The sequence below is a fragment of the Chryseobacterium sp. JV558 genome (assembly GCF_033712365.1).
Lineage (GTDB): Bacteria > Bacteroidota > Bacteroidia > Flavobacteriales > Weeksellaceae > Chryseobacterium.
The window spans coordinates 806,245-863,915 of record NZ_WJHU01000002.1 but is presented as its reverse complement, the minus strand read 5'-3'; the positions used below and the strand labels follow the sequence as shown (position 1 = coordinate 863,915).

Annotated in this window: 61 protein-coding genes and 1 riboswitch (1 of these 62 running past the window's edge); of the genes, 24 read left to right on the top strand and 37 right to left on the bottom strand. The window is 36.2% G+C overall.

Going from position 1 to position 57,671, the window contains the following annotated elements; translation table 11 throughout:
- Window positions 1-1,032, bottom strand: a complete 1,032-nt coding sequence (locus tag GFU89_RS09745) for a sensor histidine kinase (protein WP_318846943.1) — start codon at window positions 1,030-1,032, stop codon at window positions 1-3.
- Between the two features lie 48 nt (window positions 1,033-1,080).
- Window positions 1,081-1,755 carry a response regulator gene (locus GFU89_RS09740; RefSeq protein ID WP_002977493.1) on the bottom strand — a complete coding sequence of 225 codons (675 nt, stop codon included), beginning with the start codon at window positions 1,753-1,755 and terminating at the stop codon, window positions 1,081-1,083.
- A 324-nt stretch (window positions 1,756-2,079) separates the two neighbouring features.
- Here GFU89_RS09740 and GFU89_RS09735 point away from each other — a divergent pair, with 324 nt between their 5' ends.
- Window positions 2,080-4,869, top strand: coding sequence for a TonB-dependent receptor domain-containing protein (locus tag GFU89_RS09735; RefSeq protein ID WP_318846942.1), 2,790 nt, complete (start codon window positions 2,080-2,082; stop codon window positions 4,867-4,869).
- A 44-nt stretch (window positions 4,870-4,913) separates the two neighbouring features.
- A complete protein-coding gene (locus GFU89_RS09730; RefSeq protein WP_318846941.1) occupies window positions 4,914-6,323 on the top strand; it encodes a hypothetical protein in 1,410 nt (469 codons plus the stop codon).
- Between the two features lie 363 nt (window positions 6,324-6,686).
- Here the strand turns inward: GFU89_RS09730 and GFU89_RS09725 are convergent, their stop codons facing one another.
- The 7 genes from GFU89_RS09725 to GFU89_RS09695 form a co-directional block, all read right to left on the bottom strand.
- Window positions 6,687-7,925 carry an amidohydrolase gene (locus GFU89_RS09725; RefSeq protein ID WP_318846940.1) on the bottom strand — a complete coding sequence of 413 codons (1,239 nt, stop codon included), beginning with the start codon at window positions 7,923-7,925 and terminating at the stop codon, window positions 6,687-6,689.
- 80 nt (window positions 7,926-8,005) lie between these two features.
- Window positions 8,006-8,851, bottom strand: coding sequence for a helix-turn-helix transcriptional regulator (locus tag GFU89_RS09720; RefSeq protein WP_318846939.1), 846 nt, complete (start codon window positions 8,849-8,851; stop codon window positions 8,006-8,008).
- Window positions 8,852-9,116: 265 nt separating this feature from the next.
- Window positions 9,117-10,451 carry an amidohydrolase gene (locus GFU89_RS09715; protein ID WP_318846938.1) on the bottom strand — a complete coding sequence of 445 codons (1,335 nt, stop codon included), beginning with the start codon at window positions 10,449-10,451 and terminating at the stop codon, window positions 9,117-9,119.
- Window positions 10,452-10,774: 323 nt separating this feature from the next.
- Entirely contained in the window at window positions 10,775-12,064 is a 1,290-nt protein-coding gene (gene hemL / locus GFU89_RS09710; RefSeq protein WP_318846937.1) for a glutamate-1-semialdehyde 2,1-aminomutase, read from the bottom strand.
- Window positions 12,065-12,138: 74 nt separating this feature from the next.
- Window positions 12,139-13,197, bottom strand: a complete 1,059-nt coding sequence (locus GFU89_RS09705) for a glucosaminidase domain-containing protein (RefSeq protein WP_318846936.1) — start codon at window positions 13,195-13,197, stop codon at window positions 12,139-12,141.
- 66 nt (window positions 13,198-13,263) lie between these two features.
- Window positions 13,264-14,172, bottom strand: coding sequence for a 1-aminocyclopropane-1-carboxylate deaminase/D-cysteine desulfhydrase (locus tag GFU89_RS09700; protein ID WP_318846935.1), 909 nt, complete (start codon window positions 14,170-14,172; stop codon window positions 13,264-13,266).
- Between the two features lie 266 nt (window positions 14,173-14,438).
- A complete protein-coding gene (locus tag GFU89_RS09695; RefSeq protein ID WP_318846934.1) occupies window positions 14,439-14,765 on the bottom strand; it encodes a hypothetical protein in 327 nt (108 codons plus the stop codon).
- A 40-nt stretch (window positions 14,766-14,805) separates the two neighbouring features.
- On the opposite strand from GFU89_RS09695, the gene GFU89_RS09690 reads away from it, so the two are divergent.
- From GFU89_RS09690 to GFU89_RS09680, 3 genes are all read left to right on the top strand, one after another.
- Window positions 14,806-14,988: a DUF5522 domain-containing protein gene (locus GFU89_RS09690; protein ID WP_034745671.1), complete on the top strand. Its 183-nt coding sequence runs from the start codon at window positions 14,806-14,808 to the stop codon at window positions 14,986-14,988.
- A 1-nt stretch (window position 14,989) separates the two neighbouring features.
- Complete coding sequence (locus GFU89_RS09685) at window positions 14,990-15,517, top strand: DUF4136 domain-containing protein (RefSeq protein WP_318846933.1); 528 nt, start codon at window positions 14,990-14,992, stop codon at window positions 15,515-15,517.
- Between the two features lie 328 nt (window positions 15,518-15,845).
- Window positions 15,846-17,636 carry an endonuclease gene (locus GFU89_RS09680; RefSeq protein ID WP_318846932.1) on the top strand — a complete coding sequence of 597 codons (1,791 nt, stop codon included), beginning with the start codon at window positions 15,846-15,848 and terminating at the stop codon, window positions 17,634-17,636.
- A gap of 173 nt (window positions 17,637-17,809) precedes the next feature.
- Here GFU89_RS09680 and GFU89_RS09675 read toward each other — a convergent pair whose 3' ends face one another.
- The 14 genes from GFU89_RS09675 to namA form a co-directional block, all read right to left on the bottom strand.
- A complete protein-coding gene (locus GFU89_RS09675; protein WP_318846931.1) occupies window positions 17,810-18,526 on the bottom strand; it encodes a hypothetical protein in 717 nt (238 codons plus the stop codon).
- A 126-nt stretch (window positions 18,527-18,652) separates the two neighbouring features.
- Window positions 18,653-19,303: a hypothetical protein gene (locus tag GFU89_RS09670; protein ID WP_318846930.1), complete on the bottom strand. Its 651-nt coding sequence runs from the start codon at window positions 19,301-19,303 to the stop codon at window positions 18,653-18,655.
- A gap of 69 nt (window positions 19,304-19,372) precedes the next feature.
- Window positions 19,373-20,026: a hypothetical protein gene (locus GFU89_RS09665; RefSeq protein ID WP_318846929.1), complete on the bottom strand. Its 654-nt coding sequence runs from the start codon at window positions 20,024-20,026 to the stop codon at window positions 19,373-19,375.
- A 9-nt stretch (window positions 20,027-20,035) separates the two neighbouring features.
- The gene (locus GFU89_RS09660) at window positions 20,036-20,851 is read right to left on the bottom strand and encodes a hypothetical protein (RefSeq protein WP_318846928.1); all 816 of its coding nucleotides are present in this window, start codon (window positions 20,849-20,851) and stop codon (window positions 20,036-20,038) included.
- 8 nt (window positions 20,852-20,859) lie between these two features.
- Window positions 20,860-23,520, bottom strand: a complete 2,661-nt coding sequence (locus GFU89_RS09655; RefSeq protein WP_318846927.1) for an OmpA family protein — start codon at window positions 23,518-23,520, stop codon at window positions 20,860-20,862.
- Window positions 23,521-23,531: 11 nt separating this feature from the next.
- A complete protein-coding gene (locus GFU89_RS09650) occupies window positions 23,532-24,020 on the bottom strand; it encodes a DUF4280 domain-containing protein (protein WP_047387258.1) in 489 nt (162 codons plus the stop codon).
- 29 nt (window positions 24,021-24,049) lie between these two features.
- Window positions 24,050-25,093: a hypothetical protein gene (locus tag GFU89_RS09645; RefSeq protein WP_318846926.1), complete on the bottom strand. Its 1,044-nt coding sequence runs from the start codon at window positions 25,091-25,093 to the stop codon at window positions 24,050-24,052.
- A gap of 40 nt (window positions 25,094-25,133) precedes the next feature.
- Window positions 25,134-26,549, bottom strand: coding sequence for a DUF2235 domain-containing protein (locus GFU89_RS09640; protein WP_318846925.1), 1,416 nt, complete (start codon window positions 26,547-26,549; stop codon window positions 25,134-25,136).
- Window positions 26,550-26,580: 31 nt separating this feature from the next.
- Complete coding sequence (locus GFU89_RS09635) at window positions 26,581-27,558, bottom strand: DUF2931 family protein (protein WP_318846924.1); 978 nt, start codon at window positions 27,556-27,558, stop codon at window positions 26,581-26,583.
- 64 nt (window positions 27,559-27,622) lie between these two features.
- Window positions 27,623-27,793, bottom strand: a complete 171-nt coding sequence (locus tag GFU89_RS09630; RefSeq protein WP_156106421.1) for a hypothetical protein — start codon at window positions 27,791-27,793, stop codon at window positions 27,623-27,625.
- Window position 27,794: 1 nt separating this feature from the next.
- The gene (locus GFU89_RS09625) at window positions 27,795-29,726 is read right to left on the bottom strand and encodes a type VI secretion system Vgr family protein (protein WP_318846923.1); all 1,932 of its coding nucleotides are present in this window, start codon (window positions 29,724-29,726) and stop codon (window positions 27,795-27,797) included.
- A 149-nt stretch (window positions 29,727-29,875) separates the two neighbouring features.
- Window positions 29,876-30,280, bottom strand: coding sequence for a type VI secretion system tube protein TssD (gene tssD / locus GFU89_RS09620; protein ID WP_142718533.1), 405 nt, complete (start codon window positions 30,278-30,280; stop codon window positions 29,876-29,878).
- Between the two features lie 288 nt (window positions 30,281-30,568).
- Window positions 30,569-30,847 (bottom strand): DUF2752 domain-containing protein, encoded by a 279-nt coding sequence (locus GFU89_RS09615; protein ID WP_318846922.1) that lies wholly within the window; start codon window positions 30,845-30,847, stop codon window positions 30,569-30,571.
- A gap of 28 nt (window positions 30,848-30,875) precedes the next feature.
- Window positions 30,876-31,928 (bottom strand): NADPH dehydrogenase NamA, encoded by a 1,053-nt coding sequence (gene namA / locus GFU89_RS09610; RefSeq protein WP_318846921.1) that lies wholly within the window; start codon window positions 31,926-31,928, stop codon window positions 30,876-30,878.
- A gap of 99 nt (window positions 31,929-32,027) precedes the next feature.
- Here namA and GFU89_RS09605 point away from each other — a divergent pair, with 99 nt between their 5' ends.
- Window positions 32,028-32,510: a cytidine deaminase gene (locus GFU89_RS09605; RefSeq protein WP_318846920.1), complete on the top strand. Its 483-nt coding sequence runs from the start codon at window positions 32,028-32,030 to the stop codon at window positions 32,508-32,510.
- 115 nt (window positions 32,511-32,625) lie between these two features.
- On the opposite strand, the gene GFU89_RS09600 is transcribed toward GFU89_RS09605, so the two are convergent.
- From GFU89_RS09600 to GFU89_RS09560, 9 genes are all read right to left on the bottom strand, one after another.
- Window positions 32,626-32,937: a barstar family protein gene (locus tag GFU89_RS09600; protein ID WP_318846919.1), complete on the bottom strand. Its 312-nt coding sequence runs from the start codon at window positions 32,935-32,937 to the stop codon at window positions 32,626-32,628.
- Window positions 32,934-33,557, bottom strand: a complete 624-nt coding sequence (locus tag GFU89_RS09595; protein ID WP_318846918.1) for a Zn-dependent protease — start codon at window positions 33,555-33,557, stop codon at window positions 32,934-32,936. The genes GFU89_RS09600 and GFU89_RS09595 overlap by 4 nt, the downstream gene beginning before the upstream one ends.
- Before the next feature lie 72 nt (window positions 33,558-33,629).
- Window positions 33,630-33,938 carry a GIY-YIG nuclease family protein gene (locus GFU89_RS09590; RefSeq protein WP_318846917.1) on the bottom strand — a complete coding sequence of 103 codons (309 nt, stop codon included), beginning with the start codon at window positions 33,936-33,938 and terminating at the stop codon, window positions 33,630-33,632.
- A gap of 63 nt (window positions 33,939-34,001) precedes the next feature.
- Window positions 34,002-34,514 (bottom strand): ribonuclease domain-containing protein, encoded by a 513-nt coding sequence (locus GFU89_RS09585; RefSeq protein WP_318847167.1) that lies wholly within the window; start codon window positions 34,512-34,514, stop codon window positions 34,002-34,004.
- A 13-nt stretch (window positions 34,515-34,527) separates the two neighbouring features.
- Window positions 34,528-35,322: an NAD(+) synthase gene (nadE, locus tag GFU89_RS09580; protein WP_318846916.1), complete on the bottom strand. Its 795-nt coding sequence runs from the start codon at window positions 35,320-35,322 to the stop codon at window positions 34,528-34,530.
- A 12-nt stretch (window positions 35,323-35,334) separates the two neighbouring features.
- Window positions 35,335-35,868: an N-acetyltransferase gene (locus GFU89_RS09575; protein WP_318846915.1), complete on the bottom strand. Its 534-nt coding sequence runs from the start codon at window positions 35,866-35,868 to the stop codon at window positions 35,335-35,337.
- A gap of 2 nt (window positions 35,869-35,870) precedes the next feature.
- A complete protein-coding gene (locus GFU89_RS09570; protein WP_318846914.1) occupies window positions 35,871-36,395 on the bottom strand; it encodes a GNAT family N-acetyltransferase in 525 nt (174 codons plus the stop codon).
- A 36-nt stretch (window positions 36,396-36,431) separates the two neighbouring features.
- Window positions 36,432-36,956 (bottom strand): GNAT family N-acetyltransferase, encoded by a 525-nt coding sequence (locus tag GFU89_RS09565; protein WP_318846913.1) that lies wholly within the window; start codon window positions 36,954-36,956, stop codon window positions 36,432-36,434.
- Window positions 36,957-36,968: 12 nt separating this feature from the next.
- Window positions 36,969-37,607 (bottom strand): leucine-rich repeat domain-containing protein, encoded by a 639-nt coding sequence (locus GFU89_RS09560; RefSeq protein WP_318846912.1) that lies wholly within the window; start codon window positions 37,605-37,607, stop codon window positions 36,969-36,971.
- Window positions 37,608-37,659: 52 nt separating this feature from the next.
- Between GFU89_RS09560 and GFU89_RS09555 the strand changes: the two genes are divergently transcribed.
- The 10 genes from GFU89_RS09555 to GFU89_RS09510 all read left to right on the top strand — a co-directional run bounded on the left by GFU89_RS09555 (window position 37,660) and on the right by GFU89_RS09510 (window position 45,073).
- The gene (locus GFU89_RS09555) at window positions 37,660-38,643 is read left to right on the top strand and encodes a gliding motility protein GldB (protein ID WP_318846911.1); all 984 of its coding nucleotides are present in this window, start codon (window positions 37,660-37,662) and stop codon (window positions 38,641-38,643) included.
- Window positions 38,644-38,675: 32 nt separating this feature from the next.
- A complete protein-coding gene (gene gldC / locus GFU89_RS09550; protein ID WP_318846910.1) occupies window positions 38,676-38,999 on the top strand; it encodes a gliding motility protein GldC in 324 nt (107 codons plus the stop codon).
- Between the two features lie 129 nt (window positions 39,000-39,128).
- Complete coding sequence (locus GFU89_RS09545; RefSeq protein ID WP_142017673.1) at window positions 39,129-40,268, top strand: cystathionine gamma-synthase; 1,140 nt, start codon at window positions 39,129-39,131, stop codon at window positions 40,266-40,268.
- Window positions 40,269-40,337: 69 nt separating this feature from the next.
- On the top strand, window positions 40,338-40,784 hold the full coding sequence (locus tag GFU89_RS09540; RefSeq protein ID WP_318846909.1) for a GNAT family N-acetyltransferase: 447 nt from the start codon (window positions 40,338-40,340) through the stop codon (window positions 40,782-40,784).
- Between the two features lie 168 nt (window positions 40,785-40,952).
- Entirely contained in the window at window positions 40,953-41,465 is a 513-nt protein-coding gene (locus tag GFU89_RS09535; RefSeq protein ID WP_318846908.1) for a DinB family protein, read from the top strand.
- Window positions 41,456-41,902 (top strand): hypothetical protein, encoded by a 447-nt coding sequence (locus GFU89_RS09530; RefSeq protein ID WP_318846907.1) that lies wholly within the window; start codon window positions 41,456-41,458, stop codon window positions 41,900-41,902. Before GFU89_RS09535 ends, GFU89_RS09530 begins: the two co-directional genes overlap by 10 nt.
- Before the next feature lie 7 nt (window positions 41,903-41,909).
- Entirely contained in the window at window positions 41,910-42,506 is a 597-nt protein-coding gene (locus GFU89_RS09525; RefSeq protein WP_318846906.1) for a hypothetical protein, read from the top strand.
- A gap of 109 nt (window positions 42,507-42,615) precedes the next feature.
- Window positions 42,616-43,164, top strand: coding sequence for an L-threonylcarbamoyladenylate synthase (locus GFU89_RS09520; RefSeq protein ID WP_318846905.1), 549 nt, complete (start codon window positions 42,616-42,618; stop codon window positions 43,162-43,164).
- 132 nt (window positions 43,165-43,296) lie between these two features.
- Window positions 43,297-43,617, top strand: a complete 321-nt coding sequence (locus GFU89_RS09515) for a nuclear transport factor 2 family protein (protein WP_318846904.1) — start codon at window positions 43,297-43,299, stop codon at window positions 43,615-43,617.
- Between the two features lie 37 nt (window positions 43,618-43,654).
- Window positions 43,655-45,073: a CCA tRNA nucleotidyltransferase gene (locus tag GFU89_RS09510; RefSeq protein WP_318846903.1), complete on the top strand. Its 1,419-nt coding sequence runs from the start codon at window positions 43,655-43,657 to the stop codon at window positions 45,071-45,073.
- A 162-nt stretch (window positions 45,074-45,235) separates the two neighbouring features.
- Here GFU89_RS09510 and GFU89_RS09505 read toward each other — a convergent pair whose 3' ends face one another.
- The 3 genes from GFU89_RS09505 to pafA form a co-directional block, all read right to left on the bottom strand.
- Window positions 45,236-46,291: a YncE family protein gene (locus GFU89_RS09505; protein WP_318846902.1), complete on the bottom strand. Its 1,056-nt coding sequence runs from the start codon at window positions 46,289-46,291 to the stop codon at window positions 45,236-45,238.
- Between the two features lie 20 nt (window positions 46,292-46,311).
- Window positions 46,312-48,138, bottom strand: a complete 1,827-nt coding sequence (locus GFU89_RS09500) for a TonB-dependent receptor plug domain-containing protein (RefSeq protein ID WP_318846901.1) — start codon at window positions 48,136-48,138, stop codon at window positions 46,312-46,314.
- 31 nt (window positions 48,139-48,169) lie between these two features.
- Window positions 48,170-48,347, bottom strand: a riboswitch (cobalamin riboswitch).
- Between the two features lie 128 nt (window positions 48,348-48,475).
- Window positions 48,476-50,122, bottom strand: a complete 1,647-nt coding sequence (gene pafA, locus GFU89_RS09495; RefSeq protein ID WP_318846900.1) for an alkaline phosphatase PafA — start codon at window positions 50,120-50,122, stop codon at window positions 48,476-48,478.
- Window positions 50,123-50,225: 103 nt separating this feature from the next.
- On the opposite strand from pafA, the gene GFU89_RS09490 reads away from it, so the two are divergent.
- The 8 genes from GFU89_RS09490 to GFU89_RS09455 all read left to right on the top strand — a co-directional run bounded on the left by GFU89_RS09490 (window position 50,226) and on the right by GFU89_RS09455 (window position 56,197).
- Window positions 50,226-51,011: a hypothetical protein gene (locus GFU89_RS09490; protein ID WP_318846899.1), complete on the top strand. Its 786-nt coding sequence runs from the start codon at window positions 50,226-50,228 to the stop codon at window positions 51,009-51,011.
- A gap of 19 nt (window positions 51,012-51,030) precedes the next feature.
- Complete coding sequence (locus tag GFU89_RS09485; RefSeq protein ID WP_318846898.1) at window positions 51,031-51,423, top strand: VOC family protein; 393 nt, start codon at window positions 51,031-51,033, stop codon at window positions 51,421-51,423.
- Window positions 51,424-51,439: 16 nt separating this feature from the next.
- Window positions 51,440-51,976 (top strand): GNAT family N-acetyltransferase, encoded by a 537-nt coding sequence (locus tag GFU89_RS09480; RefSeq protein WP_318846897.1) that lies wholly within the window; start codon window positions 51,440-51,442, stop codon window positions 51,974-51,976.
- Between the two features lie 111 nt (window positions 51,977-52,087).
- Window positions 52,088-52,321 (top strand): hypothetical protein, encoded by a 234-nt coding sequence (locus GFU89_RS09475; RefSeq protein WP_318846896.1) that lies wholly within the window; start codon window positions 52,088-52,090, stop codon window positions 52,319-52,321.
- Window positions 52,322-52,417: 96 nt separating this feature from the next.
- On the top strand, window positions 52,418-53,488 hold the full coding sequence (locus tag GFU89_RS09470) for a tetratricopeptide repeat protein (protein ID WP_318846895.1): 1,071 nt from the start codon (window positions 52,418-52,420) through the stop codon (window positions 53,486-53,488).
- 126 nt (window positions 53,489-53,614) lie between these two features.
- Window positions 53,615-54,187: a Crp/Fnr family transcriptional regulator gene (locus tag GFU89_RS09465; RefSeq protein WP_318846894.1), complete on the top strand. Its 573-nt coding sequence runs from the start codon at window positions 53,615-53,617 to the stop codon at window positions 54,185-54,187.
- 183 nt (window positions 54,188-54,370) lie between these two features.
- Entirely contained in the window at window positions 54,371-55,288 is a 918-nt protein-coding gene (locus GFU89_RS09460) for an alpha/beta hydrolase (RefSeq protein ID WP_318846893.1), read from the top strand.
- Window positions 55,289-55,522: 234 nt separating this feature from the next.
- Window positions 55,523-56,197 (top strand): O-methyltransferase, encoded by a 675-nt coding sequence (locus GFU89_RS09455; RefSeq protein WP_318846892.1) that lies wholly within the window; start codon window positions 55,523-55,525, stop codon window positions 56,195-56,197.
- A 143-nt stretch (window positions 56,198-56,340) separates the two neighbouring features.
- On the opposite strand, the gene GFU89_RS09450 is transcribed toward GFU89_RS09455, so the two are convergent.
- Window positions 56,341-57,267, bottom strand: coding sequence for a malate dehydrogenase (locus GFU89_RS09450; RefSeq protein ID WP_318846891.1), 927 nt, complete (start codon window positions 57,265-57,267; stop codon window positions 56,341-56,343).
- Window positions 57,268-57,384: 117 nt separating this feature from the next.
- Window positions 57,385-57,671: the 3' portion of a biliverdin-producing heme oxygenase gene (locus tag GFU89_RS09445; RefSeq protein WP_318846890.1), read on the bottom strand. Its footprint extends 265 nt past the window's final position; only the last 287 of its 552 coding nucleotides appear in the window; its start codon lies beyond the right edge, outside the window — the gene reads right to left on this strand; the stop codon is at window positions 57,385-57,387.

Below are 57,671 nucleotides of genomic sequence, written 5' to 3'. Positions count from 1 at the left end.
TTATTTACTTTTTTCAAGCATAAAACTGAATTTCGTACCTTCAAGGTATACGCTTTCTACGGTTATATTTTCGTTATGTGCTTCAAGGATGTGTTTTACGATGGCTAATCCCAGCCCGGAACCTCCTTCTCTTCTGCTTCTGCTGGTTTCTACACGATAAAATCTTTCGAAGATCCTTGGAAGAAGTTCAGACTTGATTCCCATTCCATTATCTATCACTTCTATCAGCACCTTATTTTTCAGGACACTGGTTTTTACGATCACTTTTGCTTCCTGTCTGTTGGCATAATGGATCGCGTTGGAGATAAGATTGATAAAAACCTGGGAAATTTTCTGTTTATCGGCTTCCACAAAAATTTGTGGATGAAGGGTCTGAATCTGTAATGTTGTATTTCGTTTTTCGGCTTCAAGGTCAAGCAGGTCGAAAATCTCTTTGACCAGAAGATTGACATCAAATTTCGAAACGGTAAGATTGATTTCGCCAGCTTCCAGCCTGTTGATCATATCCAGATCTTTTACAATGGCGATCAATCTTTCTACGGATATGTCTATCCTTTCCAGATATTTATCTCTTATGCTAAGATTGTCTACCCCACCGTCTCTTAAGGTTTCTACATATCCCTGGATAGAAAACAAGGGTGTTTTCAGTTCATGAGACACGTTACCGATATATTCTTTACGGTAGCTTTCCATCTCTTTCATCATATCAATTTCTGATACCTGCTGCTGATTGAGATCTGAAAACCTTTCTCCTAATTCTTTGATGGTAATATTTTCATCCTGATTCTGAACGATTTCCTGCGGCAGAAATCCGGAAAGACCTTTTACCTGTTTTCGGCTGTAATAATTGAAAAGAAGTTCCAATACCACACAGTTGATCATAAAGATCAGGATAATACAGATGAAAAGACCCGTTTTGAACAAAGGGGTCTTATAATAGATATCTTTCAGTGAATCGAAGACGACTACTAAAAGCAGCATTACCAATGTCAGCAGACAAGAGGCAACGAGTGTAAGTCTGTAAAATTTCAATTTTACAACGTTTTAATGATTGAACGTAAAGTTAAGATTCTAAAGTAATTAAACGATCAGTTTATACCCGATCCCTTTTAATGTCTGAATCGTATTGATTCCTAATTTTTCTCTCAACCTTCTGATATGTACATCGATCGTTCTTTCACCAACAATCACATCATTACCCCAAACTTTCTCAAGAATTTCTTCTCTTTTGAAAACCTTTTCAGTATTGGAAGCCAAAAGGTAAAGCAAGTCAAATTCTTTTTTGGGAAGAAGAAATTGCTGTCCGCTTTTGGAAACTCTGAAATTATCTTTGTCGATAACAAGGTCTCCGATTTCGATTAGTTTAGCATTGTCAGAAACCTGAGAGGTCAGCTGTAGTAATGCGTTTACTTTAGAGATAAGGATTTTCGGTTTGATCAGTTTTACGATGTAATCATTGGCACCAGCCTGAAAACCTGCTAATTGAGAAAATTCTTCGCTTCTCGCAGAAAGAAACACGATAAGTGTTTTTTGAAGTTCTTTCACTTTACGAAGTTCCTGACAGGTTTCTATACCATCTTTTTCAGGCATCATGACATCTAATAAGATAAGGTCCGGAACAATTTCCTTTGCTTTTTCTATACCTTCATTACCATTAGTAGCCGTATAGATATCATACCCTTCCTTTTCCAAATTGTAAGACAGAATCTCTAAAATGTCCAGTTCATCGTCTATTAAAAGAATTTTTTTGCTCATCTTCTAGTTTAAGAATTCCCACAAAATTAATTATTTCCATTGATTTCATCTATCTGCCGAATGTTAACTAATTATTAAAAAACAACATTTTAACATTCGATTACAAAATCAATAAAAAAATTAAACAATAAATACACATAAATCAAATATACGAAACAAAAATTAAAATTAAAACAAAAAATACAATTATATAAATTAAACATCAATAACTATAAATTTCGTTCATCTGTTAATACAAATTTCACAATTAATTAAGATTCTCCTAAAGTTTTCTTAAAAACTTAGCCTTTATTTTGCCCTTGAAAAAGAAGTAAAAGAAGTAAAATGAAAAAACAACTCCACAAGAGCATCATGCTACTTGCCTTGTTTTCTGCTGGCTATGCTTTTGCACAAAGTCAGATTTTGGAAGGTAGGGTATTGGACGAGAAAGATAACACTCCTATAGAAGGGGTAAAGGTAAAAGTAAATGGACAGGAAGTAATGACTGACATTTCCGGATACTACTCTATCAACCTGTCCCCCGGCACCAATTACATTGTAACGGTAAGCTCCAATGGGTATAACAGAAAAGAGATCAGTGAGGTTATTATTAAAAATGAAGGTAATACTCATCTTGATATCGTAATGGACAAGCCCTCTACCAAGGAAAAAGAAATTGAAGGAGTTGTCATAAAATCAAACGCAAGAAAAGAAACCATAGCCTCTACTATCGGATTACAGAAAAATGCCGGTGTAGTTTCTCAGGTTATTGGGGTTGAAGCTATTAAAAGAAGTCCGGACAGAAACACAGGTGAAGTTCTGAAAAGAGTTTCCGGGGTGAGTTTATCTGAAGGAAAATATATTGTAGTAAGAGGTTTATCAGACCGTTACAATCAGGCGATGCTGAATGGCATTCAGTTATCCAGTACGGAGCCTGACAGAAAGACTTTCTCTTTTGACCTTTTCCCAGCTAACGTTATCGAAACCCTTGTTATCAACAAAACTTTCATTCCGGAATATACAGGTGAATGGGGAGGAGCATTGATTCAGGTAAATACAAAGGATATTCCTAATAAAAACTTCTTCAACGTACAGGTAGGTGTAGGAGGAAATACTGCTACGATGGGTCAGGAATTCCATATGCAGAAAGGTGGAAAATGGGACTTTTTAGGAATTGATGACGGATACAGAAAGCTGCCAACCAATATGCCTGCAAAAAATGCATTCAGTATTTTGGATGAAGGTCAGAAAACCAATATTGGTAAAGGGTTTACAAAGAATTTAGGATATAACAGTATTGGATATCCTGAAAACTTAAGTTTACAGCTTGACGGAGGTTTTAATACTAAATTATTCGGAAAAGATTTAGGGGTAATTGCTGTTTTAAACTATAGCAACAACAAAAGAAGAACTGAGTCTACCAACCGTTTCTTTACCATCAACGACCAACTTGCTGATACTAATTTTGATTATTTTACAGAAAAATACAGCAATGATATTATCTTAGGAGGAATGTTGAACCTTTCTCTAAAGCTCAACAGCAACAATAAAATCTCCCTAAAGAATATCATCACCAACAATACGGTGAACCACATGTCCTTCAGAACAGGAAAGGATTTTGAGTTTGATCCAATCAATGGGACAAACATTATGGCAAGGGAAATAGGTTTTAAAGAAACTACTTTCTACAACTCTACTCTTACCGGTACTCATAAAATAGATGCTCTGGGTGGATTTACCGTAAACTGGTACGGAAGTTTCGGGATCCTGGATCAGTATATTCCTTTGCTACAACGTTTGCAATATAACCAATACACCAATATAGAAGGAAGCCCTTATTTAGCATTGATTTCTAATGGTCTTTCTCAAAAGTCAGGAAGTGTATTCTATTCTACTCTAAGCGATTATCTATATAATGCAGGAGGTGATATTTCCAAGACATTTACACTATTCGGACAAAAGCAAACCATCAAAGGAGGTTATTTGTTCCAGGTGAAAGACAGAATCTACAACTCAAGACCGTTCTCTGTAAGACTTGAGAAATTCAACCAGGGATTACTTTCTCAGCCTTTTGAAACGATCTTCAATCCTGAAAATTTCGGAGGTAACGGTGGATTTACATTTGATGAAATTGCTGGAAACCAATACAGATATATTGCCAACACAATCCTTAACGCGGGGTATTTACAGTTTGACAACAACTTTACACCATGGTTAAGAGCGGTTTGGGGATTAAGAGTTGAGAACTTTGATCAATTGGTAGGAAGCACGAAAAAAAGTGATGACCGTTTTGTCAACACACGTGTTACAGACTTCTTACCCGCTGTAAACTTAACATTCAAGGTAAATCCTAAAATGAATATCCGTCTTGCGGGTTCACAAACTGTTGTAAGACCGGAATTTAGAGAGGTTTCACCTTTAGCATATTATGATTTTGACTTAGGAGCTACTGTAATTGGTAACAAATCTATTGAAAGAACTAAAATCACAAGTGCGGACGTTCGTTGGGAATATTACCCAAGAAACGGAGAGATCATCTCTGTGGCAGGTTTCTATAAAAACTTCAAAAAGCCGATCGAATTATACTTCAACCAGTCAGGGGTAGGAACAAGTAATACCTTCAACTACCTTAACGTAGATAAAGCTGATGCCTATGGGGTGGAAGTGGAAGTAAGAAAAAAGCTGGATTTTGTAAGTGCTCTTAAAAACTTTACGCTGGGTGGTAACGTAGCTTTAATTAAAAACAAAGTTACAGACGAAGCAACTAAGATAGACAGACCAATGCAGGGGCAGTCTCCCTATACGGTTAACGTAAGTCTTCAGTATGATACTGAAAAATCAGGATGGTCTTCTACCGTACTATTCAACATGATCGGAAGAAGAATCCTTTATGTAGGAAACGATCAGGTACCACCAATCTGGGAAGCACCAAGACCTCTTCTGGATTTCCAGCTTGCTAAAAAAATATGGAGCAACAAAGGAGAGATCAAGCTGAATGTTTCAGATATTCTGAACCGTCGTGCTAAATTCTACCATGACCTGAACGACAACGGTAAGTATGACAGCAAAGATGCTCTTGCTATCGAAAGACTTTCAGGAACCAATATCAGTTTAACACTGGGATACAATTTTTAATTCACTCAACAAATAATCTAATAAATAATTTAATTCTTTATAACATGAAAAAGTTCGTTTTATATTCTTTAATGCTTGGCGCTATAGTATCAACTACCGCTTGTAGAAATATAGAAGAAGATGGACCTACCATTATTCAAAATGGAGGTAACGGAAACGGAGAAACTGAAAACCTTATTCTTTCAGGAAAGATCACTTCCAGCATGACGCTTAAAGCTAACAAAATTTATAAGCTAAGAGGACTAGTATATGTAACTAACGGAGCTACTTTAACTATCGAGCCAGGTACAAAGATTGTAGGTGAAGCTGATAAAAACGGAGCTTTGATCATTACAAAAGGAAGTAAAATCATGGCAGAAGGTACTGCTGCCAACCCTATTATCTTCACTTCTGAAAAACCAAGTCCTAAAAGAGGAGACTGGGCAGGGGTAGTAATTTTAGGAAATGCTCCTACTAATGCTTCTTTCGGTGGAGTAAACGGAATTGGAGAAATTGAAGGAGGAATCAACAACTCTGATGGTCTTGGACTTTACGGTGGAAACAATGCTGCTGATAACAGTGGTGTATTAAAATATGTAAGAATAGAATATGCAGGATATGCATTCTTACCAGATAAAGAGATCAACGGATTGACATTCGGTGGTGTAGGTAACGGAACTACAGTAGATTACGTAGAAGTTGCTTATGCTAATGATGACAGTTTTGAATGGTTCGGAGGAACAGTAAACTGTTCTCACCTTATTTCTTACAAAGGTCTTGATGATGATTTCGATACGGATAACGGTTTCTCAGGAAATATCCAATTTGGTATCGGAGTAAGAGATTCTCAGATAGCAGACGTTTCCGGTTCTAACGCATTTGAATCTGATAATGATGCTAACGGTTCTACTTTGACACCTCAGACATCCGCTACATTCTCTAACATGACGATTATTGGGCCAATCAACTCTTTAGCTCCAGGATCAATCAACGCGTTATTCCAGAATGCATTACAGATCAGAAGAAACTCTTCTATCTCAGTATTCAACTCTGTATTTACAGGATTCCCAGTTGGTTTATTCATTGATGCAACAAAAGGTGCTCCAACGGATAACAATATTGTAGGTAATAAGCTATTCTTTGAAAACAACGTTTTAGCAGGAAGCCCAACTCCTTTGAAGTTCGGACCATCTACTTCTACTCCTACAACGTATACATTAAACGATCTTACGACTTGGTTTAATGCTAAAGGAAATACAATCCTTGCTTCTACTGCTGATGTAAAACTTGCTGGCGCATGGGCTCCTGCAGGAACTACACCAAACTTTACTCCTACTGCAGGTTCTCCATTATTAACTGGAGGTGCATTTACAAACCCTAAATTGGCTACTTGGTTTACACAGGTAACTTACAAAGGTGCTGTAAAAGATGCTACAGATACTTGGTATGCAGGATGGACAAACTTCAACTTATAACACCATATAGGTACTTAGATTTAATTTCAAATAGAAAGCCTTCGGAATATTTTCCGTGGGCTTTTTTAATGTTATGATCAAGTATTATGGATATCTGATGGTTTCAATATTAAGCGGTGTTCATATTGTAAAAAACAAAAAAGGAATATGAACAGTCATTTTTTAAATTGAACAACTGGGTTTATTGATAGGTTTTGGCTAATATTCATATTAAGTAAACGGACTAAAGCCTGTTCCTATTGATAGAGAAAAGAGCCCCGAAAACGCGTAACACGCAACCTCGAATCCCACACCAAAAAAGCCACCAGGAAAACTCCCGATGGCATTCACAAAAAACAAGTGTATAAAAAATATATACTTCAATTAATTTCTCCAGAATAAATTCCCGTCATTCATCAGGGCTTTTATTTCAGACATTCTGGAAACTGCTTCTGCGGAACATGAAGCATCTGTAAGAACAATGGCAGCTTCATCACCAGCTTTAGGCCACTGCTGCTGCCCTTTTTCATCCAATGGGAGAATACTTTGCGTGGCAAACTGCAGGGCTCTTGACAATGCATATTCTGTAGCGTAACCATACAACTCAGCAATCAGATTGGCTTTCTGAAGCATACTTCCAGATCCGAAAGTACTCCAGTAATCCTGTACATTATCATTTCCGATCAATACATTGACTCCATATTTTTTCAGGGTTGGAATGGGCATTACCGTTCCTTTAAAAGGTACAGAAGAAGCGATTCCTACTTTTCCGGCAGCCAGTCTTTCTGCAATCTGCTCTGTTTCTTTTGGAGAGAGATGCGCTAAGGCAAATGCATGGCTTACAAATGTTTTTCCTTGAAGTGATGGATTTTCGATTGCTTTATCAATCAGATAATTGATCGTTTTCATTCCGGACTCTCCTGTTTCATGCAGGTGAATATCTATTCCCTTATTGTGATCTAAAGCCAGTTGAACGGTAAAATCCATTACTTTTTCAATGCTTCCGTCAATACTTAAAGGATCCAATCCGCCGATAAATCCCACACTTTTAAGCCGTGCTGCTTCTTTCATTAAAGAAGCTGTCTCTGTATAATAAACTCCATGCTGCGGGAAGGCAACCAGTTCTGCTTTGAAAGACTCTTTTTTATTTTCAAGAGCCTGCTCAAGATGTTCCAGGGATTTCAATCCAGATGTAGGATCAATATTGAAATGAGTTCTTGCAAAATGAGTTCCATAATGCTGCTGCAGACTGATCAGCTGTTCTGCTCTGCTTACAGAAGTTTTCAACAGTTCAGGAATGATTTCCTGTTCATAGGCTATCATATCCTTCACCGTTCTTCTTTTCGGAGAAAGAGCCTGCCATGGAAGCCCATATAATGTTTTATCCAGATGAATGTGCATATCTCTGAAAGCCGGAAGCATCAGAAATCCTTTAGCATCTATTGCTTTTAAAGCAGGATCATTTGCTTTTATTGCTTTTATCTTCCCGTCCTCAATTTCAATACTGAAAAGGTCAGTTTTTGTTCCGGTTATCTCTTCATTTTCGTATTCAAAACCTGTTTCCAGGCGGACATTTTTAAGGGAATATTTTCCTTTTGCAGTTAATTGATAGGGAAATTGCATGATTTAAAATTTTAACAATACAAAATTAGCCCGGCTTCAGGATAAAACCAGTGTATCAATTATGTCTTGTTTTGTATAAATTATTCTTTGAATTGCGAAGGAGTCATTCCCGTCTGTGCTTTAAAGAATTTAGAAAAGCTGGCATGATCATAAAAACCGAGATCATAAACAATATCTTTCACTGACATTTCGGAAACTTTCAAAAGCCTTTTGGCCTCCAGTAAAATACGGTCCTGAATAAGAGATGAAGCCGAAGCATTGAGATTTTTCTTGCACACAATATTCAGATAGTTGGCAGAAATATTCAGTTTATCCGCATAAAAAGAAACGGATCTTTCTGTTTTAAAATGTTCATCAATAAAAGGGAGAAATTTTGAGATAATTGGATTCGAGTTATAGACTTCAAAATCTTTAAAAGCCCCTTCTACAGATTTACTTACCAACAAACCGATAAGCTCACTTCTTTTTTGAATAAGCTCCCAAAATACTTTTTCTCCGCTCAATTCTTTCTGGATTGCCTGAAATTCATAGAGAAAAGTTTCAAAAACTTCCAGGGAAAGATTGATAACCGGGTGATTCTGATAATAAGAGGCTGAAAATCTTAATGATGGCAGAAAACTTTCAAACCAATCCCTGCTTATCATCAACTGATATCCGATGGTTTCCTTCTCTATTATCCATTGATGCACCTGATCTGGAAAAACAAGATGAATCTGATGGTTTTTCACCTGATATTCTGTAAAGTCTATGGTATGTGAGCCAACGCCATTCTCAAAAAGATTGATGATAAAAAAATCATGTTTATGGGGATCATCAATGGAACGTGCCCCATAAAGTTCATTAAACAGCAAATTACAGCCTTTCAGCTGATTTTCACTAAATTCCTGAATTCCTAAAATAGGAAAATGATCTGTATGGTAACCCACTCTACCTGATTTTCTCCTAAAATTACTAAAATTTGTGAGAAAAAACTAAAATAACCACAAAAGGGACAAAAGCTTTACCTACACCATTCCTACTTCAGTTTCTATCTTCATTAAATGATTGTAACCGAAAATTTTCAATAAATTTTCAGGCTTATCCGTAAAACGTTTATACCCTTTGTGGTTAAAAAAACACAACTAAATTATATATATAAATTCGTAAGCAATTATTGTTGAAATCTTATCCAATAAAGCTTTTTACCAAAGTTTAAAAGACAACATTTCCATCATGTACCAATGATTCCACCTCTGAAATTCTTGATACCGCTTCTGCAGAACAGCTTGCATTCATCAATACAAAATCGGCTTTATCTCCTGCTTTCGGCCATTGTTGAGTTCCTTTATCATCCAGCGGAAGAATATTTCCTGTGGCCAGTTTTAAACTTCTTGACAATAAAAATTCTGTTGAATACCCATACAGTTGAGCCATTAAATTAGCTTTCTGAAGTACACTTCCTGTTCCGAAAGTATTCCAGTGATCTACAATGCTGTCATTACCTGTCAAGACGGTTACATTATGTTTGTAAAGCGTTGGTATAGGCATGATCATCCTTCCAAAAGGGATTGTAGAAACAATTCCGATTTGGGATTCTGCTAATTTTTCAGCGATCTCTTCCTGTTTTGCAGCTTCTAATTTAGCCAAGATAAAACAGTGGCTTAAATAAGTTTTTCCTTTAAGAGAAGGATTTTCATTTACTTTCTTGATAAGGTATTCTACTGTCTTCAGTCCGGAATCTCCGGTTTCATGCAGATGAATATCTATTCCTTTTTTATTGTCCAAAGCAAGCTGAACAGTGAAATCCACCACTTTTTCAATATCACCGTCTATGTTGAACGGATCTACTCCTCCGATAAAATCAATATCCATCTTCGCCGCTTCTTTCAAATAGGGCACCGAATCAGTATAAAACACTCCATGCTGCGGAAAAGCAACCAATTCTGCTCCAAACCCTTTCTTTTTATTTTCTAAAGCTTTCTGCAGATTTTTTAACGACTGAAGTTTTGAAGTAGGTTCAATATTCACATGACTTCTCGCATAAGAAGTCCCTTTTGACTGTAATAATTCGATCAGTTTCTCTGCCTTGAAGGTTGAGTTTTTCAGCATCTCAGGAAGCATTTTCTGCTCCAGTTCTATCATTCCTTTTATTCCACCGGTTCTTTTTCTAACAGCCTGCCACTGATCCCCATAAAAGGTTTTATCCAGGTGAATATGCATATCTTTAAAGGCAGGAAGCATCAATAGCCCTTTTGCATCTACCGCTTTAGCATTAGGTTGGTTTGGGCTAATCTTTGTGATCTTCCCGTTTTCAACTTCTACATAAAACAGATCAGTTTTGGTAGAAGCCACTTCCCCATCCTGAAATTCAAACCCTGTTTCCAGACAAACATTTTTAAGACTCATTTTTCCTTTTGCTAAACTCTTATTTCCATCCAGGAAAGGTGATGCAGTCATGATATTAGGTATTAAAGTTAATCCCGCTACAGCCAATGCTGAATTTCGGATAAAATCTTTGCGGGAGATGGTATTGCCAGAAGTCTTCATTTCCAATCTATTTATGACAAAATTAAAAAGAAGTCTGCTGACCAAAGTGTATGGTTTATTACAAAACTTGTATGATTTATGCTTTGTTTTGATTCCTTATTAAAATCTCCGGTTTATCTTTTCTACACTAAAATAAAGAAGATACCCACAACAATTGTCATTCAGGAATCTAAACGGCTGATTCACTTTGATTGCTGAGACTCCTGCGGAGTGACAAAGATTGTGCATAACTTTGGTTGCGTAAAGTTTTTAATTGACCTGCAAGCTTCTCAGTTCAAATCATTCTGCATAAAAAAACCGGATCTAAAATCCGGTCTCATTTATTATTTATTGGAATATTCAAATTTTCTTACTGCTTCCAGTGTCATATCAATTTCTTTATCCTTGATTGCATCACTGATGAAGTATGTTTCATATCCACTTGGCGGCAGATACACTCCATTCTGAAGCATCTGATGGAAGAAGTTATTGAATAATGAATGATTAGCTTCCTGAGCTTCATCAAAGTTAGATACTCTGTTGATATGGAAGAAAACAGACATCATAGAACCTTTTCTGTTGATTTTATGAGCGATTCCTTTTTCATTTAAAATTTTTCCGATTTCAAAATCTAACGTTTCTGTTGTTTTATGTAATCTGTTGAAAAATTCAGGATCGTTTTTAATAAGCTGAAGTGTTTTTAATCCAGCTCTCATCGCTAAAGGATTTCCACTTAATGTTCCTGCCTGATATACTCCTCCTTTTGGAGCCAGGTGATCCATAATTTCGTTTCTTCCTGCGAAAGCTCCTACCGGAAGTCCTCCACCGATTACTTTTCCATAAGTTACTAAGTCTGCCTTTACATTGAAAAGCTCCTGAGCACCTCCGAAAGCCAATCTGAAACCGGTCATTACTTCATCAAAAATTAATAAAGCACCGTTTTCATCGCAGATCTTTCTCAGATTTTGTAAGAAGTTATTTTCCGGCAATACACAACCCATATTTCCTGCAACCGGCTCTATAATCACCGCTGCAATCTCTCCCTGATTGTGACGAAATAAATCCTCAACCTGTTCAAAATCGTTATAACGGGCTAATAATGTATCTTTAGCAGTACCTGCTGTTACTCCCGGAGAATTTGGATTTCCGAAAGTTGCTGCACCACTTCCTGCTTTGATCAGGAATGAGTCTGAGTGCCCGTGATAACAGCCTTCAAATTTCACGATCTTATCTCTTCCAGTGTATCCTCTTGCCAGTCTTACCGCACTCATACATGCTTCTGTTCCTGAAGAAACCATTCTGATCTGGTCAATATTCGGGACATTTTCAACAATGAATTTTGCTATTTCTGTTTCAAGTTCAGTTGGTGCTCCAAAAGAGAAACCTTTTTCTGCCTGTATTTTCAGTTCTTCCAATACTTCAGGATGCGTATGTCCTAAAATGGCGGGCCCCCACGAGTTAATATAATCGATATAAGTATTGTCATCTGCATCGGTAAGATAAGCTCCTTTTGCCGATTTCATAAAAACAGGTACTCCTCCTACGGATTTGAATGCTCTTACCGGAGAGTTTACTCCTCCCGGAATGTATTTGTAGGCTTCATCAAATAAAGCCGAACTTCTCTGATACTTCATATATGCTTAGTTGTTGCTGGCAGTTGCTGGTTGGCATGTAGCTGTCAACGGTAAACTCTCAACAAAAAATTAAATTAGTTTCGTGGTTTTTTGTCTATCAAATAAATCAGCTGTCCTGCAGAAGGCTGTTGTCCTTCATCCATTCTGTTTTTAGCATATAATTTATTTAACTTGATTCCGAATTTCTGGGCGATATCATGCATATCTTCTCCAGATTCTACTTTATAGGTCGCTGTATTTCCTGTAGAATTTTTTGATTCAAGGAAAACAATATCATTTTTCTTTAAGGTTTCACCTTCCAGTTCATTCCACTTTATCAGTCTGCTTTCGCTGACTTTGAATTTATTGGCAATGAATTTCACATCAGTATCTTCAGGAATTACGATATACTTCAGACCGTCATTCGGATGGCTTTTGATAAGAATGGAATTAAGAATTTCAGCTTTCGTTTTGATTCTTTCTACTCTTTTTTGCTGTTGCGCATAAGACGTCTGCTTGTAAGGAACTTCTACTGTAACCGGGTCTTTAGCTTTTTTTATTGCTTTTGAAGGTTCCAGCTGCGCCATGAAAGTTCTGTCGTCTTTCAGATCCGGATACATTTTAAGTACGGCATACAATACCTCATTCGAACTGGTATTGTCGAATTCATATAGCTTGTACTTTTCAATTTTGGTGATAAGAATTGAAGCATAACGCGGATTGGTAGCATAACCAGCTTTTTTCAGACCGGTTGCCCACGCTCTGTAATCTCTCATATCCAGGTTGAAAAGTTTTGCGTAATACTTTCTTGTAGATAAGAATATAGAATGATCTTCGTAAGACTGTCTCGGATCGTCGTATACACGGAAGCATTCGTTAGGTGCATCATCGGTATGTTTCATCGTTCTACCGGTCCAGTCTTCTTTACATTTTATGCCGAAGTGGTTTTTACCCTCCTGTGCCAATCTGCTCTGCCCTCCTCCGGTTTCTAACAACCCTTGTGCAAGCGTAATAGAAGCAGGAATTTTATATTTTTCCATTTCTTCTACGGCATATTTAGCAAACTTCTGAATATACTGATCTTCGGTTGCCCAAGACTGGGCAGAAAATTTTGATAAAACTAAAAGGCTTATGGATAGGAAAAGTCTTTTCATCTTATAATTTTTATTGTTTTAAAATGAAAGATGGAACACTAAGTGTTTCATGTTTTTCAATTTTACTTATATAATTAAATTTCTATTCTGTTTTTCCAAAAGCAGATTAGCACCTTCAATCCCCTGTAATCCACCAGTGTGAAAGCACAAAATCCTGCTGTTTTCAGGAAAATAATCATCTTCAATCAGTTCAAAAACTTTCTCCATCATTTTTCCTGTATATATCGGTTCTAAAGGAATATCATATTTTTCTTTGAAATCATTGATAAAACGAATGTTTTCATCATTTATTTTACCGTAACCTCCAAAACATGAATCTATTAGATTAAAATTATGTTTTAAAGTTAATTCAAAAATTTTATTTTCCAGTGAAGTATCATTAACTACGTTAAATCCTATAACTTTCTGATTATCTTCACTAAATTTTGAAATTCCTGCAATGGTTCCTCCGGTTCCAACTGCGGTGCAAAGATAGTCAAAATCTTTTGTTTGTTCGTTGAGCATCATTTTCACCCCTTCCACAGCCTCTTCATTGGTACCTCCTTCAGGAACAATCAATGCCTCAGGAAACTCCTGATGAAGGAATTCTGTAAGCTTTTCTTTATGACGGTATTCTTCACGGGTGACAAATTTCAGGTTCATGCCATTTCTTTTGGCAAAAAATAAAGTAGGGTTATCCCGCCACTTATGCTGCAGTTCTTCTCCTCTGATGATTCCCAATGTTGGAATACCTGCCAGATTTCCTACTGCTGAGACCGCAGCGATATGGTTGGAAAAGGCTCCGCCAAAAGTAATAATATAAGGTTTATCGGGATTTTTTGCCAGATAATGATTCACATTATAAAACAGTTTCCAGTATTTGTTACCTGAAATCAGCGGATGAATCTGATCTTCCCTTTTAATGAAAAGTTTTACATTTTTATGAATGGGAATTTCCTGAATGGAAACAGGTTCTATGGGAAGTTGTAATAGCATTTCAGTTTTTGACGGCTCAAGGTTTATTCTTTACAAAAATAGGAAAAGATTTAGTCTTGCGGGGATTTCCGGCTTTATGAGTAATTATGTTTAGATTTTTCCCACGGATCACACAGATTTTCACAGATGATATTTTGATTTTTTAGGTTTTGGCTAAAGCCCACTCCTATTGAATAAGTAGAAATGTGAATATTTAATCTCAAAATAATTCATAATTCATAATTCATAATTCATAATTCATAATTCATAATTCATAATTGATAATTCTACAGATATTTCCTGAAATTCCAGAATTTTCTCTTTTGCAGATAGTTCAGGTTATTCTCATTGGTATGGGCTTCTCTTTCAAAGGAGATTCTTCTGTAGGCCAGATAACCGTCTTTGAGTTTGAAAAACCAGTAATAATATTCAATAACATAGAAAATATAGAAGAAAATGATAAGCATTTCCATCTGTTGGCGTAAATGGATTTTTTCGTGATTGATCAATACATTATTTTCCTTATCTTCGGGTTTCCTAATGAAGATAAAGGGAAAGAGAGCAATGCCATTAATTTTTAATTTTTTTAAAGGCTTTTGGCATACAATTATCATAGTAACAAATATAAAAAGTTTTTTGACTAGCATTTAACTTATGGCCCATTATGACATCAAAGAAGGTGAAGACTTCTACTATAATGAACAGGGGTACAAGGTTTTTACAGAAAAATTTCATCTGAAAAGAGGTCATTGCTGTAAAAGCGGCTGCAGACACTGTCCTTACGGGTACGATAAAAAGACTGATACATTCATTAAAAATGATAAAAAAAATAAATAAAATGAAAAAATATATTTTTATTTTGTTGGCATCTGCTACTTTAGGTTTAACTTCTTGTAGCCCTTTTCAGGTACGTTCAGATTATGCTGAAAGCGCCAATTTCAATTCTTTTAAAACGTATAAAATAAGAATTGATGATCTAAAACTGAATGATATTGATAAAGACAGAGTCCTGAATGAACTGTCGAGACAGCTTCAGAGCAAAGGGCTTCAATCCGGAGAAAATCCTGATTTGATTATCAATGTAAAAGCTAACCATAAAAAAGTTACAGATATCAATTCTTCTTCACCTTACGGAATGTGGGGATGGGGCGGACCATTCGGATGGGGTGTTGGAATGAGCAGAACATGGACTTCTAATTATAATGAAGGAGCACTGATTGTAGACCTTATTGATGCGAAAACCAATAAATTGGTTTGGCAAGGTATCGGAAGTGGAATTTCTGTGGATTCTCCAAAAGCGAAACAGAGACAGATTCCAGAAATTATGGCTGAGATTATGAAAAATTATCCGCCACAAAGAAAATAAAATTTAAGTCATCCATTATATAGCCGGTACTCTTGTACTGGCTTTTTTTATGGGTAATCATTCCGTTTTCCCATAGTTAAAACAAATTTTCACAGATGATTCTTGAATATGTCCTTCCATTCTTTAAGTTTTGGCTAAAGTCAATGAAACCTTTTTTATTTTAGTTCGGGCTAAAACCTATTGAATATTGAAATTCCTAACACGAATCCCGAAATCCTCAACCCGAAACTCATAATTCATCATTATAACATGCAGTACATTTAAAATTAACGCTTACTTAATTTTTTATTCACGAAAATGTGTTATTCTTGTTTAAACTTATTATTATATGAAAAAAATTATCTTATTCTCTGTATTTGCGGGACTTGCCCACGCTCAGGCTCCTGCAGGATACTACAATTCTGCCAACGGATTGAGTGGCGCAGCACTGAAAACGGAATTAAGCAGCATTATTACCAGCGGACATATGGACAAAGGTTACGGAGGTCTGTGGACTGCTTATAAAACTACTGATATTGATAAGGATTATGAAAATGACGGTTCTATCCTTGATATCTATTCTGAAAAACCTGTAGGTGCAGATCCTTATAAGTATACTCCTGGAACCAACCAGTGCGGAACTTATTCTACGGAAGGAAATTGCTATAACAGAGAACATATTGTTCCTCAAAGTCTTTTTAGCCAGGCTTCTCCAATGGTTGCTGATATTCACTTTATCAGAGCTACAGATGGAAAAGTAAACGGAATGAGAAGTAATTATCCTTTCGGAAAGGTAGGAAGTGCTTCGTTTACTTCACAGAATGGATCAAAGCTTGGAACGTCAGCTTCTTCAGGGTATGCAGGAACGGTTTTTGAGCCGATTGATGAGTTTAAAGGAGATGTGGCGCGTATGATTTTCTATTTTGTAACCCGTTATCAGAGTAAATTATCTACTTTTTCATCAGGAAATATGTTAGGAAATTCTACATTCCCGGGATTGCAGACATGGGAGCTGAATGTTCTTCTGGCATGGCATAATCAGGATCCTGTTTCCCAAGCTGAGATCAAAAGAAATAATGCATCTTATACTTTCCAAGGGAACAGAAATCCATTTATTGATAACCCGAATTACGTAAGTCTTATCTGGGGTTCTCAACAGCCTTCAGGTGATACTCAGGCACCTACTACAGCAACAGGACTTAATGTTTCAGGAAAAACTTCCAGCAGTATTTCTCTTGCCTGGAATGCTTCTACGGATAATGTAGGGGTAACGGCTTACAATGTTTATATGGACGGAAGTCTGAAAACTACGGTAAGCTCAACTTCAACAACTATTTCAGGACTTACTCCTTCTACTACGTACAGCTTTTATGTTGTAGCAAAAGATGCGGCTGGAAATTCGTCATCCAACAGTTCAACGGTTTCCGATACTACCAATTCAGGAGGTACTACTCCAGGAACCAATTGTGCCAATGAAACTTTTGAAACTATTCCTGCAGCTAGCTCTACTTATTCAAGCAAAACATGGAGCAACGGCGGTATTTCATGGACGGCAACGGATGCAAGAACAGATCAGACTATTAACAATAAAGCGATAACGGTAAGAAACGGTTCTTTAACATCAGGGAGTTCTGCGAATGGTATTGGTTCTTTAACAGTGACAACACAGCTTAAGTTTACGGGATCTAATGGTACGTTTGATGTAAAAGTAAACGGAACCAGTGTAGGAACTATTCCTTACGGAGCAACAACAGCCACCACTACCATCAATAATATCAACGTTTCCGGAAATGTAGTGGTAAGCCTTGTGAATAACTCAACGAGCAACAGAGTTGCCATTGATGACCTTTCCTGGACATGCTATTCTGGAGCTGCTGCAAGGATGGCACAAAGTACAGCCTTGGAAACCTCAGCTAAGAGTTTTAAAATCTCTCCAAATCCAATCACTAATCAGGAAATTTTTGTAAAAGGAGATCTTCAAAATGTAAAAAAAGCTGAAATTTATAATCTTCAGGGGAAAGTTCTTCAGACGATTGATCAGCCTTTCAGAAATGGAAATTCTATTAAAACAAGAAATCTTGGTCAGGGAATTTATATTTTGAAACTGGATCAGACTACGATGCAGTTTTTGGTAAAATAATTCAACTATCAACTTTATATAAAATGCCGGTCTCAAAAAGATCGGCATTTCTTATTTTTAATACTCCACAAATTTTGAATTGAGTAGATTTTTCAACTCAAAGACTTTATCTGACTGATTTACATTTTCAGAGAGTAAAAAGGAATCAGCAAGTTGATTTGACGAAGCGAATGTTATAGAGAGATTTTATCCAGATCCGGATATCCTGATCCTTTCAAAAGATCTTTCCATTCTTTATTTTTGAACACAAAAAGATTACAGCGGTATTCGTCCGGTCTGTTGTCTATTTTGGTTTCGCAGTAGTAATAGAGCATATCTTTGTTTCTCCAGATAGCCACTTCCTGTCTGAGTTTATTCTGAGTCTGGATGATCTCATTATCTTTAACTTCTGATTCAAAACCTTCATGTATGGTATCAAAACTCGGTTTCTGAAGTGTCTTATTTAAGTTATCCAGAAGGGCTGTTTTTTCCTGTTCAGTATAGATATCAAGCTGATACATTCCCAATTCGTCTTCTTTTTCATTGGCAAGAGGTCCAATTTCCTGATCTACTTTTCCGAAATGTAAAATTACTTTATTGGTATTTTTATTATTTTTTCCTTCCAGATCTATTCCATTGAAATGCAATAGTTCTTTTGATGAAAAAGCAAGTTTTTCATTTCCGATAAGGGTTACTTCACTGGTACGTACTGCTTCTTTGGCTGTTGCTCCGGCAGATTTTAAAATCTCATTAATGTTTTGTCCGGTTTTAATTTGAGCGAGATTAAATGGCTCCGTCTGAGTACTTCCCTTCGTTTCAAGCACCAATTCAGTATCTTTATTTTTCTGCTGGCTGCATGATATAAGCCCCAGGCAGATTACTGGTATTAATACATATTTCAAATTTTTCATAATGTTAGTGTTAGTACCTGGTTATAAGAATACAACAGAAAAAAAGCGATTCAAGTATTTGAAATCTGATTTTTATTTATCGTATTCTTGTTTTTTCATTTCCTTTTTTTTCTCTGGGTGCACTTTTTACTTCATATACTTATACCATGGAGATTCCTGTGGTGTTGGGTATTTCAATCCAAAAACAGCATTATTTCGATAGGCTTCTTTGGTCACAGAAATGTACTTATTTCTTATTTTCCCGTCATTTTCAACAGAGATACTTAATATGGAATAATTCTTCTCATCATCCCAGAAGAAAGAGGTTGGATAAGTAAAGGTGTTTTTCTCATTTTGACTCCAGGAAACTTTCTCTGGGGAAACTTTTTTAAGTTTTTCAAAAATCGGTTTTACAAATTTTGTATCTACAGCTGCTTTATCTGTAATGGCAGCGGTAGGGTTTCCATGTTTTTTCACTATTTTTTCTACAAACTCCAGAGAATATTTTTCAGCGGCATTGGTATCGATAGCTCCTACTTTCCCTTTGTATACTGTAATTCTTGTACCCATCGTATTGTCTAAGGGTATATTTCCGTAGATTACTCCTTTATTTTCATCAGCATAGTATTGAATGATATCTGCTTTTGCAGCATCTTTCATAAATAAATCTTTGTTTTCAAAGTCATACTTCTTTGCATCATCACCTAATGCAACTGATGAAAGGTCAAATGATTTATTTCCACAACAGATATTGATCAATACTACAAAAATCAATATCAGAATTCTTGCTTTTTTCATACTACTTTATATTTTGATGATTACTATAATTCGTTATTCTTTATTACACCTTTCTTTTTAAACTATTCTTTATGATTTCAAATATATGAATACTATACAGGAAATATTAATGAAAATAAGCAATAATGCAAGTTTGGACGAAAAAGCTATTCTTTTTTTCATAGGATATGATGTGGTGTAGGTAGAAATTAAGGAAGCAAAAAATGCGGCAAATCCTGTAAAAATACAGCCAGCAGCAAACATTACCCAATCCAGCTGAAGAGCATTTGTAGTATCCTTCCCTGCTTTATCTGTTATCTTTAGTTTCTGTCCCAAAGCGGGTGGAGAATCACTTGTAATGTCCAGTGTTTTTGTCACCTTTTCCCCATTGTTATCTGTATATTCTACTTTCGGAAAGAAAATTACTTTATCTCTGTAGGTAGAGGTTGAAAAGTTTTTAAACTTTGTAATTTCTTTTTTGTATCCCACTACAGTTGCTTCAAATTGAGGCTCATCAAAGGTTCTGTAAGCTTTTTCCCAGAAAAAATTGTATGAAAGTACAAATGCCATTGCATTTACAGAAATCATGATGATTGAAATGATAAAAAGAAGGAAGGCTTTCTCAAGAAGGCCTCCTTTTTTTCCTGACTGATCTCTGTTTGCAGCAAATTTGGTGAAGATTTTATATCCTATATACAGAGAAAATATAACAATAACTGCTGTAAAATATCCTAAAAAATTCATTTTCAATGATTAAATAATACTAAAGCCTTTTTCTTTTGTTTTCATATGAAGTTTCACTTCCATTTCTATATTGCTTTGTTTTTCAATATCGGGACTTTTGAACTGCAATGGCTGTGAGCCGTCTTTTCTCATGAGCCTTACCAATTTTCCATATCCCATTACCTCAAGCTGCAGATCTGATTCATGAAGTTCTTCCACTTCCAGGTTTTGAGAAAATAATTGGTCTGCACTTTCTAAAAATCTTTTTTTTCTTTCTTCTGTATAGTATAAAGCCTGTTCCTGCAGTTTCATTTTGTCCTGTGACATTTCCATGTATTTTCCGGCATTATGACTTTGCAGTACTGTTCTGATCTGCTTATAATATTTAAAAACATCGCTGAAAAGGTCTTCTTTTTTGATGTCTTTCAAGTCTACTGAGTTCTGCCATCCTTCCAGCACAAAGGGGAGCTCGACTTCTATTTCGCCTGCGATTTCAAAATGAGGATATTTGATATTGTCACTCAGTCCATCCCACGGAGATTCTATTTTGGGATGAAAAGCAGATCTTGAAGCCTTCCAGTTCTCAAGCTCTGCGCAGAAGAAATCGATGGACATCATATCATCTTCATCCAGAATATTTTTTCCTAAACGAGGATACATTTTCCCGGTCACTTTATATTTCCCGCTCTGAAGCAATGCCTGATTAATCATTGTATCACCTCCGAATCCTCCTTCTTTTGTTTCGTCTCCGTACCAGTCTATAACAGGAACATCATTTACGTAAATGGTTCCTGAGCAGTACAGTCTCGGATATACAGAATATAATGGTTTTTTTAAATTATGCATACGTCAATTTAAGTTAAATATTTTTTTTCCAGGTAGAAAGTTTCTTCTTTTATTGCTTTTTCTTCTACTTTAAAATTACTTTTCCACCAGCCAATTTCTCCTTCTATTTCTACTGAAAGAACTACTCCTGAAAATTTCAGGATCGGCTGTATGAATAATCCTTTGGAATCTGAATCCAGTACAATATCTCCTCCAAAGTAAGAATCGGCTTTTGCAGCGGCTTTAAATGTCATAATCGGTTTTGATTTGGTTCCTTTTACGGTCCCAATCTCGACACTTACACTGAGTTCAATGGTGGCTCCCATTTTTCCTCCAATGGTGGTTTTCCCCTGCATATTGATCCCATTGATACTGTCAATTTTCAGGGCATCTACCATTATTTCCAGTTCGCCATAGAAAGTTGCTGTAAAGGTTACCGAAGCACCTAATTTTTCTAATCCTCCACGGAATTTATTTATAATTCTCGCAGCGGCCGGGTTTCCTGTAGCTCCATAAGAGGCTGCCGCAATAGCAGCTCCCAGGATATCTATGACCACCTCAGCTCCGATCAGGGGTTTAAATCCAAAGCCTACTTCACCAATTACGCTGAGTGTATTTCTTTCATTCACTCTTTCCAGATACCATTTTCCTACGACTGTAAATTTTGGATATCTGACATTGAAACCTACTGGTATTGCTGTTTCTTTTGCTGCACTTTGCGCATAATTGATTGCATTTTGTACAATATTTACAGCGGTGGCAATCATTCTTGCTACCAGTTTAATTTTATCTGCAAATTCGTTGGTAAAGCTTCTCTTTTCTCTCCCAGCATCCCATTCAGCGGATAATCCTACTCCTATTGAAATCGGAACTTTTCCGGTTTCGTTCATTCTCATTCTGTTGTATCCTGCCTGTCTGGATTTTTCCTGGTGTTTTGCATAAACAGATCCGGGTGGCATATTGGCCGCTTTGTAATTGGAAACATTCACCAAAAACTCAAGAGCAAGTTCCCATTTAATATCGGGATAAGCTTTGATCAGTACTGTTGTTCTTTTTTCATTGCTGAAATATCTGCAGCTGTGAACATGTAAATGAAACTGATTCGGGTTGGTGGCTGAAGGCCAGATATATTCTATTGGAAAAGCACTGACTCTGGACAGGTTTGAATATACACCATAACTAAATGAAGGTGTGGTAAATGTTTTTACGGTATCTCCTTTATCTATTGCCTGACCTACGTCTACAAGCAAGGTTTGCTTTTTATGTTTTCCTTTACTGTCTCTGAAACATTCATTGGTTTGAAAACCTGTAATATCAATGACCAGATTTTTCTTTGTAGATACGCTTGGTGCCACCACTTCATAGCTTATCGTTTGGGCATCATGAGCGTTGAATACAAATGAGATATCTACTCTACGGTTGTTTTCATAGTCTTTCTCATTTTTGTATTTCACATTATCTCTACCTTTTTTATCATCTGTAGGATCTACTTCTCCTTTTCCTACCGAGATAATCCTTCTTGGATCCAGCCCTCCATCTGCAAAGAACTTTTTTACGACATCGGCTCTTCTTTGGGAAAGTCCTTTATTGTAATTCTGTTTTCCAATAACGCAGGCATAGCCACTGAGATTCATGGTGGCATCTTTATGCTCGAGAAGGAATTTGAGAACATTATTCAGTATAGCAACCCCATCTTTATCAATGACCGTAGAATCAAATTTATAAAAAATTGTTCGCTGAATCTGTTCCTGTAAAGCAGCAGATTTTATCAGTTTGACACCGTTTCCGTTGTCAAAGACTTTAACGGTCGTATTGCTCGCCTGGCCGTCCTTTGTTTCATTTTCAGTGATTTTGATGACTTCAAATTTACATGGTTCCAGTCTGACAGAGCTTACATCCGGCTTATATACTTTGGTTGGTGTCTGATTTTGGGCTCCGTTGGTATTGGTGGTAACTATTTTATTTTTTACATTCAGATAGATGGCATGAAGATCATCTCCCAGCTTATCTTTGATGTATTGTTTTGACGCTGTATCTTTTACTTTAACATAGAATTCTTCTACATTCTGGATGTTGTCTACATATGCCATCCAGGCAAATGTATTTTCTATTTTCAGATTGATTTCACCATCAATTACCTCTACACTGTTGTAGGTATGTACCAGTTTATCTTTTTTTGCTGATTGCTGGTTCCATAGTTCAATACTGACTGTATTTCCATTCAGACCTTCTGTCATCAGGTTCAGGTGTACAATATGTCCGTAGGAGATAAACTCGGTCTTTTTATTGTTTTTGATGCTTTTGCTGTTTTTTTGCGTAGACCACTTGCTGCTTACAATTAAGGGGTCACACCAGCCTTTCACATACAATCCTGTATTATTTTTAGTATCTCTTACTCCTGAAAGACTTGCTTCAATATAAAAATGATAGCTTCCGCAGTATTGTTTATCCATTAAAAATTTGTAACCGCCTGCGGAGGATACCTGATTGATAATAATTTTTCTGCTGTTGTTCTGCCTCATCCAGATAAGAGGTTTCTTTTTGTCTGCATCTGTAGTGCCCGGCAGCCAATCATCAACCCCAAATTGTACCCACTGATCCGGCTTTATGGTAACCCTTTGCCCTAATACCGACATTTTAGGGTAATAAAGCCCACTTACAACTTTTATTTTCTTTACGCCTTTTGCCATTTTTTTATCATTTAGATTGCACCATCCTGACCTCCTCCTGAAGGCTGCTCGTTATACATTTCTTCGGAATCCACCAACGGATTGATCTGCTGCTGGACGTCTTTATCTGCATTTTTAAAGTTCTGCTGGCTGGCTTCTGCTCTCTGTCCGTGGTCTATAATCTCAATACAAGGAGTTCCGGCAATAGCACATACGGCTTTGCTGTCTTCTACAATGATATATCCGCCATTGCTGAGCTGTACTTTATCATAGAACTTCTGCCATTCTGTAACCATGATCTTGCAGGGTGGAGGCGGAACTCCCATTTTGGTACAGTTTCCGAATGTATTTTTTTCAAATGTGGCTGCCCCTATTTCTTTCGTAGTAACGATCAGTTTTTTGGAAGCGCTTTTATCATTGGCATATTCTTTTTGGTGTGTAAGTACTTTAAGCTTGTCCGGAACCTGTCCGAACTGGCATTTGCACATGGCGCCCTGTACTACAATATGTTTTTCTGCCATATTAATTTTATCTTTAGTGAAATGGTAATTTAGTTTTCATCAATTCCTGAAACTGACACTGAAATCTTTTTCTCTTCCTGCAGCATAATACTGCATTCCAGATAAAGAGATTCCGGCAATGACGTTTCTCCTTTCATATAGCTTATTATTCTGAAAGTTCCTTCTTCATTCATCACAGGTTCGTCTTCTATAATCAATGAAAAAGGTGATCTTCTTATAAAGTCATCAATGTCTCTTTCTTCATATAATTTTCCTGATCCTTCTACAGTGATCAGGCCTGTTTCTCCTTTTAACGGATCTGTTTGTAATGCTATCTTGTATTTGGGTTCAATCGCATTATCTACTACCGGAAAAGTGGTCATTATTTCTGTTGTATAATCCGGTCCGAAACGTTGGTATATCCCAAAGAACAGAGCACGGATGAAATAATCATTTCTAAGGTAAAGATCTATTGCTTCAGGCTGACTGATTACTTTTTCAATCTTTCCACAGTATTCATCTACGGTTTCGCCATCAAATTCTTTATACAATTCTTCTTTTACAGTCGGCCATCTTTTGATAAATACCTCAGCATTTTCCACTGCTTCAAACTTCCCTTGTTCATCTGTACTGATCTGTAGAGGATATAAAATCTTAGAGGTTCTGTATGCCAGAAGATCTGCAATTTCATTGACTTCTTCTTCATTGAGGTAAAGGTTTGATGTCCTATCTATCTCAAAAAAATGGTGTCCTTTCTCCGTTTTCAGCCAGCGAACTGATGTTTCATATTTTAATTCGCTTTTATTTCCTCCTTTTTCAATGGTAATGACAACACTGTATTTCCGCACCGAAGTTTCTGGCTGGAAAACAAGACTGTTTCCTCTTCCGAATTTTACCAGACTGGTTTTATCTGCAACTGCCGTTCTGGGAACAAAAAGTTCTTTCTGCCCGTTAAGGTTGATCAGGATCATATCCTTAACAGCGCAATGATTATTGTGAAAGAGTTTCAATGCATCTTTATCCAACCCGTACAGCAAGGCTATACTTTTTAAAGTTTCATCTTTCTGAACGGTATGTATGTTATATTTCTGCATAAAAATGTCCCTGCTTCAATTTTTCTTTCTTTATATGATATTATGAATGAATAACCCTTTCTCTGTTCGGTCTCGGATCCATACCAATACCTTCTCTTCTTGCTGACCAGTGAAGGTATTCATGACGAAGTTTTCTTAAATCGTCCTGTTCCTTTACTTCTTTCTGGTAAGCTGCCTGACGGCCTTCCGGGATTTCGTTTCCTCCATAAGCATCACGCAGCGCTTTAAAATGTTTGAAAGAGTAAGGTTTACCATCCCCCATTACATAAGACCTGAGACGGTCTTTTATTCCTATTAAAAACGGATCATCCAAAATAGAATATTTATCGTCTGTCAGCTTTTTTACCGTTATAGGAAGGTTTTTATCTACAGCATATTCTGCCATAAAATGTAAAGGAATGTAACTGTATGTCTTCAGCAGATAGCGTGTTCCTCTTAGTGACAGGTAGAATCCGGGCGTAATAGTAAGCTGACCTTTGTCATACCATCCTTCGGTTTCAAGTTCTGTTTTTAATGCTTTTAATTTGGTACTGGTTGTCCATGAAGTTTCCACTTCTTCCCATGTTTCCTGTCCGTTTTCATAAGCTCCTCCTACGTCGCAGTGTACTCCGGGGAATGTTTTTTCAGTTCCGATATGTATACTTGTCAGGTCAAAGTTTTCCCTGTGTTCATCTTCTGCGGTAAAATGAATTATAGTTTGAGCAGCTCCTATTTCATTCAGGCTCAGTTCTTCTACGTCATTGCTGAAATTGGGTACTGGCGACAGGTATTTTGAATAGGAAGAAACGGTATCGTAAATCCCCAGAAATCTTACTTTCAAAACGTCTATCTTTATTCCGGCTTCTTCGAGTTTAAGGCCTAAATGTCCCCATTTTGGAAGCTCTTCTCCAGCAACACTTTTACCATCATCATCCGAATAGGTTGTCACTGAGACTGCTTCGTTTGAAATTGTACGTGAGGTGGCTTTATATTTTGCTCTTCCTATTTCATATACAAAATTACGGGCGGCGGCGGCTCCACGGCTAAATCCGAATACATCAAAAGTAAGAACCGCTATTTTATCGGCTTTCTTTTCTCCTTTAATGGTTTTTACCTTTTTTACAATTTCTTCACAGCCTTTTCTTACTTTCGATCTGATACCGGTTTCTCCGGTTCCGAAAGCATATCCCAGCGTAGCATCTCCTTCTTTGTCTTCTGTACCAATACCTTCTATATAAATGCCGAAGTTTTTATCATAGTTATCCCACATACGGGCTACATTACTCCAGTCATTGTTGTAGCTGGTATTGTCTGAAGATTTTCCACCATGTTTTTTATGAGCTTCTGTACCTTTTTTTCTTTCGTCTGTATTGGTCTTATTATTCAGGGTTCCGTCAAAAAAAATCCCAATGGTAATATCCAGTACTTCCTCTTTGGATACAGATGGTGTATAACTTCCAAATTGATTGTTGTGCATAGTTCTTGTTTTTAAATTGACTGATCGAATGCTATGATTCTATCTTTCGGGATACTCTGATTTTTGCTTTGGTAACAGCCAGTTTTTCTTTTTCAGATTCTAAGGAGACTAAAACTTTAGTATTGTCTTCATTCACTTTAATGGTAAGGTCAATGTTTTTGTCTTTTCCTAATTTTTGAAATAAATCAAATATTTCTTTATCATCAAAAGAGTCTATCCATACCGCATATCTGTTGTTGTTTTTATCTTTCCAGTAAAAACCGCAGAATCCAGGAACGGCTCTGCTTTTATAAGTATTCTCTTTTAAACTCTGATCAAAAAGATTTTCCTGTTCTCCGTTATAATTGGTAAAACCAAAATCTATCCATGTTGCTCCTTCCGGAAGAACTACTGAAGGTTTCCAATTGTATTTCTCTCTGTATATGGTATAGATGTCAGCTGCAGGATATCCTTCTTTTTCAATTTTCTCACGTACTTCCGGCTTGAATGTCTTATAAGATGGATCTTTCAGCATTCTGTCTGCAAAGCCTTCTTTCAGCATATACTGAGCATTATCGTATGCCTTTTCTTTGGTAATAATGGTATCATGAGCCTGAAAAGCTCCTATTTCTTTCTGGTTTCCCGCTCCTTTCATCCAAAGGACAACTTTTCCCTGTGGAGCTAATCCTACAACAAAGGAGTTGTAAGTAGATTTCTTTTTCGTATCCTGATCTACAAATCCTTCATCAAAAAGTTTTTTTATCTTTTCTTTATCCAGATTCCATTTTCCGGTATAGAATTTTTTCTCTACTAAAGAATACCATGTGAATTCCAGCTGATGAGGCGCATCCATCCTTTCGGTGGTGACGTTCATCGTTCCTCCTTCTTTTCCCCATCCTGTATTCTGTGTTCCCCAGATTGCATCAAAACCGTAAGTGAAATCATCAGCCACAATAGCTCCTTCATACACTTCCATCGGATATTCCTGTGGGGCAGAAACGGTTCCCAGCCAATTGTATTTTTCTTCCATTTTTTTATTCTGACAATTCGTTAATGAGAAACAGCATACTATAAAAAGAATCAGTATGTTATATTTACTTATGACCATGGGACATAATCTTCTTGTTACTCGCTAAAACCAGATTATCTCTGTGTGCTTCCACATTGATTTTCTTCGCTATTTTTTCCACCTTTTTCCCTACGCTCAGATGATATGAATCTTTAACTGTAATGCGCAGATTGGTTGCTGTCTTTATGATGGCCATATCAGAAAAGTTTAGATTTTTCAGCACTATTGAATTCTACGATCTTTCCACTCTGCATGGTCATATTTTCCAGTTCGCTGAACATAGAAATTTCACCTGCTATTTCGTTGGATGTTTCAGATTGTCTCTTGAATTCTTTTTCAATCATTTCGGTTCTGGTATCGGAAGTTTCTGTGATGTCTCCCGAAGCCGTAAGTTTCATATCTTTTCCTGCGATAGAAATAATATTATCGTTCGCCGTACTGGTAATACTTGCTCCCGCTCCTATCGAAATTTCTTTTCCAGCTGTGATATTGATATTATCACCTGCATTTAAAGTAAAATTTTTAGGCGCTTTCATGCTGATATTGCCCTGTCCGTCCATGAAATATGTATTTCCACTTGGATCAAGGATGGTTACACTTCCTTCTTCATCATTCATCAAAATCCTGATCCCGCTTCTGGTTTGAATTGACTTAAGGTGATTGTTTACTCCTCCTCCTAAAGCAATTCCTCCATGGAACATTCCTCCCATTACGAAAGGTCTGTCCGGATGACTGTGAACAAAATTAACCATCACCTGATCTCCTACTTCCGGAATGGCTACATAACCACGGTTTTGGGTAATCTGATCTGTTCCTCCTGCATCAGGACTCATCATACGGATAAAATGAGTAGTATCATTGGTCTGCCAGTCAAATCTCACCTGTATTCTTCCCTGTCCTTCGGGATCTGTATTGGAAATTACGGTGGCAGTCTGCGGTTCAGCTTTTGGAAGGGTATATTCAGGTTTTGGAAGAAATCCTGTGTCTGCCGCTATTCCTATGAAGCTTCCATTGTAATGACCTATGGTGTCAATTTCATGTTCTGCTTCTGTAATCATTATCCTTGTAAAATAGGAGGTTTCATTGGAATCCTGTTTACGCATCTGCACATCTGCTACACATCCCGGATGCAGGAAAGGCACTGTTGTATTTCCTGAAATGGAAAAAACATTGACAGCCTCACTTCCTGATGCACTTTTTTGAGAATACTCAACATCAAGGTGTGTGGTAGCTTTGATGGGAGCCATCTGTAAAGCCGGAGTTTTATAAATAGACTCGTTGTGGTTGTATGCTGTTTTCGCCAGATCGCCCACATGTTTGATGGGTGTTGAACCGGAAGTCAGTCTTTCGTTTTTATTGCTGTTGTAGCCATAGAATTGCGGCTTGGTATGTACAGCTTTCAATTCCACTTTTATATCATTGGCACTGCTTCCGTACGTAAGAGTTATGGGCTTGTTCTGAGCGGGAAGTTTTCCGAAGTGTAAGACTTCACCGTCATAGTAGAACTGTTCACCATAAGCTTCAGCCATTCTTGCCAGGTAGTTATAATGGGTTTCATCATACTGGCTGCTGTAGATGATCTGAGAAAAATTATTGGCATCTACCCTGATATCAAAACGGCTTTTGTCAATTCCCTGTTTGATCACTTCTTCTGCAATGATTCCTACATTCACAGACTGCGCACCTCCAAAGCTCTGGATATGTGGCGCTCCGTCAAGAAGAATGGTTGGGCTATATCCGGTAAGGACAATATTTCCTAAGCTCATTTGTTCCTGGCTGAATCCTACTCCGGTAATCACTCCTACAAAAGTTCTTTCCGGGCTGTTGTCTATATCTTTATAAGAAATAACAGCTGTAAGTCTTTTTCCAAGAAACTTATTGGCTTCTTCCAATGAATGGGTCTGCCTGTCTCCCAGGGTATCATGTGCCAGCGTAAGCGTAAATTCGTGATGTCGTCTGGTACTTTGTTTAAGCTTAAAATGCTTATAATACTTGATAATTTTCCCTTCTATAACAAGAGAAAGCTTTACCAAACGGTTGATACCTGTATGATGGTTTTCGGAAATACCATCTGCATTCTGCGTGGGACGAAAAGACGTCGCTTGTGATTTTCCAGGTGTATTTGACATATTTTTTAGTGATTTGATTAGTTTTCTAAACGATTATTCAATGGGACGGGAATTTAAAAACAAAAACAGAAGTTCCTACTGAATATAGTCTAAGGTAAAAAAAGACCGTCTTATTAAGGACAGTCTTTTATTTTTTACTCATGAAAGACCTAGCTCATTGGCCAAAGTCCGTCATAAGATGAGTTTCCATATGTAATGCTTTCAGCACTTACTACAAAGCTGATCAGCATATTGTTGCTGTCCACTGCATCAAAGTCTACTTCATGCTGGATAACATATCCATTTTCCCATTTCAAAGAGATCAATGTTCCTTCTTCGTGAGATTTATTAAAGTTTATTTCTCCGCTTGTAGGCTTATATTTGCTGTTCAGTAAACTTTCTAAAACATCAGATTTTTCTGTTGCTTCAATGGTTACTTTAATTAATGCGTTTGACGGATCAGATGCTACACGTCCTGAAATGTCTGTAGATCTTGATACGCTATAGTTAAGCTTTAATAACTTCTGACCTTCTCCTCCATTGAATTTTAAGATTCCTCTTGAATTTCCTGCCATATTCTTAAATTTTAATCATTAACAACTCTTCCCTGATATAGGATTTATATAACAAAGATAGACTTCATGTTCTAATTTAAAAAGTTTTTGGATAACAGTTTCATAAATTGTAGTAGTTCTACGACATTTATCAAAATTTCGAATTAAAAATCAATTTTAGAATTTTAAACTAAATTATTTTATTTTGCATTGAAAATTTCCTACAAAACCCTTCTAAACCCACTTACGACAGAAAACCAACATATACATTTTACTCAATATCAAGTCCTAGCATTCTTTTTTGTGAAATTAATAATGCTTATACCCGTAACCTATTACCATAATAATAAGGTTAATAATGACCATTCCCATTAAAATATTGCTGTATTTTCTTTTTTTATCAATAAAGCTCAGGCCAAGGGTAAAAAAAAACAATAATAAAGTATATACGGCAGGATACATTTGAAAAGCTTCAGAAAACTTCCCTTCAAATACGAGTACAATTGCTCTCTGAGCTCCGCATCCCAGACATTCTACCCCAAGGAATTTTTTACTGGGGCAGGTAAGCATGAAATCTTCAATATCCATTTCTGAGTTTTTATGAGTTTCCCATTACCTAAGAGGAAATTTTAGCTCTGGTATACTGATGGGGGAAAAAGCAGTCTTCCTTCATTTCAAAAGATCCCTGAATGGCAATATATGGATTTCTAAGAATCTCTCTTGCTACAAGGATAAGGTCTGCATCGCCTTTCTGAAGAATTTCCTCAGCCTGCTCCAGTTTGGTTATCAAGCCCACAGCTCCTGTCTTTACACCAGCTTCATTTCTCACCTGTGATGAAAAAGGAACCTGATAGCCATCGAAAACCGAAATTTTCGCCCCATGAATATTTCCTCCGCTGGATACATCAACAAGGTCCACAGCGTGTTCTTTTAAAATTTTCGCCAATTCTACACTGCTTTGAATATCCCAGCCGTTCTCTGCATATTCGGTCCCGGAAATTCTTACGAAAAGAGCTATATTTTCATTTAACTCTTCATTAACAGCATCTACTATCTCGATCAGAAATCTGATTCTGTTTTCAAAACTTCCTCCGTATTCGTCTGTTCTGATATTGGAAAGTGGTGATAGAAACTGATGAATCAGATATCCGTGTGCTCCGTGAATTTCAATACTATCAAAACCAGCTTTCACTGCTCGTCTGGCCGCTTTTCTAAAGTCCTGAACCAGTTCTTTTACCTCATCGGTACTCAATACGTGCGGAATTCTTTCTGTTGGGTGATATGGAATAGGACTTGGGGCAACGGTTTCCCAGCCTTCTTCAATAGAAATCTGCAGGTTATTCCATGTTGATCCTTTTCTTCCGGCATGAGCCAGCTGGATTCCTATTTTACTATCGGAATTTTTATGAACAAATTCTACAATTCTTTGTAATTTCCCTGCCTGTTCATCATTCCAGATTCCCATGCAGTGATTGGTGATTCTTCCTTCTGGTACTACTCCGGTAGCTTCCACAATCAGCAGACCTGTACCGCCTTGTGATCTGCTTCCGTAGTGTACAAAATGAAAGTCATTAGCTTCTCCGTTTTCACATGAATACATACACATGGGAGACATTACCCATCTGTTTTTTAACTCTACATTCCTGAATTTTATCGGTGTATATAACATTTTATTCTTTTAAAAAATTGAACTTCTTACGGAAGAATAAAATATTGCCTACCTCATTAAAAAGAACTAATTTTACCCCCCTTTTTTAGTCTACAATATATGAAAAAAGACATACAGATCAGTTACGAATATTTTAAAAATAGCAGTGAACTGAGTGATATCGAAAATAAATTATTTGAAAGAGCCAAAGAGGCTCGTGAGAATGCTTATGCACCTTATTCCCAGTTTCTGGTAGGATGCTCCGTATTATTGGAAAATGGAGAAATCTACTCCGGGAATAACCAGGAAAATGCTGCCTACCCATCAGGACTCTGTGCAGAAAGAACTACTCTTTTTTGGGTGGCCGCCAACTTTCCGAATGTGAAAATAAAAAAGATCTTCGTTGTAGGAGGTCCTAAAGAATTTCATGAAAAGAACCCACCAATTCCACCTTGTGGAGCATGCCGTCAGAGTCTGATAGAGTATGAAACCAAACAGCATGAGGATATAGACCTTTATTTCTCAAGCATGAACGAAGAGGTTGTAAAAGTGCGTGCGGTGAAGGACCTGCTGCCTTTTTATTTTGATTCTTCATTCTTATAATAAAGAATTTCCTACACCATGTCAAGGTTTAAAACCTTGACATGGTGTAATAACAACATTCTGCATATTTCAGCATAAAAAAAGCTGTCTCGTCATTTGAAACAGCCTTGTTTTTTTATTCTTCGTCTTCCGATTCTACATCCTCATCGTCTTCATACTGCTCAAGATAGTAGCTAAAGCTAAAGTCCTCTACTTCTTCTTCGGCATCTTCAAGAGTGGTCAGCAGATCTTCGAAAATCTCCAGCTGATCTACGGTCAGGTTTACGAATTCCAGGTGGAATGGCATTTCCATATCTCCGGTGATGGTATCAAAAAGTGCATCAAGATTATCGCCAAAATGTTCAGGAAGCTGAATTTTTTCCTTTAGCTGAGCGTAAAAATCTTCATAGTCACCTATGTCTGTAAAATCTATATATACTGTCTTCATATTGAACTAAATTTCCAATTTTTATTGATTAAAAAAGTTTTGCATTTTTTGCAGAAATCTGTTTCTTCATTGGTAGGATTTTTGCCTTCTGCATCTCTCATAAAACACATTTTTTCAGGGCAATGTGGCAGCCCTTGTGTATGCCCAAGCTCATGAATGGCTATTTTATAAAACTGTTCATCTGAATTTTCTTTACTCAGCCTGAACTTTGAAGCTACACAAGCCTTTCCTGGTCTATAGCCCAATCCCATGATTCCGAAGTCTTTTATCTTTCCTCTGGTGGCACTGATATCCTTTGAGGTCAAACCAATTGTAACAAAACCCTCTTTTGTTTCCTTATGTAAGAATTTAATGATTGAATCTGCTCTATACCGGTTTCTCTCTTTATAATATGTATTTTCCGGAAAGTCTATAGGATCCAGAACTTTTACATTCGGATATACATTTTTTATCCCTTCAGCTACTTTTGCTACAGTTTCCGGTTTAATATCTGTAAACGGCTGTATGAGTATGGTGACGGCTGGCTTTTCTACTTTTTCTTTTACTATATCTTTCTTTTCCGAGCATGAGTATGTCAGAAGCAACACAATTAAAAGGTAAAGAAATCTAATATTTTTCAAAATTAATATTTATAACTATCTAAATGCAAATTATACATTAGTCATTGCGAGGAGCTCTGCGACAAAGCAATCTCAGAAAACATCCATAATATTTTCAATATCATCTGTAAGGTCTTTCCAATCAGGATTTATATTATTAATTAAATCCAGTTTCTTTTGTCTTGAGCCTGCTTTTATTTGTTTTTCCCTAAATATAGCATCACCTATTTCCTGAAAGGATTCCCAATACACAAGTAAGTACAAATTATATCTTGAGGTAAAACTTTGAGAATAATATGATTCTTTATGCTGCTGAACACGTTTAGGCAGATTTGAAGTAACTCCTGTATAAAGAGTTGTATGATTCTTATTCGTCATGATATAAACACAACCTGCTTTCACCTGTGATTTTTTAAAGATTGCTTCGTCACTGCGTTCCTCGCAATGACTATCTGTTATCTGTAACTATTGTTTTTCAAAGCTTTTATAATGATTCTTGGTAAGGTATACTTCTCCATTCTGAGTGTAAATGATGCGATCAGCATTTCTTCCGCCACAATGATAGTTTACATCTGCTTCAAAGTATTTATCTCCATCCGGCAAACGTCCTTCTCTGTTTCCGAATTTATCACCGCCAATAGCTTTTCCGGGAAGTACATCACAGAGGTTTCCTTTGGAAGGGTTCCATCCCTGTTTTCTTGCTTCATTTTTAGTGATATAATAATCCGGCAGCTTATGATTCTGTTTCACATAGCTGATCACCGTCTTTTCTTCAGTCAGCTGGTCAATGGAAACCTGAGTAGATGAAGCATTGTACTGATTTTCCGAAGAAGTACTGCCATAATTTACAGTTTCCTTTTTTACCGGATCTGGCTGACTTTTTTTATCTGCAATAAAATTGTTGTAAATATACATTACAGACATTCCGAAAAGAAGCCCCAGGCATATAAAAAATACGGATCTTATTTTGCTGTTCATCATAACTTTTTATTTATTCACTTCTCCATTCTTCAGGAATATCACAAACCGGAATAGGATCTATTTTATGTTTGGCTGCTTTATGCATTCTGTCGAAGATCTGGAAAACTTCTTTATCTCTTCCTTCATAGTCATCGGCTGTTTTTGTTCCGTATTCTTTTTGAATTTTTTCCAGTTCAGGATATGTTGCACCGATTTGCTGCTCATCTGTTCGGTCCACATCCCAAAGTCCATCTGTAGGAATAGCTTCCTGAATACTTTTGATCAGGTTTAACCCTTTAGCAAGTTTATATACTTCGGTTTTATAAAGATCAGCAATGGGAGAAACGTCTACTCCTCCATCTCCATATTTTGTATAAAACCCGATTCCGAAATCTTCCACTTTATTTCCTGTTCCACATACCAGAAGTCCATTCAGCTGCCCATAATAATATAGAGTAAGCATTCTCAAACGGGATCTTGTATTGGCAAAAGCCAATTTTTCGTTAGGATACAGATCATCTTTTACATCAAAAGTTTTGTACAGTTCCTCAAACGCAGGAGTAAGATCTACAGACATTGTTTCTACATTTGGGAATCTCGATTTAAGGTCATTCATATGATCCTGTGCACGGTCTACCTGATCTGCTTTCTGACGAATCGGCATTTCGATCAGTAATGTTTTCAGGCCTGTCATTGCTGCTAATGTAGAAACAACTCCGGAATCTACTCCTCCTGAAACTCCAATTACATATCCGTTCACTTTTGCTTTTGTAGCATAATCTTTTAACCAACTTACAATATGATCTATCACTTTTTGTGTCTGCATCGTTTATTTTTTTTAGTCTATTCCAAATTCTTTAGGATATTTCACCATCCCTTTTTTATCTTTCAATCCGTCTTTTACCAATTCTACAGCCATTCCGTTTTCTTCCGGAATATCGAATGGAAAAGAGATTCCAAAATTACTCGTTTTTTTGTAACCAAAGCGTGGATAATAATTTTCATGTCCGATAAGAATCACCGATTGGTATCCAAGTTCTTCGGCAATACGGTGTCCTTCGGCAATCAGTTTTCCTCCAAGTCCCTGATTCTGAAATTCAGGTTTTACGGAAACCGGAGCTAACGCAAGGGATTCAAAGGATTCTGTACCATTGACAATTTTTAATTTTGTAAACAGGATATGGCCTGCAATTCTTCCATCTTCATTTTCAGCAACCAGGGATAATTCCGGAATAAAAGCTTCAGATTGTCTTAGTTTTTCAACCAGAAACTGTTCCTGATGATCACTATGTTCCATCTCTTTGAATGCTTCTTCTGTAAGTTGAAAGACCTGTTGATGATCTTTTTCTTCTTCTTTTCTTATTGTTATCATTTCTATTCAATATATTGTTCATGTTTCAGTTCGTACCAGAAACATTTTGTATCAGAGTCTTCAAACTCGCCTTTATTATCAAAGCCCAGTCTTTTTAAAATATGATTGGAACCGGTATTTCCGGTATTAGCATAAGCATAAATAGTCTCAGCATTTAATGTTCTGAAACCATAATTCAAAGAAGCTTTTGCCGCTTCCCAGGCATATCCTTTCCCCCAAAATTCAGGAATGAAACGATAGCCCAAATCTAATGTATTGACAAATCCATTGACAGGTTGTCTCAGAAGCTTTAAACCACTCCATCCTATCATCAAACCGCTTTCTTTTTCAATAACGGCCAGCCTTCCCACTCCATTTTCCTCGTATTGCTTCTGAATTATCCCGATCATCTTTTTTGAATCTTCAACCGTTACTGCAGGAGTTTCTAAATATTCCATCACTTCGGGATCAGAATCCATCAGGAACAATCTTTCAAAATCCGTATCTTCAAGTTTTCTTAAAATAAGTCTTTCAGTTTCCAGTATCATTGGTTTTATTTTCTGTTCTAAGTTAATTTACGGCTATTAAATAAATTTTTCACGTTTCAGCTCATACCAAAAGCAAATACCGTCAGGTTCTTCAAACTCACTGGTTTTTTCAAATCCTAATTTTCTTAAAATATGATTGGAAACCTCATGCTCTGAATGAGCATAGGCGTAAATAACCTCTGCATTAAGGTCATTAAAACCATAATCAAGAGAAGCTATTCCTGCTTCCACAGCATATCCTTTCCCCCATGATTCCGGTAAGAAACGATATCCCAGTTCTAAAACATTCTGATAACCATTCGTTTCGTGGGTCAATAATTTTAACCCGCTCCATCCTATAAGCTGTCCGCTTTCTTTTTCCACCACTCCAAGTCTTCCTACTCCATTTTCCTCATACTGTTTCTGAATCATGCTGATGACATTTCTGGATTCATTGATATCCGTCAATACCGGTACTCCGATATATTTCATCACTTCAGGGTTAGAATCTAAAAGAAAGATACGTTCGACATCTGTATCTTCAAGCTTTCTTAAAATCAGTCGTTTTGTTTCTATTTTCATAATCATTAGTTTTTATTCTCCCACTCCAAAAATGGTGACATCTGTTTTTATCCCTTTTTTGATATCCGTTTCTTTTATCTTATTTCCCATTATATTCAGGGTTTGCAAAGCTGGATTCCCGGAAATATCAATTTTTTGAAGCTTATTATGTTCCAGATTCAATTTTCTTACTGTTTTAAACTCAGTCAAGTCAATTGTTTTTAATTGATTTAAAGATAATGTTAATTGGTCAATTTTTGGAATTCCTTTCAGCGAAATGCCTTCCAACAGATTATTATCCAGATATAAAGAACTTAAGTTTTTTAAGTTTTCTGCTTTGAATGACGAAATTTTGCATCCTGTGCAGGAAAACAATTCCAGTTGATCCAGATGGTTTATTGCAATATTCGGGATCATATTATCATCCAGAATAATCATTTTTATATTTTTAAACAGGTGCAGATCTTCAGTGGAAGTAATTCCTTTCTGAACAAGAAATAAATTTGTAACCGTTCCCGCTTCAAGAGGTTCAAGTATTCCGTTTTTATTCAGGTCAAAATTTTCGAGTACTGCTTTTTCAAAGTTTCTATCTTTAAATTCAAGCTTTTGTCCATAGAAAAAAGAAAGTCCACAAATAAAGCAAAGGGTTGTAATTATTTTAATTTTCATCATAAATTGTCTATTTAATCCTTATTTTTGTAAACTTAAATTCCATGTAAAAATAATGAAGATTTTTAGATATATTGCGCTTTCTTCTATTTTAGCTGCCGGACTTGTTTCCTGCAAAAAAGAACCTGAAAATCAATGGAAGGTAGAAGTCAAAGAGACTGCCGAAAAAATTGATGTAACAGATATTTCCAAAGAATTTTACAATCCGAATGTTCCGCTGGAGCAGTTTAAAACTCAGTTCCCATGGTTTCAGGGAAGTGTTTCAGACGCAGATTTCGGAAAAAGAAGAACAGATGCTGAAGAGATCAAAATCTACAAGGAAGCTATCGGAAAAATAAATCAGGCTACATTACAAACGGAGCTAAAGAGTTTATTTTCGCACATCAAGTATTATTTCCCACAGTTCAAAAGTCCCAAAGTATATTTATTCTCATCTGCATTACAGATGATTCAGGATCCTATATTTTATGATCAGAAAGGAAATCTTCTGTTTATAGATATTACAGGTTTTATGGGTGACGGAAATCCTAATTATAAAGGGCTGGAGCTGTATTTTCAAAAATCAATGAACCCACAGAATATTGTTCCTAAAGTATCTCAGCTTTTTGCTGAAAATATTGTAACGGAATCTCCTGATCATCAGAAATTCATTGATCAGATCATTCTGAACGGAAAAGTAATGATTCTTCAGGATGCTTTTCTTCCGGATGTTCCTGATTATCTGAAAATGAATTATACTAAAAAACAGTATGAATGGGCAACGGGTAATGAAGCCAATATCTGGAATTATTTTGTAGAAAGCAACCTGATCTTCGGTGATGATCCAAGATTGGGAGAGCGTTTCATCTCGCCGGGACCATTCTCGAAATTTTATACGGAGATCGATAATGAATCTTCACCACAAATCGGAATTTTTACAGGATGGCAAATCTGTAAGGCATACCTTAAGGAAAAGCCTGAGACAAAACTTACCGCTTTCCTGAAAATGGATGCCACCACCATTTTTAATCAATCCGGTTATAAGCCGAAACTTAAATAATAGAAAATTTAGAATTTAGAAAAAATAGAAAAATGAGAAAGACTCAGATTACGATAGATGTAGAGCTTGATGAAAATCATGTTCCTGAAAACATTACATGGAACGCTCAGGATGGAGGTATTGATAAACAAGATACTAAAGCAACCATGATTTCTGTATGGGATGAAAAAACAAAAGAGGCATTAAGAATTGATCTTTGGACCAAAGAAATGCCTGTAGACCAGATGAAGATGTTTATCCACCAGATTTTAATATCTTTAGGAAGCACGTACCAGAGAGCAACCGGAGAAGAGGATGTAGCACAATGGATGGAAGAGGTTGCAGAAGAATTTGCTGTAAAATCTGCCATTAAGTAAAAATGCATGATATACAGTAAGCGGTAAGCTTTTTGTATTCAGCATAGAGCAATTTTAATAAAAAACAATCAGCTTAAGCAATATTTCCAAAAGCCTATTGCTTAATGCTCAAGCCTAAAGCAAAAAATTATGAATTTTAATACAAAAGTAATTCACGGAGGGCAGCACCACGAGTCTGCAACAGGGTCTGTAAATGTTCCTGTATTTTTGACCTCTACGTTTGCACAGAAAAGCCCTGGAGTACATTCCGGATATGAATATTCAAGAGCTGCCAACCCTACAAGACAGGCATTGGAAGATTCTTTGGCAAGTATTGAAAATGGAGCGAGAGGTTTAGCTTTCGGTTCTGGTCTTGCTGCCATTGACTGTGTTTTGAAATTATTAAATCCTGGTGATGAAGTAATTGCTGTAGATGATCTTTATGGAGGTACTTACAGAATGTTTACCAGACTTTTCGAAAAATATCAACTGAAGTTTACATTCGTTAATTTTGATGATGTTTCTAAAATCGCTGATGTTATCACTGATAAAACGAAACTGATCTGGGTAGAAACTCCTACCAACCCATTGATGAAATTAGTAGATATCAAAGCGGTTGTAGAGATTGCGAAAGGAAAAGATATTTTAGTGGCGGTAGACAATACTTTTGCAACGCCTTATATCCAGAGACCTATTGATCTGGGAGCTGATATCGTAATGCATTCTGCAACGAAATATTTAGGAGGGCACTCTGATGTGATTGCAGGAGCACTTATTGCTAAAGATGCTGAACTGGGAGAGAAACTTCACTTTATTCAGTTTGCAAGTGGTGGTATTTTAGGACCTCATGATTCTTACCTTGTATTGAGAGGGATCAAAACACTGGCATTAAGAATGCAGAGACATTCTGACAATGGACTTGCAGTAGCACAATATCTTGAAAATCATCCTGCTGTAGATAAAGTAATTTATCCTGGATTAGAATCTCATCCTCAGTATGAGTTGGCAAAATCTCAGATGAAGGAAGCTGGAGGAATGGTGTCATTCACTTTTAAATCCGGAAAGAAAGAAGATGCTATTAAATTCTTAGAGAAAGTAAGAGTATTCACCTTAGCAGAATCTCTAGGAGGAGTAGAATCTTTGGCTAACCACCCTGCTCTGATGACTCACGCATCAATCCCGGCAGAAAAACGTGCTGAACTGGGAATCACTGATGACCTTGTTCGTTTAAGCGTAGGAATAGAAGATGCAGAAGATCTTATTGCAGATCTTGAGAAAGCTTTTTCTTAACATACTATAAACTAAAATGAGAAGGGTTAATCAATCCTTCTCATTTTATTATAAACACCATCTAATACTATGAAAAACACAAGAAAAGCAGACATTTCCGACTTGCCTCAGCTGGCTGAACTATTTGACCAGTACAGAATATTTTATCATAAGACCTCAGATATTCCTGCCGCGACAAGTTTTCTTCAGGAAAGACTTGAAAATAAAGATTCAGAAATCTTTGTTGCAGAAGAAAATGATAAACTAACAGGTTTCGTACAATTATACCCTATATTTTCGTCTACAAGAATGCAGCGTTACTGGCTGCTGAATGATCTCTACGTGAATGAAAACCACAGAGGAAAAGGCTTTTCAAAAGAATTAATTGAAGATTCTAAGGAACTCTGCCGTTCATCAAAAGCGTGCGGCATCCTTTTAGAAACAGGGAAAAGCAATGATATCGGGAATCAGCTGTATCCGGCCTGCGGATTTGAATTGTATGACTCATCTAATTTTTACGAGTGGAGCAATTCATGAGTAATGAGCAATAGGTAGTAAATAATTTTTGTAAAATGTATAATTTATAAAATATTCAAAAACTCCTCTGTTATTTATATCAAAAACTCGAATCACGAACCCCGAATCTAGGAACTCGCATCTCGAGTCCCGCACCTCAAAATCAATTTATAAAAACAAAAAAATAATATGACCGATTTTCAAAAATACATTCAAAGATATCTAGATCAGATTCCATCCGGAGACTGGTTAAACGAACTGCAAATATCAGCTGATAAAACCATAGGAATCTATTCCAATCTTACCGAAGAACAGTCTAATTTTGCTTATGCTGAAGGAAAATGGACTTTGAAAGGACTTCTACTCCATTTATCTGATACGGAAAGGGTATTCCAATACAGAATATTAGCTTTCGCCAGAGGAGAAAAAAACAATCTTCCAGGATTTGATGAAAATGAATATGCCGATCAGTCTTTTGCTAACGAAAGAACACTGGAATCTCTTTTGGATGAATATAAACTGGTGAGAAAATCTTCACAGATTCTATTAGAAACACTTCAACCTTCGGCTTTACAAAATACAGGTACAGCTAATGGCCATGAAATAACTGTAGAAACCATTGGAAAACTGATTGTAGGACACAATTACCATCACCTGAATATTATTGAAGAAAGATATTTATCGAAGTTGGGATGGATGTAGGAAAACGTACAGCACTAATCAGTATGCTGATCTTTACACTCTCCCTTTGTTTTACAGCTTTTACAATTGAAGACATGGGAGAGATTAAAAATTATAAATCATTTGAAGCATTCCTTATAGGTCCCATTAGCTTTTTGGGTGGTGGAATATTTGAGTTTTTGGTATGGACTGCCAATATTTGGTTTTTCATTTCAGTAATATGTTGTTATAAAAAGTATTCTCTACTATCACTTATATTTGGTCTAATAGCCATAGTACCTGCTGTCTCATTTTTTTACTGGAAGGAAATCTTAGCCGCTGAAAATGGAAGGATGGGGAAAATATACAGTTTAGAAACAGGTTATTTTTTATGGATAGTTTCTATTATTTTTTTAGTAGTTGGCTCATTTTATTTATCCGTAAAATCTAAATTTAATACCAGTCAAACATTATCTTAAATATCCAATGAGATCTCTAAAAAATTTAAGAATCACTGAAAGTATTCAATCTAAAAAATTAGTTTTCGAAGAAAGCTTATATGATAAGTTTGATACTATTTCTATCTACTTGGGTTTCTTAGTATTGGCAAGTGCTTCGATACTTTGTCTTAGAGAAATAAAACCTTCCCTCAATAGTAGTTTAGAATATTTTATCCTTACATGTTCACTTATATTTAGCGTATATGTTCTATACTGCAAATTCACAGAAAAACATTTAAAAGAAATTACATTTGATATCCATAAACAAGAAGCTAAAAAAAGAATTATTGAATATGGAAAAAAGTATAATTATAGAATCAGTAAAATCTCTGACAATCTGATTTTTCTTAACGAAGCTTCTGATCTTTATAGTTTTTCGGGTAATTATGAGCAAACAACTATTATTTTCTTTAAAGACAATGCTATTCTTTATACAGTAATTAAAGAAGGATTAAGGTCAAATTTCACCGTATTATTTTCACAGCATCTTACCAAAAGAGATTTAAAAGAAATACTACGCCCAGAATATATTAAACCAATTAAGCGAACAACTTATTTCAATTCATTTTTTCACGGATTATAATCTGTCTTATGGTAATAATCAAACCAATAAATCACATTTACATCTTAATTTTTTGCCCAAAATCCTTATATTTTCTACCTTTATCCACTCTTTGAATTCACATACAATTATGGAACATATTATCGAAATATTAAAATCCGGAGGAACAATTCTTTACCCTACAGATACGATCTGGGGAATTGGTTGTGATGCCACCAATATAGAAGCTGTCAATAAAATTTTTGACATCAAAAAGCGTGAAAAAAATAAATCAATGATCATTCTTGTAGAGTCTGAAAAAAGACTTCAGGATCTGGTGGATGTTCCTGAGATGGCCTGGGAAATTATTGATCTCAGCGAAAAACCGGTGACCATTGTTTATGAAAACCCAAAAGGCTTGCCCAAAGAACTTCTTGCTGAGGATGGAAGCATCGGAATCCGATTGGTAAAAAATGATTTCTGCAAGAAACTGATTACAAAACTAAACAAACCTTTGGTGTCTACTTCTGCCAACTTCAGTGGTGAGAAAAGTCCGTTGAAATTTTCTGATATTTCTGAGGAAATGATCAGTCTTGTAGATTATGCAGTGGAAGAAGACAGAGAAAAAGTTTCAAAATACTCAGGTTCTTCCGTTATCAAAATATGGAGCGATAATAGAATAAAGGTTCTTCGGGAATAGAAATCCGGGAACTTTCTGTTTATTTTTTTAGAGTCTTGTCAGTTCATATCGGCAGGATTTCTTTTTTTTAATTCTATCTTTGCAAACTCAACTCATAAATTATTTGCTATGAATCATCAGGAATTTGCTCAAATGTGGATTAGTGCATGGAATTCTCATGATTTAGAGGCTATCCTCACCCATTATTCAGATGATATTGAGATCACCACACCCATGATAGCTATGGCTACAGGCGGTAAAGAAAGCTCTTTAAAAGGAAAAGAAGCCGTCCGTGAATATTGGAGAAAGGCCTTGGATAAGTTTCCGGATCTTCATTTTGATCTCATTCGTTCCACGGCAGGAGTAGATTCAGCAGCATTATTTTATAAGTCGATCATGGATAAACATGCTGTTGAAGTCATGTTTTTTAATGAAGACGGAAAAATTAGTAGAATGTATGCTCATTACGATTAATGAGTAACATTGGTAGAAATTGACACTATTATTAACGATGATAATTAATCTTAATCAAAATAAGAATTTAAAACTTTTTAAAATAATTTCTGAAGCAGCAGAAAGGAATAACCAGTCCGTATATATTGTGGGCGGTTATGTTCGTGACCTTCTGATGAAAAGAAAAGCTTCCACAGATATAGACTTTGTGACCGAGCAAAGTGGTATTGAGCTTGCTCAAAATGTAGCTCAGGATCTAGATCCTAAATTAAAGGTTTCCGTATTCAAAACATATGGTACTGCCATGATCAAGTATAAAGAACTTGAACTTGAGTTTGTGGGAGCAAGAAAAGAAAGTTATACAGAAAACAGCCGAAAACCGGAAGTAGAAGGTGGAAGCCTGGAAGATGACCAGAAAAGAAGAGATTTCACCATCAATGCGATGGCTATTTCTTTAAACAAAGCTAATTTCGGAGAACTGATTGATCCCTTCAATGGAATTGATGATCTTGAAAAAGGAATTTTAAGAACTCCTTTAGAACCGGCTCAGACCTATTCTGATGATCCTTTGAGAATGATGAGAGCTGTGCGTTTTGCTTCAACTTTAAATTTTAAAATTGAGGAGAATTCTCTGCAGGCTATCCAACAGGAAGCTGAAAGGATCAAGATTGTTTCTATGGAAAGAATCATGGTAGAATTCAACAAAATTATGCTTTCTGAAAAGCCATCTATCGGATTGAGATTGATGGAGCAAACCGGTCTTATGAAACTGATCATTCCCGAACTGATAGAACTAAAAGGAGTGGAAGAAGTAGAAGGACAAACTCATAAAGATAATTTTTACCATACCCTGGAAGTTGTAGATAATATTTCTGTGAATACCGATAATCTTTGGCTTCGTTGGTCTGCTTTGCTTCATGATATTGGTAAAGCTCCTACGAAAAAATTTGTAGAAGGTACAGGATGGACGTTTCATGGTCATGAATTTTTAGGTTCAAAAATGACCAAGACACTTTTCCAGCGATTGAAGTTACCATTAGGAAATGATATGAAATATGTTCAGAAAATGGTTAAGCTTTCATCGCGACCTATTGCTCTGATAACTGATGATGCTTCAGACGCTGCATTGAGAAGACTTTTATTTGATGCCGGTGAAAACCTTGAAGATCTTTTTACCCTTTGTAAAGCAGATATCACCACTAAAAACTCTAAGAAGCAGGAGAAGTTCAAAAGAAACTTTGAATATGTGGCGGTAAAGATCAAAGAAGTGGAAGAAAAGGACCAGGTAAGGAACTTCCAGCCACCAATTACCGGTGAAGAGATCATGGAAATGTTTAATCTTAAGCCAGGACGTGAAATTGGTATTTTAAAGGAGAAAGTAAAAGAAGCTATTCTTGAAGGTGAAATTCCCAATGAAAAGGAAGAAGCCACAAAATTTGTGATTGTTGAAGCGGAAAAACTGGGATTGACAATATAAGTTCAATTGATAAATAATAAAAAGCCCGGCGGGATGTTCCATCCCGCCGGGCTTTTTATTTCCACTTATGAAAACAAAGCCGGCCGGTTTCTTTCGAAACCGGCCGGAAAAAAACACAAATGATGAAAAAATAAAAAATTATTTTTTTATATGTTGTAAGGTTTATGGATTCAGGAAAGTACCGTTAGCACCAAGACCTCCTGTTTTAAGAGAACTAATTTTATTACCCGTAGTTGCTGAATAAATTACCATTTCGCTTTCTGCTGTAAATTGCTTAACATCTGATGCAAAGATTCTTCCATCAATAACGTTAAATCCATAAAGTGTAAAATAAGGACCACCATCTGCAGCTGTTAGCAATGGAGCTGTAGGAACTGTAGGGGTCGCTAAACTTGTTGTATATACTTTATCTGCAGAGCTGAAGTAGATTTTATCGTTATCAATCTGAAGGTTTGTAGCGTTTGGAATTCCTGTCAGTGTTACTACTGGAGTCATTGCTCCAGTGCTTGAAATCTTATAGACATAAGAATCTGCAGCTGTTGAAGAAATTGTGTAAACATTAGATTTGTATGAAATAGTACTGTTAATTTTACCATTTGGAACTGTCATTTCAGTCTTACTGTCATTGGAAGTATTGATATAAGTAATCATATTTCCGAATCCTGATGTTGCATTCTGTACAAAAACATTTCCACCTGCTTCTACTGTTTTATCAGCCCCGCCTGTCATAGTGATTTTGCTTACAAATGAATAGTCAGAAGCTTTATATTTCGTTACGTTTGTTGCATTTGTAGAGAAATTCAGGTTGGCAACATAGATAAAGTTATTTGCAAAAGTAATCCCTCTTGGGTTATCAATCTGATCTGTAATTACTGCTAATTTTTTGAATGTATAACGGTCTACTACAACAATTTTGTTCGAGTTATTGATTACAAGATAAGCCTTATTTCCGTTAAGACCAATCGTCTGAAGAACGTCACCCAGAATTTCTTTATTGTTATTATAACCATATACGTCATCCTGTTTCATACTCAAATCTCTTGTCAGGAAGGTTACTTTAGCTCCCTGGCTGTTGAAGTTACCTTCATTAGAGATAAAATATCCGTTCTGGTAAGTGATCGGAGAAATTTCAAACTCAGCGGAATCGCTTGTACATGAAGACATGTTAAATAATAACACTACTGCAAATAGTACAGTTAAAAGTTTAGTTATTTTCATAATTTATTCAATTTTAATTTTTAAAAATTTATTGCTGCGTATACACTATAGTTTCTTTTCGGTAAAGGATAAAAAGAAACCGTTTTATAATAGGTATTTGTTAGATTATTTACTTTAAACCCTAAGGTATATTTTTTCGCTAAAGTTGCAGAAACTCCCATATTCAAAAGAAAATAAGGATCAATGGCTTCTGATCTATTTTCATCACTTGTGGTATAGGTAACACCATTCAGTAATCCCTGTGCAAAAAACTTAAAGAAACCATATTCATAATCTATATTGGCAGATCCCCTGTGCATAGGAACATAAGGTCTCTGTAGCTGCGTTTCTTTATCTATAGATCTTGCATAATAATATCCTGCATTCGCTCTGAATTTATGATTACCCAATTGTTTACTAAAAGACAGCTGAGATTCTAATCCGTAAGATTCAACTTTATTGACATTGAATGCCTGCCAGTATCCTTTAGCCGTTGGAAGCCATGCGATAAGATCTGTGATGTTCATATAATACGGAGATAAAGCAAGTCTGAAATCTCCCACTTTGAACTCATTGGTCATATCTACCTGAGTAGAGGTTTCCGGTCTCAGGTCTTTATTTCCTCCCGGCTCATAATAAATATCATTAAATGACGGATATCTGAAGTTTTTTGACACGTTAACGCTTACATCATACCATTTTGCAGCACTCCATTTTCCGGAGAATGAATACATAATTGGTGACTTCACATCTTCCACAAAATCTTTCTTGAATCCACCTTCAAAACGCAGGTCTTTTGTTGCAAAATATCTCAACAATCCGGAAACAGAACCAACATTTCTGCTGACACTGGATATTCCACTCGCATATCCTTCCCCTTTATTGATCTGAAATTCTCCGATAATATTAAAATTCCACTTAGAATTCAGGAAGTAATTGAAATCATTTTTAAAGATGTAATTTTTCCCTGTTCCGCCACTGGATTTAGGCAGGTTTAAAGAACCAAAATACTGAAAATTCTCTTCTGTATAGGCTGCTCTAAGGGAGTTGCTAAACTTCGCTTTGTTCCAGTCCCAGGAAAGAAGGCTTCTTACACTTTGAGTCTTATATTTTGTCTTTGTTCCCGTTTCTTCATATACAGGATAATGTTGTGAAGAATCGAAAAACTGGCTCTGCCACGAAATTTTATGATCGTTATTTATCTTATAAGATGCACCTGCATTGAATGTCGTATTGTAGTAATTCCCGTTTCTGTTGATATAGTTCAGATCACTTACCTCATAATTATTTTCGCTTACAGAATAATTTCCGGAAGCTTTAAAACTGAACTTATCATTGCTGTAAGAACCTTTTACAAAATTATTATAGGTATTGAAAGAAGCGACTTCAGAAAATACAGAACCATGAAAGCCTTTATTAAAATCAAGAGTGTTATTCAGGTGAATACTTCCCCCGATAGCACCACTTCCGTAGACTACGCTTCCTCCGCCGGCTTTTATACCGATTTGGTCATATCCGAACAAAGCAATATTATTGATATCTCCCTGTCCCAAAAAACTGGAGTTGATATTTATCCCATTCCATACAAAGGCAGTCTGCTGCGCAGTAGTACCCCGGAAAGATGGCGAAGAAACAGCCCCACGGCCATTTTCTTTGATAAATACCTGTGACTGAAATCTCAGAAGTTCTGAAAGATTACTGGAGTTTTTCTCGGCCTCTTCTGCCGAAATTATTTTTACGGGATGAAAAAGTTTCACCCTATTCATCTGGTTATCGAAAACATAAATAGTGTCGATGGTTTTCTCTTGTCCAAAAAGAAAACAGCCATAAGATGAAAAAAGCAGTACTAAAGATCTTTTTATATCCATACTTTTTTACTTTTCCTCCGAAAGCAATATGTTTTTTTATTATAATTCCGGCAGGTCTCCTGACTTTCGCATTCTGCTCCTTCCCGTTTTAGACAGTGGTTGTTTGCAGAAACTTTTATTGCGATTTACAGTTGCGGGGACAGTCCGGGAGTTACACCCGATTCCCTTTTCATTCCAAAATACTGGAAACCAAAATTTTTGCAAAGATAGGTTTTTATATGTATTTGCCAAAAAGTGAGAATAGTGTGTAGCGGGTTGAAAATTTGAAGCAATAACTCACAAAAAAAAGCTGCTTTCGGTTGAAAGCAGCCATGTATCATAGAATAATCGTATGCAATTATTTACCAATAACTTCTGTAATTGGATTTCCTACATTTCCACTTGGGAACTGAATTTTCAGTAGAGAAGATACGGTAGGTGCAATATCGGTCATGTGATAAGCCTTGTTGCTTTCTCCCTGTTTAACTCCCCAACCCATAAAGATCAATGGAATATGCGAGTCATAAGAATTCCAAACGCTATGAGTAGTTCCTGTTTTAGAATATGGAGGAAGCATAGAATCATGAGAAATTAATTGGATATCTCCACTTCTCTGTCTGTTGATTCCGTTGATAATTCTTTGTTTGATAGGCTCCGGAATACTTGCTTCCTGAACTCTGTCTACAGAAACAGCATATAAAACTGTAGGATCTTTCTCCAGTTCTTTTACTGCGAAGTTTCTTACATCATCCAATTCAAGCTTACTGTCAGCCAATACTTTTCTGTCAAAATAAATCTGATAGTTATCAATCGCATTGATCAGTTTATCAGCTCCGAATTTATCCTTTAGTTTTTGGTTCAGATTCTTTTCTGCATCTTCACCGAAGAAACCTGTCGGGATTTTATGCTCTTTAAGGAATCCTACAGAATGCGCTCCACCATGGTCAGCAGAAAGAAAAACTGTATATTCTCCTTTTCCTACTTTAGCATCCAAATAATTGAAGAATTCTGCTAAATCCTGATCTAATCTGATATACACATCTTCTACCTCAATAGAATTGGGTCCGAATTTATGACCTGCATAATCAGTAGATGCAAGGTTGATGGCCAAGAAGTCTGTAATATTATCTCCGCCCAGTTTTTCACCTTCTACAGAAGCTTCTGCCAACTTCAATGTCAGCGTATTCCCGAAAGGTGTATAACGGATATTATCTTTTTTAGTCTGATAATCCTTTGCTAAATTACTGTAAGGGAAAGTAGGCGTTTTTGCACTTCCCAGCAGTCCTTCCCAAGAAGAATTGTCCGGTGCACTTTCCGTATATTGATTGATTGGAAGTAAAGTATTCCAGCCGTTGGCTACTAATTTTTCAGGAAGATTCTGAGAGTTGAATGATTTTACCCATTGAGGAAGATCATTCATATACCATGTACTGGTAATGAAATTTCCTGTACTGTCATCAAACCAGAACGCTCCGTTTGGATTGTGTCCTGCAGGAAGAATAGAAGCACGGTCTTTCAAAGAAACTCCCACTACTTTCCCCTGAAAGTTGGTTGCTAATCTCAATTCGTCAGTTACCGTAGTAGACCAAAGATTTTTTGGAGAGTGGCTTCCTGTTTTTACATTGGTTGTTCCTACTGGCTGAACGCTCTCATCAGCTGTACAGTACACTCCTTTTCCTGTTTCCTTATCCGTCCAGTCATTTCCAGCAATTCCGTGAATAGCCGGTACTGAACCTGTATAGATACATGTATGTCCCAACGCGGTAATGGTAGGAACGTATGGAATGTGTACATTATTCAAAGAATATCCTGTATTCAAAAGTCTTTTGAAACCGTCATTCCCATATTTACCATAAAAACGGTATAAATAATCCCAACGCATCTGATCTACAACCAAACCTACGACTAGTTTTGGTCTTTCCAGTTGGGTATTTTTATTCTTCTGTGCATTGATTGTAACTACGGACAAAAAAGTAGCTGCCGCAATTGAAATGTTCCTAAGCATCCAAGTAAATTTTTATTGACAACAAATTTAAGGGTTTTGAAAGTTTTGGAGTGTGAAATTTTATTTAAATTTGATTATTGCACAATTTATCAATCAATCTGCTATGATTCTAGGCGTATACTGGTATTTCAAATTTCCGGATCACTTATATAACTTTCAATTTTTCAAATTTTTCCCGGGATATGGTGGACATGCCGATAATCCTGCAGAACTGGCGGCAAAAGTTCAGGTGGAAAATGCAGACGATTTTATCGGAAAGCTGGAAGAACTGAAAGGACGTTTCAAAGAAACCTATTTACATTTGAATATCGATGGAAATAATTTGATCATCAATATCGGAGATTATCAGCTCTTTGATTTTCATTTTCAGCTGGCAGAAGAAATAGAAGAACTATTGATTCGTGAAAATGCAGAGTTGATAGATTCCAATATTCCTTTTAGCATTCAATCCAGCAAGAGCTATGCTCCGGAAAGAGAAGAATTCAAAAATATAGAACACAGATTCATTCAGATGGTTGGTTCTGACTTCAGGAAGAGCAATGCAGAAAATTACGCTGCCAGAATTGATTGTAATCTGCCTCTGCAATACAAACAAAGCCTTATTGATGATTTATCACAGATATGCAAAGAAGAAAACCTCAATGTATTTTATTATAATGATTTTGATTTTAAAGATCATTGCAACCTGATGCTCTTTTTCAGCAATGGCAGACAGAACAAAGAGGCTGTTCAAAAAGTTGATATCAATTCATTTGGGAGTAAAGTGCGCCAGCTTACCCAGAAATACCCTCTTTATTTCGGTCACTTCGGAAGTCTCAAAGAATATCCTTTACAGGGTCCTCACGCAGAACTCATAGTGGATGAAGAATATATTTTAAATAAAAAATAAAACCATTTAATTCAATCATATGATCAAATTCAAATATGTCATTTTGTATGTAGAAGATGTAGAGCAATCTATGAATTTTTATAAAAACACCTTTGATACCGAAATAAAATTTATCACCCCTGAAAAAGATTATGGAGAACTGCTGACCGGAGAAACTACTTTGTCATTTGCTGCTGTAAGCCTCGCAGATTCCAATATTAAAAAAGGATTTTTAACTTCAAAAACGCAAGATAAACCTTTTGGAATGGAACTGGGATTTGTCACTGATGATGTAGAAGCCCTGGTGGAAAAAGCAATAAAAAATGGCGCTGTACTGTATGAAGATATTGCAGTAAAACCCTGGGGACAAAAAACATCTTACATCAAAGATCCCAACAATTATCTGGTTGAAATCTGTACTGAAATTCAATAAGTTTAAAATATCTGATGTGGAAATAAGAAAATTACAAAAACTAGCCACCGATCCAAGTGTAAACTGGGGACATAATGGTTATACAACGGACAGAATATATTCAGTTTCCTCTATTGAGTTTGGAGGTTCTTTTGAATTTAGCTTAAAAGAAAAGGCTTTACCTTATATCAAAAACTGGGAGACTACTTCTGAAGAATTTGAAGAACTGAATAGTCTTATAGAACAGGAAAATTCTTTTGGAGCCTTCACTGATGAAGATCTTGCGGGTTGGATTATTTGTGAACACAGAACATGGAACAACAGTCTGTACATAGAAAATTTACTGATTGACGAAAAGCACAGACGGCAGGGAATCGGAATTATGCTGATTAAAAGTGCCATTAAAGAAGCCCGCAGACTAAACTGCAGAGTCATTGAACTGGAAACACAGAATACCAACTATCCGGCTATTCAGTTTTACAGAAGAATGGGCTTCAATATTACCGGGCTGAACACGAGACTATACAATAATCAGGACGAGATTGCTCTTTTTATGACTTTAGATGTGGAATAAAACCTGATAAAAAGATATTATTATAAAATATTTAACCTCTAATATTTAAAACACTTGCTGGTGTCCTAATTTTTCTATATATTAGTAATCAACAAATTAAAGATTATTACTATGAAAAATTTCAAAAAACTAAAGAGAAGCCAGCTTGTGCTGATAAATGGTGGTGATACTCCTTATGCATTATGTGATATGGATGGTAATTGTCCTCCGACAATAGGCTCATACTATTGCAGCGATGGTACTTGTTACAGAGTTTCCGGAGGTGGCGGTGGTAACCCCGGCTGTAATGAACCTATGCGTCTTTGCCAAGAATGGGAAACCGGATGCGGGTGTGTTTATATGTAATATATTTTGTTAGATAAAATCTTGTTGAGGGCGGTTTTTACCGCTCTTTTTTGGTTTAAAAAATGCATATTTGCAATAAACTAATATCAAAAATTCATGATGCGACAAACTTGTTTTATAGCTATACTAATTGTTTTTTCATTTACCCATGCACAAAAGAAGACATTCAAATGTGTAGAAGTTCATGATGCTATCAAGCTAATTGACGATGAAAAATATGACGAAGGGATTGCTATCCTAAAAGAATGTGAAAAAAAAGATCCTAAAGATTATACATACCCCTATGAAATTGCTCTGGCCCATATTCGAAAAGAAGATTATAACAGCGGTATATCACAATTGGAAAAGATTAAAGGTTATTCAAATATAGATGACTATTATTATGCTCTTCTCGGAAATGCCTATGATTATACAGATAATCCTGAACAGGCTATAAAAACTTATGATGAGGGATTAAAAAAGTTTCCATCTTCCGGAAAACTTTATTTGGAGAAAGGAGTTGTCTTTGAACTTCAAAAAAAAATAAGCCAAGCCATTGAAAGCTACGAAAAAGGGATAAAAGCAGAACCGTCATATTCATCCAACTACTACAGAATAACCAAATTATTTTTAAATTCTAATAATCCGCTGTATGGTCTCATTTATGGTGAAATATTCTTAAATCTGGAACGCACCACTGCTCGAAGCCAAGAAATGAGTCAACTTTTATATGACGGGTATAAAAAAGCGTTGAAATTCACAGATAAAAATACTACAGTTGATCTTTGTCAAGCCTTTATCATTATTGAAAAAGACAGTAAACCTAATGATCCTCTTCCTTTCTGCATCCTTTACAGCGGATATTTTGCGCTCGCTTCTGTTGACAAAAAAGAAATTAATTTGGAAACGTTGTCAGACATCAGAAGAAAGGCAATGAAAGAATATTTTAAACACAAGAGCAATCCATCAAATGTTTTATTAAACTATCAAAAAATAATGGAGGACAAAAACGTTTTTAATGCTTATAATTTTTATCTGTTCCAGATAGGAGATAAAGAGGCGTTTGAAAACTGGTTCACCAATAATAAAACAGAATATGAGAAATTTGTAGACTGGTACACTAACGATACAAATAGTCTAAAAATCAATAAAAAAAATCTATATATCTCTGATCCTTTACCCAAATAATATGATGTTTTAAATTTGAATTTTATAAAAGTGCACTTTTGTAGATTCTTATTTCCGGAAACTTATTTCTACAAATAATCTATGAGAATTTCACTATTTTCGTAAAAAAAAGGATCACTCAATATCATGCAAAATCTTTTGAAATACATCAGATCCCTTACTCCTTTTTCTGACGAGAGCTGGATAATGCTTCAACCCACCCTATCAGAAAGACATTACAAGAAAAATGAACTGATGTTACAGGAAGGTGAAATCTGTGATTCTCTATTTTATATTGATAAAGGATTTTGTAAAAGCTATTATGAAATAGAAGGAGTCATAAAAAACACTGGATTTTTCTTTGAGAACGAAATAGCGACCAATATCAGCAGTTTTGGAAGCGGACAGCAATCTGAATTCAATATCATCGCTTGTGAAGAGCTTCATACCATTATTTTTGATAAAACAAAATTATTTGAAGCCGCCAGAAAGGTTCCTGAAATTGAAACATTGGGTCGCCATTGCATTCGACAGTTTGCTTCCAGACAGGAGGAGTTTGCAAATCTATTCACGCTTTATACTGCACAGAAAAGACTGGAATATATTGAAACCCAACATCCCGAAATGCTGCAACGCATATCCCTTACCCAACTGTCTTCATTTCTGGGAGTAGCAAGAGAAACATTAAGCAGAATCCGGAAACGAAGGATGATCCGTTGAAATTACCATTCTTTAAAAAAATCTTGTCACAAACAAAATAATACATGAAGACATTGATCTGGAAAGGAATGCTTTATTAAAAGGAAAAGTCTTCAAACCCTAAAGATCTTATAAAGTGACAAAGCAAAAAAAGATAATTTCTAATCTTAGTAATAAACAGCCCCTTACAATTGTTATTACTATATGAAAACAATTGCTCTTCTACTCTTTTTCTTCACTTCTCTGATTGTTGTTTCTGCTCAGAATCATCATTCTGAAGGCTTTTATGAAACCTCGGATCACGTAAAGATCAAATATAAAATCTCCGGAAAAGGAGAAGCCTGTATCTATGTTCCTGGAGGTCCTGGTCAGGGTTATCCATCCTTTGAACTGATGGGAGGAAGTAGTCTGGAAAAAAATATACAGATGATCTATATGGATCAGCGGGGTTCCGGGGAATCCGACACATCAGAAAATTACCATCTCGATAAAATGGTTCAGGATATTGAAGAACTGAGACAGCATCTCAAGTTGAAAAAGATTTCCTTACTGGCACATTCTTTTGGTGGAATTATTGCAGTCAGTTATGCAAAAAAATATCCCCAATATACCAAAGGGCTCATTCTTACTAATATTACCCTTCATTTTCTGAATGATGAATCTATCAAAGAACAGATTGAATATGGAAACAGTCTTTTACAGGCAAAAAACAGAGCAATCCCTAAAGACAGCCTTTCTTCAGAACTTTCAAAAATAAGCAGTGCATTAAGGAAAAAAAGAATTGGATATAAATTCCTTACCGAAGATATCGAAACCATAAAAGAATCTGATAAGATCGATTCTCTCCATCCTCGTATCATCGACTTCGGAATGGCAGTCATTTCAAAACCCAAAGACTTCCCGGAATATTATGTTGATTATGCACCCATTACAAAAGACATCCATGTTCCTGTATTAATTATCACCGGAAAAAAGGATAAAGCAGTTGGAACTCAACATTATAAAACCTTTCAGTTTCCCAATCAGAAAGTAGTTGTCATTGATGGTGGACACCTTTTGTATTATGAGAAAAATAAAGAATTTGTGACTGCTGTCACCCATTTTGTGAAAACAACGAAGTGATGTTGTATTGGCAATTTTATAATTAAATAGTTTCGGCGCGGCCTTTGGCCGCGCCGAAACTATTTATGCTCAATAAAAAATATAAACTTTCACAACTAGAGTTCTGTTTACTAATATTCAGTTATTTACAACAAATATCAGTTAAAAATATACTTAGTAATATTTGAAATAAATGTAAATTTAGAAAAGCATAATGAAGTAGTAAGTAATAAACATTCATCTAACTCTAATACTATGAAAACGAATTCTTTTCTAGAAATTGACCACTACATCAGTGATTTACTTGCCCCTGAAGATCACATATTAAAAGATACAATTAAATCTCTTGATGCCGCAGGGCTTCCTCAGCATAGTGTTTCGGCCAATCAGGGAAAATTTTTGCAGGTAATGATGATGGCTTGCAATGCAAAAAAAGTTCTGGAATTAGGAACATTAGGAGGATATAGTACCATTTGGCTTGCCCGGGCCTTACCCATCGACGGTAAAATAATTACAATAGAAGTTGATGCACACCACGGAAAAGTTGCTCAGCAAAACATTAAAAATGCAGGACTTTCTGATAAAGTAGAAACAAAAATCGGTAAAGCACTGGACCTTCTTCCTCAGATGATAAAGGAAAAGAATGAAAAATTTGATATGATTTTTATTGATGCAGATAAACCTCCTTATACAGAATATTTCAAGTATGCTCTTCAGCTATCACGTCCCGGTACAATTATAATATTGGATAATGTGATCCGGGAAGGAAAGGTTCTTGACGATAACAGTCAGGATGAAAAAGTACAAGGAGTTCAAAGATTAAACAAATTATTAAGCAATAACGAAAATATTACGGCTACTATTCTTCAAACTGTTGGTGTTAAAGAACATGATGGAATGGCCATTGCAGTTGTTAATCAGACTAACTGATTGACAAGCAAATACAAATTGGATATTACTGGGTTTCCAGATTGCTTCCACAAATGTATAAGCGAGACATCCATAAACAGCTTTAATAAAAAAACAAAAAACCGCGCCAAAGGACGCGGTTTTCTTATATAAAATACAGTAAATTAGAATTTAAGATCTCCATTCACCTCTCTTACTGCATTTGCAGCTTCAGAGAATTTCAATTGCTCTTCAGCAGTAAGTGTTACGTTTACGATAGATTCTACTCCGTTTGCTCCGATGATAGCAGGAACTCCTAAGCAGATATCGTTTTGTCCGTACTCACCTTCAAGCATTAAAGAACAAGGAATCATTTTCTTTTGGTCACATGCAATCGCCTGAACCATTACAGAAACTGCTGCACCTGGAGCATACCAAGCAGAAGTTCCTAATAATTTTGTAAGAGTAGCTCCTCCTACTTTAGTTTCTTCGATTACATATTTTTGTTGATCTTCACTTAAGAATTCAGTTACAGGAACCCCATTTCTTGTAGCTTTGCTCAATAATGGAAGCATACCTGTATCACTGTGAGCAGCAATTACCATTCCGTCAACATCAGAAATTGGAGCTTCTAACGCTTCAGCCAATCTGTATTTGAATCTTGCAGAGTCTAATGCACCACCCATTCCGATGATTTTGTGCTTAGGAAGACCTGAAGTTTTGTGAACAAGGTAAGCCATAGTATCCATTGGGTTAGAAACCACAATAATGATTACTTCCGGAGAATGTTTTACTAAGTTTTCAGTAACTTCTTTCACGATACCAGCGTTGATACCGATCAATTCTTCTCTTGTCATTCCAGGTTTTCTTGGGATCCCTGAAGTGATTACTGCTACATGAGAACCTGCAGTTTTGCTGTAATCTCCTGTTGTACCCGTAATTTTTGTATCAAATCCGTTAAGAGATGCTGTCTGCATCAAATCCATTGCTTTACCTTCAGCAAACCCTTCTTTAATGTCTACCAAAACTACTTCTGAACAGAAGTTCTTCATTGCGATGTATTCCGCACAGCTTGCTCCTACAGCGCCTGCACCTACTACAGTTACTTTCATATTGTTACTTTTTAAAATTATTTTTTGTTAGTTAAGTTTAAATTTGAAACTCCCCAAATTTAACAATTCCTGAAAAAATGCGCAATTTTTCAGGAATTTAATTAGAATTAAAATAAATTAGTTGACGTTCAGTAAAAACGTATACAGCTTTTTCGCCCCGGAAAGCACGTCATGGTAGTTTTCTTCAGCCACTTCCGTATCCAGAACCTCCTTGAAATTTTTCCACATTGGCCCTGTATTTTCCTGATAACATCCGAAAAAGTTGAAAGTAACCTCATCAAAACCTTCCGTTTTAGAAAGCTGTTTAGCAATTACGTTCCCACCAAGCGTAGAACCTTCAATCACATACATCGCTCCAAGCGCTTCATGCTCATTGTTGAATTCAAGATTGTGGGTAGCAGCCT

Coding starts and splice junctions, on each gene's coding strand:
- GFU89_RS09740 (WP_002977493.1), bottom strand. CDS start 1,755: ATGAGCAAAAAAATTCTTTTAATAGACGATGAACTGGACATTTTAGAG.
- GFU89_RS09735 (WP_318846942.1), top strand. CDS start 2,080: ATGAAAAAACAACTCCACAAGAGCATCATGCTACTTGCCTTGTTTTCT.
- GFU89_RS09730 (WP_318846941.1), top strand. CDS start 4,914: ATGAAAAAGTTCGTTTTATATTCTTTAATGCTTGGCGCTATAGTATCA.
- GFU89_RS09725 (WP_318846940.1), bottom strand. CDS start 7,925: ATGCAATTTCCCTATCAATTAACTGCAAAAGGAAAATATTCCCTTAAA.
- GFU89_RS09715 (WP_318846938.1), bottom strand. CDS start 10,451: ATGAAGACTTCTGGCAATACCATCTCCCGCAAAGATTTTATCCGAAAT.
- hemL (WP_318846937.1), bottom strand. CDS start 12,064: ATGAAGTATCAGAGAAGTTCGGCTTTATTTGATGAAGCCTACAAATAC.
- GFU89_RS09705 (WP_318846936.1), bottom strand. CDS start 13,197: ATGAAAAGACTTTTCCTATCCATAAGCCTTTTAGTTTTATCAAAATTT.
- GFU89_RS09700 (WP_318846935.1), bottom strand. CDS start 14,172: ATGCTATTACAACTTCCCATAGAACCTGTTTCCATTCAGGAAATTCCC.
- GFU89_RS09695 (WP_318846934.1), bottom strand. CDS start 14,765: ATGATAATTGTATGCCAAAAGCCTTTAAAAAAATTAAAAATTAATGGC.
- GFU89_RS09690 (WP_034745671.1), top strand. CDS start 14,806: ATGGCCCATTATGACATCAAAGAAGGTGAAGACTTCTACTATAATGAA.
- GFU89_RS09685 (WP_318846933.1), top strand. CDS start 14,990: ATGAAAAAATATATTTTTATTTTGTTGGCATCTGCTACTTTAGGTTTA.
- GFU89_RS09680 (WP_318846932.1), top strand. CDS start 15,846: ATGAAAAAAATTATCTTATTCTCTGTATTTGCGGGACTTGCCCACGCT.
- GFU89_RS09675 (WP_318846931.1), bottom strand. CDS start 18,526: ATGAAAAATTTGAAATATGTATTAATACCAGTAATCTGCCTGGGGCTT.
- GFU89_RS09670 (WP_318846930.1), bottom strand. CDS start 19,303: ATGAAAAAAGCAAGAATTCTGATATTGATTTTTGTAGTATTGATCAAT.
- GFU89_RS09665 (WP_318846929.1), bottom strand. CDS start 20,026: ATGAATTTTTTAGGATATTTTACAGCAGTTATTGTTATATTTTCTCTG.
- GFU89_RS09660 (WP_318846928.1), bottom strand. CDS start 20,851: ATGCATAATTTAAAAAAACCATTATATTCTGTATATCCGAGACTGTAC.
- GFU89_RS09655 (WP_318846927.1), bottom strand. CDS start 23,520: ATGGCAAAAGGCGTAAAGAAAATAAAAGTTGTAAGTGGGCTTTATTAC.
- GFU89_RS09650 (WP_047387258.1), bottom strand. CDS start 24,020: ATGGCAGAAAAACATATTGTAGTACAGGGCGCCATGTGCAAATGCCAG.
- GFU89_RS09645 (WP_318846926.1), bottom strand. CDS start 25,093: ATGCAGAAATATAACATACATACCGTTCAGAAAGATGAAACTTTAAAA.
- GFU89_RS09640 (WP_318846925.1), bottom strand. CDS start 26,549: ATGCACAACAATCAATTTGGAAGTTATACACCATCTGTATCCAAAGAG.
- GFU89_RS09635 (WP_318846924.1), bottom strand. CDS start 27,558: ATGGAAGAAAAATACAATTGGCTGGGAACCGTTTCTGCCCCACAGGAA.
- GFU89_RS09630 (WP_156106421.1), bottom strand. CDS start 27,793: ATGGCCATCATAAAGACAGCAACCAATCTGCGCATTACAGTTAAAGAT.
- GFU89_RS09625 (WP_318846923.1), bottom strand. CDS start 29,726: ATGTCAAATACACCTGGAAAATCACAAGCGACGTCTTTTCGTCCCACG.
- tssD (WP_142718533.1), bottom strand. CDS start 30,280: ATGGCAGGAAATTCAAGAGGAATCTTAAAATTCAATGGAGGAGAAGGT.
- GFU89_RS09615 (WP_318846922.1), bottom strand. CDS start 30,847: ATGGATATTGAAGATTTCATGCTTACCTGCCCCAGTAAAAAATTCCTT.
- namA (WP_318846921.1), bottom strand. CDS start 31,928: ATGTTATATACACCGATAAAATTCAGGAATGTAGAGTTAAAAAACAGA.
- GFU89_RS09605 (WP_318846920.1), top strand. CDS start 32,028: ATGAAAAAAGACATACAGATCAGTTACGAATATTTTAAAAATAGCAGT.
- GFU89_RS09600 (WP_318846919.1), bottom strand. CDS start 32,937: ATGAAGACAGTATATATAGATTTTACAGACATAGGTGACTATGAAGAT.
- GFU89_RS09585 (WP_318847167.1), bottom strand. CDS start 34,514: ATGAACAGCAAAATAAGATCCGTATTTTTTATATGCCTGGGGCTTCTT.
- nadE (WP_318846916.1), bottom strand. CDS start 35,322: ATGCAGACACAAAAAGTGATAGATCATATTGTAAGTTGGTTAAAAGAT.
- GFU89_RS09575 (WP_318846915.1), bottom strand. CDS start 35,868: ATGATAACAATAAGAAAAGAAGAAGAAAAAGATCATCAACAGGTCTTT.
- GFU89_RS09570 (WP_318846914.1), bottom strand. CDS start 36,395: ATGATACTGGAAACTGAAAGACTTATTTTAAGAAAACTTGAAGATACG.
- GFU89_RS09565 (WP_318846913.1), bottom strand. CDS start 36,956: ATGAAAATAGAAACAAAACGACTGATTTTAAGAAAGCTTGAAGATACA.
- GFU89_RS09560 (WP_318846912.1), bottom strand. CDS start 37,607: ATGATGAAAATTAAAATAATTACAACCCTTTGCTTTATTTGTGGACTT.
- GFU89_RS09555 (WP_318846911.1), top strand. CDS start 37,660: ATGAAGATTTTTAGATATATTGCGCTTTCTTCTATTTTAGCTGCCGGA.
- gldC (WP_318846910.1), top strand. CDS start 38,676: ATGAGAAAGACTCAGATTACGATAGATGTAGAGCTTGATGAAAATCAT.
- GFU89_RS09545 (WP_142017673.1), top strand. CDS start 39,129: ATGAATTTTAATACAAAAGTAATTCACGGAGGGCAGCACCACGAGTCT.
- GFU89_RS09540 (WP_318846909.1), top strand. CDS start 40,338: ATGAAAAACACAAGAAAAGCAGACATTTCCGACTTGCCTCAGCTGGCT.
- GFU89_RS09535 (WP_318846908.1), top strand. CDS start 40,953: ATGACCGATTTTCAAAAATACATTCAAAGATATCTAGATCAGATTCCA.
- GFU89_RS09530 (WP_318846907.1), top strand. CDS start 41,456: ATGGATGTAGGAAAACGTACAGCACTAATCAGTATGCTGATCTTTACA.
- GFU89_RS09525 (WP_318846906.1), top strand. CDS start 41,910: ATGAGATCTCTAAAAAATTTAAGAATCACTGAAAGTATTCAATCTAAA.
- GFU89_RS09520 (WP_318846905.1), top strand. CDS start 42,616: ATGGAACATATTATCGAAATATTAAAATCCGGAGGAACAATTCTTTAC.
- GFU89_RS09515 (WP_318846904.1), top strand. CDS start 43,297: ATGTGGATTAGTGCATGGAATTCTCATGATTTAGAGGCTATCCTCACC.
- GFU89_RS09510 (WP_318846903.1), top strand. CDS start 43,655: ATGATAATTAATCTTAATCAAAATAAGAATTTAAAACTTTTTAAAATA.
- GFU89_RS09505 (WP_318846902.1), bottom strand. CDS start 46,291: ATGAAAATAACTAAACTTTTAACTGTACTATTTGCAGTAGTGTTATTA.
- GFU89_RS09500 (WP_318846901.1), bottom strand. CDS start 48,138: ATGGATATAAAAAGATCTTTAGTACTGCTTTTTTCATCTTATGGCTGT.
- pafA (WP_318846900.1), bottom strand. CDS start 50,122: ATGCTTAGGAACATTTCAATTGCGGCAGCTACTTTTTTGTCCGTAGTT.
- GFU89_RS09490 (WP_318846899.1), top strand. CDS start 50,226: ATGATTCTAGGCGTATACTGGTATTTCAAATTTCCGGATCACTTATAT.
- GFU89_RS09485 (WP_318846898.1), top strand. CDS start 51,031: ATGATCAAATTCAAATATGTCATTTTGTATGTAGAAGATGTAGAGCAA.
- GFU89_RS09475 (WP_318846896.1), top strand. CDS start 52,088: ATGAAAAATTTCAAAAAACTAAAGAGAAGCCAGCTTGTGCTGATAAAT.
- GFU89_RS09470 (WP_318846895.1), top strand. CDS start 52,418: ATGATGCGACAAACTTGTTTTATAGCTATACTAATTGTTTTTTCATTT.
- GFU89_RS09465 (WP_318846894.1), top strand. CDS start 53,615: ATGCAAAATCTTTTGAAATACATCAGATCCCTTACTCCTTTTTCTGAC.
- GFU89_RS09460 (WP_318846893.1), top strand. CDS start 54,371: ATGAAAACAATTGCTCTTCTACTCTTTTTCTTCACTTCTCTGATTGTT.
- GFU89_RS09455 (WP_318846892.1), top strand. CDS start 55,523: ATGAAAACGAATTCTTTTCTAGAAATTGACCACTACATCAGTGATTTA.
- GFU89_RS09450 (WP_318846891.1), bottom strand. CDS start 57,267: ATGAAAGTAACTGTAGTAGGTGCAGGCGCTGTAGGAGCAAGCTGTGCG.